44 protein-coding genes are annotated in these 57,671 nt (G+C 64.9%); 4 read left to right on the top strand and 40 right to left on the bottom strand.

Going from position 1 to position 57,671, the window contains the following annotated elements:
* Positions 1-107: 107 nt before the first annotated feature.
* Entirely contained in the window at positions 108-1,637 is a 1,530-nt protein-coding gene (locus ACW2Q0_RS03935) for an amino acid permease (RefSeq protein ID WP_457186221.1), read from the bottom strand.
* Between the two features lie 198 nt (positions 1,638-1,835).
* Between ACW2Q0_RS03935 and ACW2Q0_RS03930 the strand changes: the two genes are divergently transcribed.
* Positions 1,836-2,906 (top strand): SPFH domain-containing protein, encoded by a 1,071-nt coding sequence (locus tag ACW2Q0_RS03930; protein ID WP_457186219.1) that lies wholly within the window; start codon positions 1,836-1,838, stop codon positions 2,904-2,906.
* 39 nt (positions 2,907-2,945) lie between these two features.
* Here ACW2Q0_RS03930 and ACW2Q0_RS03925 read toward each other — a convergent pair whose 3' ends face one another.
* The 18 genes from ACW2Q0_RS03925 to ACW2Q0_RS03840 all read right to left on the bottom strand — a co-directional run bounded on the left by ACW2Q0_RS03925 (position 2,946) and on the right by ACW2Q0_RS03840 (position 29,570).
* On the bottom strand, positions 2,946-7,844 hold the full coding sequence (locus ACW2Q0_RS03925; protein ID WP_457186217.1) for an NAD-glutamate dehydrogenase: 4,899 nt from the start codon (positions 7,842-7,844) through the stop codon (positions 2,946-2,948).
* A gap of 157 nt (positions 7,845-8,001) precedes the next feature.
* On the bottom strand, positions 8,002-8,709 hold the full coding sequence (locus ACW2Q0_RS03920) for a hypothetical protein (RefSeq protein WP_457186215.1): 708 nt from the start codon (positions 8,707-8,709) through the stop codon (positions 8,002-8,004).
* 10 nt (positions 8,710-8,719) lie between these two features.
* Positions 8,720-9,775 carry a discoidin domain-containing protein gene (locus ACW2Q0_RS03915; RefSeq protein WP_457186213.1) on the bottom strand — a complete coding sequence of 352 codons (1,056 nt, stop codon included), beginning with the start codon at positions 9,773-9,775 and terminating at the stop codon, positions 8,720-8,722.
* Positions 9,776-9,854: 79 nt separating this feature from the next.
* A complete protein-coding gene (locus tag ACW2Q0_RS03910) occupies positions 9,855-10,208 on the bottom strand; it encodes a helix-turn-helix domain-containing protein (RefSeq protein WP_457186211.1) in 354 nt (117 codons plus the stop codon).
* A gap of 13 nt (positions 10,209-10,221) precedes the next feature.
* Complete coding sequence (eccE, locus tag ACW2Q0_RS03905) at positions 10,222-11,940, bottom strand: type VII secretion protein EccE (RefSeq protein ID WP_457186209.1); 1,719 nt, start codon at positions 11,938-11,940, stop codon at positions 10,222-10,224.
* Complete coding sequence (mycP, locus tag ACW2Q0_RS03900; RefSeq protein WP_457186207.1) at positions 11,937-13,292, bottom strand: type VII secretion-associated serine protease mycosin; 1,356 nt, start codon at positions 13,290-13,292, stop codon at positions 11,937-11,939. Before mycP ends, eccE begins: the two co-directional genes overlap by 4 nt.
* Positions 13,292-14,821 carry a type VII secretion integral membrane protein EccD gene (eccD, locus tag ACW2Q0_RS03895; RefSeq protein WP_457186205.1) on the bottom strand — a complete coding sequence of 510 codons (1,530 nt, stop codon included), beginning with the start codon at positions 14,819-14,821 and terminating at the stop codon, positions 13,292-13,294. The genes mycP and eccD overlap by 1 nt, the downstream gene beginning before the upstream one ends.
* Positions 14,818-16,374, bottom strand: coding sequence for an AAA family ATPase (locus tag ACW2Q0_RS03890; RefSeq protein ID WP_457186203.1), 1,557 nt, complete (start codon positions 16,372-16,374; stop codon positions 14,818-14,820). The genes eccD and ACW2Q0_RS03890 overlap by 4 nt, the downstream gene beginning before the upstream one ends.
* Before the next feature lie 70 nt (positions 16,375-16,444).
* Positions 16,445-17,275 (bottom strand): ESX secretion-associated protein EspG, encoded by an 831-nt coding sequence (locus ACW2Q0_RS03885; RefSeq protein WP_457186201.1) that lies wholly within the window; start codon positions 17,273-17,275, stop codon positions 16,445-16,447.
* A gap of 9 nt (positions 17,276-17,284) precedes the next feature.
* Positions 17,285-17,596: a hypothetical protein gene (locus tag ACW2Q0_RS03880; RefSeq protein ID WP_457186199.1), complete on the bottom strand. Its 312-nt coding sequence runs from the start codon at positions 17,594-17,596 to the stop codon at positions 17,285-17,287.
* Positions 17,597-17,629: 33 nt separating this feature from the next.
* Positions 17,630-18,037 carry a hypothetical protein gene (locus ACW2Q0_RS03875; RefSeq protein WP_457186197.1) on the bottom strand — a complete coding sequence of 136 codons (408 nt, stop codon included), beginning with the start codon at positions 18,035-18,037 and terminating at the stop codon, positions 17,630-17,632.
* Positions 18,038-18,077: 40 nt separating this feature from the next.
* Positions 18,078-19,415 (bottom strand): PPE domain-containing protein, encoded by a 1,338-nt coding sequence (locus ACW2Q0_RS03870; protein ID WP_457186195.1) that lies wholly within the window; start codon positions 19,413-19,415, stop codon positions 18,078-18,080.
* A 30-nt stretch (positions 19,416-19,445) separates the two neighbouring features.
* The gene (locus ACW2Q0_RS03865) at positions 19,446-19,763 is read right to left on the bottom strand and encodes a hypothetical protein (protein WP_457186193.1); all 318 of its coding nucleotides are present in this window, start codon (positions 19,761-19,763) and stop codon (positions 19,446-19,448) included.
* A gap of 159 nt (positions 19,764-19,922) precedes the next feature.
* The gene (gene eccCa, locus ACW2Q0_RS03860) at positions 19,923-23,867 is read right to left on the bottom strand and encodes a type VII secretion protein EccCa (protein WP_457186191.1); all 3,945 of its coding nucleotides are present in this window, start codon (positions 23,865-23,867) and stop codon (positions 19,923-19,925) included.
* Between the two features lie 133 nt (positions 23,868-24,000).
* The gene (eccB, locus tag ACW2Q0_RS03855) at positions 24,001-25,554 is read right to left on the bottom strand and encodes a type VII secretion protein EccB (RefSeq protein WP_457186189.1); all 1,554 of its coding nucleotides are present in this window, start codon (positions 25,552-25,554) and stop codon (positions 24,001-24,003) included.
* Positions 25,555-25,558: 4 nt separating this feature from the next.
* Complete coding sequence (eccA, locus tag ACW2Q0_RS03850; protein WP_457186187.1) at positions 25,559-27,319, bottom strand: type VII secretion AAA-ATPase EccA; 1,761 nt, start codon at positions 27,317-27,319, stop codon at positions 25,559-25,561.
* A 422-nt stretch (positions 27,320-27,741) separates the two neighbouring features.
* A complete protein-coding gene (locus ACW2Q0_RS03845) occupies positions 27,742-28,626 on the bottom strand; it encodes a hypothetical protein (RefSeq protein ID WP_457186185.1) in 885 nt (294 codons plus the stop codon).
* A complete protein-coding gene (locus tag ACW2Q0_RS03840) occupies positions 28,626-29,570 on the bottom strand; it encodes a C40 family peptidase (protein WP_457186183.1) in 945 nt (314 codons plus the stop codon). The genes ACW2Q0_RS03845 and ACW2Q0_RS03840 overlap by 1 nt, the downstream gene beginning before the upstream one ends.
* A gap of 86 nt (positions 29,571-29,656) precedes the next feature.
* On the opposite strand from ACW2Q0_RS03840, the gene ACW2Q0_RS03835 reads away from it, so the two are divergent.
* A complete protein-coding gene (locus tag ACW2Q0_RS03835) occupies positions 29,657-30,799 on the top strand; it encodes a hypothetical protein (protein ID WP_457186181.1) in 1,143 nt (380 codons plus the stop codon).
* An 82-nt stretch (positions 30,800-30,881) separates the two neighbouring features.
* On the opposite strand, the gene ACW2Q0_RS03830 is transcribed toward ACW2Q0_RS03835, so the two are convergent.
* From ACW2Q0_RS03830 to ACW2Q0_RS03780, 11 genes are all read right to left on the bottom strand, one after another.
* Positions 30,882-33,206, bottom strand: coding sequence for a hypothetical protein (locus ACW2Q0_RS03830; protein WP_457186179.1), 2,325 nt, complete (start codon positions 33,204-33,206; stop codon positions 30,882-30,884).
* A gap of 55 nt (positions 33,207-33,261) precedes the next feature.
* Positions 33,262-35,163 (bottom strand): type VII secretion target, encoded by a 1,902-nt coding sequence (locus ACW2Q0_RS03825; protein WP_457186177.1) that lies wholly within the window; start codon positions 35,161-35,163, stop codon positions 33,262-33,264.
* A gap of 113 nt (positions 35,164-35,276) precedes the next feature.
* The gene (locus ACW2Q0_RS03820; RefSeq protein WP_457186926.1) at positions 35,277-37,157 is read right to left on the bottom strand and encodes a type VII secretion target; all 1,881 of its coding nucleotides are present in this window, start codon (positions 37,155-37,157) and stop codon (positions 35,277-35,279) included.
* Between the two features lie 96 nt (positions 37,158-37,253).
* Positions 37,254-39,788 carry a hypothetical protein gene (locus ACW2Q0_RS03815; RefSeq protein WP_457186175.1) on the bottom strand — a complete coding sequence of 845 codons (2,535 nt, stop codon included), beginning with the start codon at positions 39,786-39,788 and terminating at the stop codon, positions 37,254-37,256.
* Positions 39,789-39,795: 7 nt separating this feature from the next.
* Entirely contained in the window at positions 39,796-40,110 is a 315-nt protein-coding gene (locus ACW2Q0_RS03810) for a hypothetical protein (RefSeq protein ID WP_457186173.1), read from the bottom strand.
* Between the two features lie 33 nt (positions 40,111-40,143).
* Positions 40,144-40,509, bottom strand: a complete 366-nt coding sequence (locus tag ACW2Q0_RS03805) for a hypothetical protein (RefSeq protein WP_457186171.1) — start codon at positions 40,507-40,509, stop codon at positions 40,144-40,146.
* Positions 40,502-41,167 carry a hypothetical protein gene (locus ACW2Q0_RS03800; protein ID WP_457186169.1) on the bottom strand — a complete coding sequence of 222 codons (666 nt, stop codon included), beginning with the start codon at positions 41,165-41,167 and terminating at the stop codon, positions 40,502-40,504. The genes ACW2Q0_RS03805 and ACW2Q0_RS03800 overlap by 8 nt, the downstream gene beginning before the upstream one ends.
* Positions 41,164-41,511 carry a hypothetical protein gene (locus ACW2Q0_RS03795; protein ID WP_457186167.1) on the bottom strand — a complete coding sequence of 116 codons (348 nt, stop codon included), beginning with the start codon at positions 41,509-41,511 and terminating at the stop codon, positions 41,164-41,166. Before ACW2Q0_RS03795 ends, ACW2Q0_RS03800 begins: the two co-directional genes overlap by 4 nt.
* On the bottom strand, positions 41,508-42,986 hold the full coding sequence (locus ACW2Q0_RS03790; protein WP_457186165.1) for a PPE domain-containing protein: 1,479 nt from the start codon (positions 42,984-42,986) through the stop codon (positions 41,508-41,510). Before ACW2Q0_RS03790 ends, ACW2Q0_RS03795 begins: the two co-directional genes overlap by 4 nt.
* A 44-nt stretch (positions 42,987-43,030) precedes the next feature.
* Positions 43,031-44,644 carry a hypothetical protein gene (locus tag ACW2Q0_RS03785; RefSeq protein WP_457186163.1) on the bottom strand — a complete coding sequence of 538 codons (1,614 nt, stop codon included), beginning with the start codon at positions 44,642-44,644 and terminating at the stop codon, positions 43,031-43,033.
* A 12-nt stretch (positions 44,645-44,656) separates the two neighbouring features.
* Positions 44,657-45,214, bottom strand: coding sequence for a hypothetical protein (locus tag ACW2Q0_RS03780; protein ID WP_457186161.1), 558 nt, complete (start codon positions 45,212-45,214; stop codon positions 44,657-44,659).
* A gap of 162 nt (positions 45,215-45,376) precedes the next feature.
* Here ACW2Q0_RS03780 and ACW2Q0_RS03775 point away from each other — a divergent pair, with 162 nt between their 5' ends.
* Together ACW2Q0_RS03775 and ACW2Q0_RS03770 are read left to right on the top strand one after the other, a co-directional pair.
* Positions 45,377-45,757 carry a hypothetical protein gene (locus ACW2Q0_RS03775; RefSeq protein WP_457186159.1) on the top strand — a complete coding sequence of 127 codons (381 nt, stop codon included), beginning with the start codon at positions 45,377-45,379 and terminating at the stop codon, positions 45,755-45,757.
* Complete coding sequence (locus tag ACW2Q0_RS03770; RefSeq protein ID WP_457186157.1) at positions 45,757-45,921, top strand: hypothetical protein; 165 nt, start codon at positions 45,757-45,759, stop codon at positions 45,919-45,921. Before ACW2Q0_RS03775 ends, ACW2Q0_RS03770 begins: the two co-directional genes overlap by 1 nt.
* 14 nt (positions 45,922-45,935) lie before the next feature.
* Here the strand turns inward: ACW2Q0_RS03770 and ACW2Q0_RS03765 are convergent, their stop codons facing one another.
* The 10 genes from ACW2Q0_RS03765 to ACW2Q0_RS03720 form a co-directional block, all read right to left on the bottom strand.
* Positions 45,936-47,096 (bottom strand): C40 family peptidase, encoded by a 1,161-nt coding sequence (locus ACW2Q0_RS03765; protein WP_457186155.1) that lies wholly within the window; start codon positions 47,094-47,096, stop codon positions 45,936-45,938.
* A gap of 266 nt (positions 47,097-47,362) precedes the next feature.
* Positions 47,363-48,304: a hypothetical protein gene (locus ACW2Q0_RS03760; protein ID WP_457186153.1), complete on the bottom strand. Its 942-nt coding sequence runs from the start codon at positions 48,302-48,304 to the stop codon at positions 47,363-47,365.
* Positions 48,305-48,375: 71 nt separating this feature from the next.
* A complete protein-coding gene (locus tag ACW2Q0_RS03755) occupies positions 48,376-49,218 on the bottom strand; it encodes a hypothetical protein (protein WP_457186151.1) in 843 nt (280 codons plus the stop codon).
* Between the two features lie 390 nt (positions 49,219-49,608).
* Positions 49,609-50,880 carry a hypothetical protein gene (locus tag ACW2Q0_RS03750; RefSeq protein WP_457186149.1) on the bottom strand — a complete coding sequence of 424 codons (1,272 nt, stop codon included), beginning with the start codon at positions 50,878-50,880 and terminating at the stop codon, positions 49,609-49,611.
* The gene (locus tag ACW2Q0_RS03745; protein WP_457186147.1) at positions 50,877-53,405 is read right to left on the bottom strand and encodes an ATP-binding protein; all 2,529 of its coding nucleotides are present in this window, start codon (positions 53,403-53,405) and stop codon (positions 50,877-50,879) included. Before ACW2Q0_RS03745 ends, ACW2Q0_RS03750 begins: the two co-directional genes overlap by 4 nt.
* Positions 53,405-53,938, bottom strand: coding sequence for a hypothetical protein (locus tag ACW2Q0_RS03740; protein WP_457186145.1), 534 nt, complete (start codon positions 53,936-53,938; stop codon positions 53,405-53,407). Before ACW2Q0_RS03740 ends, ACW2Q0_RS03745 begins: the two co-directional genes overlap by 1 nt.
* Positions 53,935-54,195: a hypothetical protein gene (locus ACW2Q0_RS03735; RefSeq protein WP_457186143.1), complete on the bottom strand. Its 261-nt coding sequence runs from the start codon at positions 54,193-54,195 to the stop codon at positions 53,935-53,937. Before ACW2Q0_RS03735 ends, ACW2Q0_RS03740 begins: the two co-directional genes overlap by 4 nt.
* An 18-nt stretch (positions 54,196-54,213) precedes the next feature.
* Positions 54,214-55,245, bottom strand: coding sequence for a conjugal transfer protein (locus ACW2Q0_RS03730; protein WP_457186141.1), 1,032 nt, complete (start codon positions 55,243-55,245; stop codon positions 54,214-54,216).
* 77 nt (positions 55,246-55,322) lie between these two features.
* Complete coding sequence (locus ACW2Q0_RS03725; RefSeq protein WP_457186139.1) at positions 55,323-56,459, bottom strand: GAF domain-containing protein; 1,137 nt, start codon at positions 56,457-56,459, stop codon at positions 55,323-55,325.
* A gap of 291 nt (positions 56,460-56,750) precedes the next feature.
* Positions 56,751-57,671, bottom strand: a 921-nt coding sequence (locus tag ACW2Q0_RS03720) for an ROK family protein (RefSeq protein ID WP_457186137.1), incomplete at its 5' end; no start/stop codon positions are given.

Raw genomic sequence — 57,671 nt, 5'->3', positions numbered from 1 at the left:
ACAGGGCACCCATTCTCTTCCGCCGTCCGCCGTCGCGTGCCCGCCTTATTCCCCTCTATGGGAATAGCTCCGCCCCGGACATGGTGTCCGGGGCGGAGATCGGATTACTACTCCTCGTCGGGCTTGTCGAGAACGACGACCGGCTCACCCTCGCGGCGCGGCCGCTCGGCCAGCACCGGGAACTGACCGGTGATGCCCTCGCGTTCCTGAGCGACCTGCAGCACCCGCTTGCGGGCCAGGAACCAGCCGCCGACGAACGCCGGAACCACGACCACCGCCATGGCGATCACCGCACCGCGCTGCTCGATTTCGTGGCTGCATGCCATCAGCACGATCACCGCGACTAGGAACGCCAGCGTGGCGTAGCTGGTGTAGGGCGCACCGAGCAGCCGGAACGACGGACGTTCGGCCAAGCCCTTCTGCGACCAGCGGAACAGCTGCAGCTGGCAGATCACGATCGCGCCCCAGGCCGCGATGGTGCCGAGAGCGGACATGTTCAGCACGATCTCGAAGGCCTTGTCCGGCACCAGCGCATTGAGCCCGACACCGGCCAGCGCGATCGCACCGGTGGCGAGGATGCCGACGTAAGGCACGCCGCCGCTGGACATCCGTGAGGCGATCTTCGGCGCGCTACCGTTCATCGACATGGAGCGCAGGATGCGGCCGGTCGAGTACAGACCCGCGTTGAGGCTGGAGAAGGCCGCGGTCAGCACCACCAGGTTCATGATCGAACCCGCACCACCGATACCGAGCTTGGAGAAGAAGGTGACGAACGGGCTCTCCCCGGCCTTGAAGGCGACGTAGGGCAGCAGCAAGCCGAGCAGCACCAGCGAGCCGACGTAGAACAGCGCGATGCGGGCGATGACCGAATTGATGGCCCGCGGCATGATCTTTTCCGGATTCTCCGCCTCACCGGCCGCCGTGCCGATCAATTCCACTGCGGCATAGGCGAATACGACGCCGGTGGTGACCGTGACCAGCGGCAGCAGACCGGTCGGGAACAAGCCGCCGTTATCGGAAAGCACGGTGAAGCCGGTGGTCTCACCGTCGACCTTGAATCGGCCCGCCAGGAAGATGGTGCCGACGATAAGGAAGGCGACCAGCGCGACGACCTTGATCAGCGCGGCCCAGAACTCCAGCTCTCCGAACCATTTCACCGAGATCAGGTTGATGCTGACCACGATGGCCAGCGCAACCAGCGCGATCAACCACTGCGGTATGGCCTCGGTGGCTCCCCAGAAATGGACATAGGTGGCGATCGCGGTGATGTCTACGATGCCGGTCATGCACCAGTGGAAGAAGTACATCCACCCCACCGCGAAAGCCAGCTTCTCGCCGTAGAACTCACGCGCGTAGGAGACGAACGATCCGGAGGACGGACGATGCAGCACCAACTCGCCCAGCGCCCGCAGGATGAAGAACACGAAGATGCCGCAGACCGCGTACACGATGAACAGGCCGGGACCGGCAGTGTGCAACCGACCACCCGCACCGAGGAACAGTCCGGTCCCGATCGCGCCCCCGATCGCGATCATCTGCAGCTGGCGCGGGCGCAACGCCTTGTGGTAGCCCGCATCCTCAGCATGCAGAGCATCCGCGGGCGCCGGCACTTCCGCGGAGTGTTGAACGGTTGTCATGGTGAAGCCTTTCACGTGACGGCGATCATATCACTGCTTAATGTATCGCTATTTAACGGTACGTTCAATAGAGAATCAAGACTTACAACCGCGCGGAAACATGACAGAGCCGCGCTACCCGCCGCTACCTCGGCGTTAGTTGATCGTACCGCTGCACATCGGTACGCTGGATATGTTTACGGCTGATGGAGCGCGAGCATGGCATGGTTCGAACGGGAGTTCATCGCGGTCCCTGAGGACCGCAAGAATCAACTCGTCTACAAGTGGCCGGATGTCAACATCCGTCGCTACAGCCGTGCCATCGTCAATGCCGATGAGATCGCCCTGTTCGTCAAGTCCGGGCGGGTCGTGGCCGCCATGGGGCCCGGTCGGCATCGGATCGATGCCGACGAACTGCCGGTCCTGGGCGCGCTCGTGGATACGTTGACCGGCAACAACTTCTACCGCGCCGAACTGTATTTCGTCTCCACCCGCGAGTTTCCCGGCATCAAGTTCGGCGGGCGCCTGGCCGATATCGCCGATCCGGTCAGCGAACAGGTCGTGACGCTTCGGGTCTTCGGGGAATTCGCGCTGTCGGTGCGGGATCCGGCCGAACTGGTCACCTCACTGGCGGGCACCACCGATCTGAGCGTCCCGGCGACGGTGGAGTCCTGGAGCGCGGACCTGCTGCTGAAGTCCATGAAAGTCGCTGTCACACAGGGTATTTACCGAGGAGACTGGACCGTGCTCGGCCTGTCCGGCCAGTTGGAGCCGATCGAGTCCGCCGTGGTGCGCCAGACCAACCTGACGCTCTACGAATACGGCCTGCGCATCCCGCGTCTGGGCAACTTCGACATCACCCTGGCGCCTGAGGATGCGGACCGCATCAAGCGACTTGCCAAGGATGTCACCTACATTCGACTGGCCGGCGACTTCCAACGTTATGCCGCAGGCGAGATGGCGCTCGGGGCGGGCCAAGGCTTCGCGAACGGCCATACCCACGGCGGCGACGGATTCCTCGGCGCCGCACTGGGTTTGAACGCCATTCAGCAACACGCCTCGAGCAATCCATGGCAGCATCGAACGACCCCAGCTGCCGCACAACCGGTTCCGCCCACCACGCAGCCGGTATGCGCCAACTGCGGCACCGACAACCTCGCACATGCGCGCTTCTGCATGGACTGCGGCGACCCACTGTCCCCCGGCCCACGCCGCTGCACCGAATGCGGAGCAGACCTCACCCCCGCAGCCAAGTTCTGCGGCAGCTGCGGCACCGCAGCCGCGAGCTGATCAGCTCGGATCGCCGAGACCGCGGGGGTCGGCATTGTGTTAGCTCGAAACAGCCACTGCCGCAGCGGATTCGCCGCTGCTGACCATGCTGCGGACTTGGCGGGCTGCCACCGAGAGCGTTGCCAGGTCATGCGTGCCCGCTGCGAAGATCTCACCGAGTGAGGCACCGGCGCGCGCCAGACGGGGGCGGTTGACCGACTCCCATTCGGCGATCTTGTCCGCGGTGCTCTCATCCGGTTCGGATGCGGTCAGCACATCCAGGGTCACTGAGCGCAGCGAATCGTAGAGGTCGTCGCGGACGGCGAGCCGGGCCAGTGTGCGCCACCGGTCGTCGCGCGCGAGGTTGCTCACCGCGGTCAGCAGCCGCTCGATCTGGAAGTGATCGTCGAGCGCGTAGTAGAGCTCGGCGACCTCCTGTGCATCCCGCTCGGCGATATCGGCCACATCGACGATGTCCAGCAGGGGGAACATATGGATCAGGCGGAACACCTCCTGCGCCAATTCCTCCGGTGCGCCCCGCTCGACCGCCGACCGCGCATGCGTGGCCAGATCCTCGGCGTGGACCGCGGGCAGCCGGGTCGGCTGCATGTGCCCGGCGAGCTTGCGAACACCGTCGCGGTAGCGGGCGATATCAGCGCCGATGGCAATCGGTTGCGGACGACTGGTCAGCAGCCAGCGCGACACTCGATCGAGAGTGCGCCTGGTCTCCCGCTCGAGTTCGTCACGCGCCGACGTCGGCATCGGCGTGGTCCGAATGTGTTGCCACAACGTGTGCAGATCGAAGAGTTGCACGGCGGCGGTGAAGGCACGTACCGCGTCGTCGGTACTCGCACCCGCCTCCTCCGCCAGGCGGAACGCATAGGTGATGCCGCCATGGTCCACCACGTCGTTGACCACCATGGTGGCCACGATCTGGCGCCGCAACGGATGCTTCTTGATCGCGTCGCCGAACCGTTCGCGCAGCGGCTCGGGGAAGTAGGACAGCAGCACCGATTCGAACGCCGGATTATCGGGCAGATCCCCGGCCAGCAGATCATCCTTGAGCGAAAGCTTGACGTGCGCAAGCAGATTCGCCAGCTCGGGTGAGGTGAGCCCGCGACCGGCCGCGGCCCGCCTGGTCAGCTCGGCATCCGAGGGCAGTGCTTCGAGCCGCCGATCGATACCGCGCCGGAACTCGAGGTCGGCGATCAAACGCCGGTGCACGCCCGACATCGGCACAGCCTGAGCGCGCGAGAGCCCCATCCTGAAGTTCTGCGAAATATTGTCGCGCAGTACGAGTTCGGAGACCTCGTCGGTCATCGCGGCGAGCAGCTGGGTGCGGTCGGCGGCGGCGAGCTCACCGGAAGAGATGACCGCGTCCAGCAGCACCTTGATATTGACCTCGTGGTCCGAGCAGTCGACGCCCGCCGAATTGTCCAGCGCGTCGGTGTTCATCCGGCCGCCGTTAGCACAGTATTCGACGCGGCCGAGCGCGGTCGCGCCGAGGTTGCCGCCCTCACCAATCACCTTGGCGCGCAACTGGTTCGCATCGACACGCACCGCATCATTGGACTTATCGCCGGCATCGGCATTGGTCTCGGTGGATGCCTTGATGTAGGTGCCGATACCGCCGTTCCAGAACAGATCGACCGGTGCGAGCAGAATCGCCCGGATCATTTCCGGTGGGGACAGCGTGGTCACGCTCGGATCCAAGTCCAGTGCCGCGCGCACCTGCGGGCTGACCGGAACAGCCTTGGCGGACCGATCGTAGACACCTCCGCCCGCGCTGATCAGCGAGGTGTCGTAGTCGGCCCACGACGAGCGCGGCAGTGCGAACATCCGCTGCCGCTCCCGGAACGAGGTCGCCGCATCGGGCTCCGGATCCAAAAAAATGTGCCGGTGGTCGAAGGCCGCGACCAACCGGATGTGCTCGGACAACAGCATGCCGTTACCGAAGACATCGCCGCTCATATCGCCGACACCGACCACGGTGAAATCGGTTGTCTGCGTATCGATATCCATCTCCTGGAAGTGGCGTTTCACGCTCTCCCACGCACCCTTGGCGGTAATGCCCATCGCCTTGTGGTCGTAACCTACCGAACCACCCGATGCGAATGCGTCACCCAGCCAGAAACCATATTGGCGCGCGACATCATTGGCGATGTCGGAGAAGGTCGCGGTGCCCTTGTCGGCGGCGACCACCAGGTAGGTGTCGTCGCCCTCGCGGCGCACCACCCGCTCCGGTGGCAGCACCCCACCGGAGGCGTGGTCGACGTTATCGGTCACATCCAGCAGACCCGAGATGAAGGTGCGGTAGCAGGCGATGCCCTCGGTCAACTGCGCCTGCCGATCCGCGGTCGGATCACCGGTCGCCGTCGGCGGCTGCTTCACCACGAATCCACCCTTGGCGCCGACCGGTACGATCACCGCGTTCTTCACCGCCTGCGCCTTCACCAGACCCAGGATCTCGGTGCGGAAATCCTCCAACCGGTCCGACCAGCGCAACCCGCCACGCGCCACCGGACCGAAACGCAGATGCACACCCTCCACCCGCGGCGAATACACGAAAATCTCGAATTGCGGCCGCGGCCGAGGCAATTCGGCAATGGCATGCGGATCGAATTTGAACGACAGGTACTCCGGCCCGTTGCCGTCGCTGTCGCGACGATAGTAATTGGTGCGCAGCGTCGCGGTGATCAGGCCGAGTACGGCGCGCAGGATGCGATCGGCGTCGAGGCTGACGACCGCATCGATCTCGGCCCGCAGTCGTTCGGCGATGCTCGCCGCCCGCGCCGACGCCACCGCCCCGACACCGTCGGGATCGAAGTACGCATCGAACAATTCGGTGAACAACCGGGCCATGGTCGGCTGTGCCAGCAGCACGCGGGCGATATTGCCCAGCGTGTAGGCGAATCCGGCTTGCTGCAGATACTTTCCATAGGCGCGCAGTATGGAGATCTGCCGCCATTGCAGTCCGGCGCGCAGTACCAGTTCGTTCAGGGCGTCGACCTCGGCACGGCCGTTCCACATGGCCGCGAAGGCCTCCGGGAAGTATTGCCGCACACCGCCTTCGACCGAAGGTTCGCCGGCCGAGCGGGTGAGATCGGCTTCGAGGTCGGCATCGACCGCGGTCCGCAGCAGCGCCGCCGGGACGCGCAACCCGAAGTCGTAGATCCACTTGCGGGTACCGTCCGGCAGGGTGATGCGGTGCGGCCGTTCGTCGACCACCTCCACCCCGAGACTTTGCAACACCGGAAGCACCCGGCTCAGCGAAACGCCCTCGCCCGCGACATACAGCGTGAAACGCCACTCCCCCGACGGAGATTCGGCGTTCCGATACAGATTCGTATCGATGGCGCCGTCGGCGAGACGGTCCAGCCGCTGCAGATCTTCCAGTGCGCGCTCGAGCTCGTACTCCTGCTGGTAGCCGAACGGGAAGGCGCTGGCGTAGGCATTGGCGACCTTCGACGAGACCGCGGGGACGCCGGTCGCGGCGGCCACGAGGCGGTCGGCCCAACTCCGGGTGGTCGCGAAGAGCAATTCCTGAATGCGCTCGCGATTGGATTCGGAGATATCGGCGGGCTCGGTGTCCGGACCGCGATGCACCGTGAAATACACCACGGCCAACTCGGATTCGCTCGCCCGCGCCGAGTACGCGACCTGCTCACCGTCGAATTCCGCGCGCAGGATCTCCTCCATGCGCAGCCGGACCTCGGTCGAGTACCGATCGCGGGGCAGATAGACCAGGCAGTAGACCGCACCGCTGCGCCCGTCGCGCCGGATGAACAGCCGAACCTGCCTGCGCAGCCCCAAATTCATGACCGCGGAGACGGTTTCGAACAGCCGCCGGGCATCGGTGGAGAACAGCTCCACCCGCGGGAAGGACTGCATCATCTCCAGCATCGCCTGCCCGGAGAACGAGTTCAGTTCGAAGCCCGCCCATTCGATGACTTGGTGCACGCGGCGGGAGATGACCGGGATATCGAGGATGTTCTCGTGCAGGCCGGTCACCGTGAAGGTGCCGACGAAGACGTGCTCGCCTTGCACCGGACCGACGCCGGTACCGCCACTGCCATAATCGGCAACGCTGACGAAGTACAGCTCACCCGATCCCGGGATCAGCGAATCCACCGATCCGTTGGACAGGCGCAGGACCGGTCGGGAAGTGCCGAGTACGGGGACATCGAGGTCGACATTCGAGCCGTTCCAGAGCACTCCGAGGCCGGTGCCCGGCACCTGTTGCGGTTCGTGATCGGCGTCGCTCCGGCTGCCGTGGTAGTACCCGTAGCCGAGCACCGTGAAGTGCCCATCGGCCAACCAGCGCAACAACTTCGCGCATTCGGGCACCTCGGGATCGTCGGCGCGGTGTGCGATGTGATCGAGCCGACCGGCGAGCGCGACCATCGCATTCGCCATGCCCGGCGTATCGTCGACGACCTTGCGCAGCACCCGCAGCAGCGCGGGCAACTCGCGATCGATCCGGTCCAGCAGCGCGGCTCCGACACCTGGCGCCAGCTGCACATGGATCCACGATTCGGTGACCGTGTGGCTGCCGTTCGCCGGTACGGTGTCGGGCTCCTTGGGGGCGATCGCGCGCAACCGCCCGCGACGGTCCCGCACGATGTCGAAGACCGGATGGACGACCTCGGTCACGGCGGCGCCCAGGCGGCGCAGCGCGGTGGTCACCGAATCGACCAGCAGCGGCATATCGTCATTGACGATCTGGATGGCCGCGCCGAGTCCGCTGCCGTCATCGGGGCGGTACACCCGAGTGATCGCCGCACCCGGCAGCCGGATCGCCGCCAGTTCCAAGTGGTGTCGGAAGATCTGTTCGGCCCGATCGGTGATCGTCGGCGCGGTGGCACCCGGCTGGATCCAACGGAAGTAGGCCGCCTCCAGATCGGTCGGATCGTCACGGAACCGTTTGAATGAAATCGTCTGCTGGGTGGTTGCCACCATCGACTCGCGCCTTCCCGAGATCTGAGCCCGTAACCGTACGGTTCCCATACATTACATGGTTTGATGTGCCGTTGTATAGCGGCACGTTAGATGCGTAACAAAATCTTGAAAGAGATCAGCACTGGTCAAGTGCACCGACCGGCCGGAGTCCGGTCGGTCAGGGGGTTAGACCGGCCCGCGCCATGAAGGTCTGCGCCGCCGTACGTCCGGTGAAGGCACCCGTCTCGATGCGAAGTCCGACAAGGGTATTCACGTACCGCAGGGTTGCCGACGGACTGACCGCAACGAAGACGACACCATCGGCCAAAACAGTTCCGCCCGCCGTCCGCCAGTTGCGCACGGCATCGGCCCGGCGCTCGGGTGGATCCAGTGCCACCGAGAGCGTCAAATCCTTGCCACCGGTGATCCCGCCCGCGAGCAGCGGGTCGGCCGCCGGGATGACACAGTTCTCGGACGCGGAATCGACCGGCTGACAAGAGGTGGCCGTACGCAATTGGCTCGGCAACGCCTGATCGACACCCACACCGGGCAGCGAGGTCAGCGGCGTCGAACACGAACGGACGACCGTGAAGCCGAGGCCGAGGACCATGGTCACGATACCCGCGATCGCCGCGCCCCACTGCCACCGCGGATACTGCTTGGCGGCAAGCTTTTCCGCACCCGCCACCACGTGCTCCGCACCCGCCACCGCGCTCCCGGTGGCCGCCACGGCCCGCTCGGCACCCGCGACGACCCGCTCCGTCGCCCCGGCCAGTCCCGATAGTCGACGGACCGCGGGCAGCGGCGCACCGCAATGCCCGCACTGCGCCGGATTTCCGATATTGCGGTGTGCGCAGTACTCGCAGACCAACTCGGCTACTGACATGACAGCGGCCTCAGTGCCCGGTGATCACGATGGAAGAAATCGCGGTTGTATTGATGGTCGGATCGCCCTTCGATTCCTGAATCGTCAGCACGATCTTGGACGCCTGCACGGGGACTTCGAACTTGGTGACGACCAGGGTGCGTTGATCCAGGGTCTGCTGGGTGTAGCTCGTCTTGTTCGGATCGTCGAACTGATACGAAACTCGGCTGGCGGTACGGTATTTCGTCCACTGGTCCACACCGTCGGAGCCGACGCTGTCCCAGCCGGGGATGATGCCGATCGAATCGATCTGGTAGGTCTTGCCCAGATCGATGCTGAGCACCTGCCCGTCGATCTTGTATGCGCGCACGCACGACCAGGCCTTACCCTGCTGGCCACCGAAGGCGTCCATACCCGGCGTACTACCCGGCGGGCAATGGGCGGTAGCGGATTTCACCTCGATCTGCCCGGACGGGGCCATCGACGCTTCCGGTTTGGTCGTCGGAGCCGCCGCGGTCGCCGACGGGGTGATGACCGCGATCCGGTCCACGCCGCGGGTCTCATCCTTCCCGCCGGTGGTAATAAGCGCGAGGATGAGCAGAACGGCCAACACCGCGCAGACCGCGAGCGCGCCCTTGGGATTCTTGAGCTTCTTCGCCAGCACGACGATCCGCTCCGCGGGTTCGGGTCCACGGGCCTTCGACGACCCGGACGCGGACCGCACCGGTTCCTCAGGTGGCGGCTGCTTGGCCGAGACATCGGAGTATTCCGCCGAAAAGTCCAGTGCCGGTGCGGAATCCGGCGGCTGTCCGTTCAGCAGCGCGATGATGCGCTCACTGGCTTTCGGACCATCCGAGGATCGACGCGACGGCCCTGCGGGTCCCATTCCCGCGGTCGGGGCGACGGCCACCACACCGTCGGACAGCGGGCCACCGAAGTCACCGAAATCGGGGTCGCCGACGAGCGGGCCACTCAGCACCGCCCCGGTGTCCGGATCGGCCGCCACGAAAGACGGATTCGCTAGCAGTGCATCCAGGACCGCGCCTCGATGGCGGAGAAAGACATCTCCCTGGTCCTCGGCAGACATGTTCGGGATCGTATCCAGACCGGACCGCAGCGCGGCGAGGTGTTATTCCCGCTGGAGGGAACACCTGGCCGACGCGCGGTCAGTGCTTCTTCTGCTCGGTGACAAAATGTTCCGGCGGCACGTCGAATACCCGCGCCAAGGCAATGATCAGATCGAGTCGTGGTACCGCGTCACCGTGAATAAGCCGGTACAGGCCCGACTGCGAAACCGGAACATCCGGATACGCCTGCTCCAGATGCTGGGCAAGCGAATAGAGCGTCAAAGACCTCGTCGATCCGTCCTCGGTCGATACCACCGATTCCGCGATCAATTCCGACAGCCGACTCGAGAAGATCGCCACTGCGGACTGTCTCGGGGTCAGTGCCTCCCCGTTATCCTCCTGTACGAATTCGCCGTCATTCGGCTGGGAGTCCACAACCACGCTGATAGACACTACCTGTCTCCGATCAGCTCATGCGCCGAACATCGGGCCCTGGCGTGGCGCCATTGCCACCCGCGGTGATCGCGGGTTGTTCGGCGGCGGAATCGAAATAGCGGGTTTCACCGCGCGGCTCGATCAAATCGACGCGCACGGTACGCATCGGAATACTGACATCAACCGCGGTCGCACTGACCTGGTTGATCGCCAGATCGACCGGCCGCCGCCGCGGCCCACCGGGCTCGCTGATAGTGACGGTGGTATGCGCGGTCGATACCTGCGGCGGCAGATTATCGAAGACGGTGATCGTCGCCGCGGACGGCGGACCGGAACCGGCCTGTCCCGCAGCGGCTTTCGCGCCGGCCTCTGGAGCAAGGCGCAGCGATTCCGGATCACCGACCGCGGCGACCAGCTGCCACCAGCGGTGCGGCCGCGTCGAATGGACCTCGACATCCGCGCCGACCACCATGGCGCGCAACACGATCTGCTGTGCTACCGGCAGATCGGCCTGCACATCAATGGTGCGCCGACGCGGGTTGTAGCGGGCCGGGTCGAACAGTGGCAACGCCAGGGTATGACGCGGCTGACCGCTGATGGAACCGAGAATCTGCCCATTGGGACCGATCGCGATGGTGAGATCGGGAAGCAATTCGTCGGAGGCGATACCGCTGCCCGACTCATCGGCGGGCACTGCGCGAATCGAGGTGCCGGTCGGCAGCGAGGCCAGCAATGCGGTGGCTTGCCGACCGGTCAATGGGCGCAGATACTCCGGCGGCGCGTTCGTCACGGGTGGGCCCACATAACGCGCGAGCGCACGCGGCCCGGTCATGGCATCGGTGAGGCTGACCACCAGAGTGGTGCGGCCGCGGTTCCAGGCCCAGCAGTCGTCCAAGCCGGCGCCGGCGAGCCTGGTCCAGTCGATCAGGAAACTGGTCACGCAGCGACCGGGCACCGAGGATTCCATGCAGGTCCAGGTCTCGCGCAGATCAGCGAGTTCGACACCGGCGTGCAGCATCCTGGTCGCCTCGACCAGTGCCGCGGCGGGCAAGGCGTGTGCGGCGATACTGCGCTCGCGTAACCGACCCGCGATGCGGTGCGCCGCGGTGGCCAACGCCTTGGGCGCCACCACCGCGACGGGGCCGCGCCGCTGCAGCAGCTCCAGATTCCGTTCCATATCCAGGCGGACGACCAGCCAGGTGAGGCGATGGCCGACGACCGGATGGGATCCGATCAACTGGTCGTAGAGCATGCTGTAGTTACCGGTCGAGCGGACACGCTGGCCGGTGGTCACGATATCGATATCGACCGCGAGGCCGAACTGCTCGAGCAATCCGATCAGCGCATCGACGGGCACCGTGTCCTCGGTGTAGATGGACTTCTCCGCGACGACGGTCGGCAGGTCCAGATTCGGCGCGAGCTGGATCATCGCGGTGAGCACGGTGTCCTCGGCGCGGATACCGCACACGCCCGCGGCGACCTCCACATCCCGCACCTCAGCCGGACCGGCAAGCGCTGCGGCCCTGGTGGCCCGGCCGAAACGATATTCGACCCAGTCGAGTAGCCAGCGGCTGGTCGTGCGCCCGTTCACCTGCACCGCGACGGTCACCAGCAACACCGTGACCAATGCGGCGCTGGCCCAGATCGGGGTGCGCACCCACAGCCCCGTCATCGCCAGGCTGCCACCGATCACGGCGGCGGCGAACGGACCGCGTTCGACACCGCCCACCCGAATACTCGGAAGGCTCACCGCCGCCTCCGGCCCGCGGAGTTCGCGTAGCTCGCGCCGAGGCCGAGCAGGATCGCAGCGAGGATGACCGCCGCCGCCGTGATCATCGGCCGGGCGTCTTTTGCGCGTGGCGGTGCCGGTATGGGCAGCACCGAGGACTGGTAGAGACCGGCGGGCGGCTTGGGCGCAGTGCGATAACTCAGTGCGGCAAGCGGATCGATCATGCCCGCGCCGACGATATTGTCGAGTCCGCGAGCCGGAGCATGTGCGCTGGCCGTCAGCCGAGCCATGATCTCGGCTGGGGTTTCGTTCGGGAACCGGGACCGCAGCAGCGTCGCCAGGCCACTGGCGTAGGCCGCGGCGAACGAGGCGCCGCCGACCGGCACCAGCTTGCCCGGCTCGCCGACACCGTTGATCAGCCGGTCGCTGCCGGGACCGAGCGATTCGATCGCGGTACCCGGCGCGGCGACCGAAACCCAAGGCCCGGTAAGCGAATCCGACATCACCGCACCGGTCGCGGTGGTGAAGCCGACGGTCAGCACATCCGAACCGAACCAGCCAGGTGCCGATACGGTCTTGACGTCGCGCCAGTTGCGCGGATCTTCGGGACGGGTCAGGTCGATATCCGGATTCTGCTCACATCCCATGGCGGTGGTGTTTCCGGCACCGGCCACGATCAGCGCACCCCGAACGTGAACGGCATAACCGATGGCCGCCGACAATATCGACTGATCGATCGGCGCGCCCACCTTCACACAAATCGGCAACGAGACCGTGATCACCCCCGCACCCAGATTCGCTGCGTGCACGATCGCCCGTGACAGCGCCCTGAGATCGAGAACGGTCTGGTCCGGCGAATCCTTGCCGGGGTTGTCGAGGCTGAACGCACCGGAGCGGTAACGGATGGACAGCATCTTGGCATCGGGAGCGACACCGACGAATGCGTCGCCGGGATCGGCTGCGGCGCCGATGATTCCGGCCACCAGCGTGCCATGGGCATCGCAGTCGGACAGCCCGTCGCCGCCCGCCGCGACATAGTCGCCACCGCCGACCAGACCGGGTAGCCGGGAACTGGGCGTAACGCCAGTATCGATGACCGCGACGGTGACTCCGGTGCCGCGACTGAGCGCGCGCGCTCGCGGCAGGTCCAACATGAGTTCCGGCGGTGGTACGCGGGACATGTCGCTGTCCTTCAGCACACCTGCTGCCAGGCAGCCCTTGTCCTGTTTCGTCGGGATCTCTGGACCGGGTGCTTCATCCGGTGGCGCCGCGCCGACCACCACCTGTGGCGGTTCCACTGCCGACGCCGGTGCGCCGCAGGCGATCAGCGCGACCCCGAGCACCACCGCGAGCGCGGTTGCGCCGATTCGCATCAGATCGCCCGCATCGCGGTATAGATGCCCATGATCCAGCAGGAAATGATCGGGATCACGAGTATGAGGGCATACTCGATCAAATCGATGATCCGCCGAGTCACCGGCGAGAGACGTCGACCCGGCAACTGTACCGCCGCGACACATGCCGCGACCGCGGCCACCACGACCACAAGGACAACGACCAAGTGCGCGGCAGCGTTGTCGTAGGTTCCGATCAGCACGCAACCGACGCCGACGACCACGACGGCCGCCGCGGTGACCAGGGCGATCGCCTGGACTCGGTCCGGGAACCAGCGCGAGCGCATCGCCAGCAGCCCGGCCACCGCCGCGGCCAGCACGATCTCCCGGATCCCGCCGGGACTGGACGCGGTCGAAACAACGGCGGCCACGGACAACAGCACAGAAGTCGCCGCGATGAGACCACGAAGGCTCGTCACCGCCAATCTGGCGCGTCCCTCGATCCCGGCCCCGGCCTGCTCTCGATGTCGTTCGGTCTCATCGGATTCCAGATCGGCGTCGTCGCGCGCGGATTCGGCATCGAAGATATCGGTCAGGGTGGCTGGTGCGACCTCATTGCCGGGGTCCGGCAGATCCGGCGGCCGGATCCGGGCGATCACCACGGCGAGACGCGGCGCCGCGGTGAGCAACACCAGCCCGACCAGCGCCGCGCCACCGGCTACCTGCCGCACCGCGAGGTCGAGGTAAGTAAGCGCAATCGCGGCAGCGGCAGCGGTTGCGCCCAGTACCGTCACCCCCATCAGGGTGGCGATGCCGAGCCCGATCGAGCGCATCATGGCCGCGCCCGCGACGGCGACGACAACCGAGCCCGCAGCCAGGTTCGCCGCCTCGAACGGCCCCGGCTCGCCGTAGGCGGGCGGGACCAGCATCGCTGCGCCCGCGAACAACAGCGGAATCGCCGACAGTGCCAATCCGAGGCAGACTCGTGGCGCCGCGGCACGCCGCCGTGCCTGCACCGCAGCACCCCAACACACCGCACCGAGCAGCAGGGCGGGCAGCGCGTACCACCAGACCGAACCGGTCTCGGTCCACGCCCACGACAACATTCCCGCGACCGCGAGCGCACCGATCCCAAGCGTGGCCGAACCGACCACCGCGGCGGTGTCGCCGTCGAATTCGGCGAATTCGCGCTCGTTGATCAGTGCCAGCGCGTCGGTGATGTCCTCCACCACCGGCGTGAAGATCTCCCCGGATTCGACCGCGGCCAACATCAGCACGGTGCCATCGACGATGTCGTGATCGGCGAGGCTGCGCCAGCGCGGCATCGGCGCCTCCCCCGGTCTGGCCAGACTCCACTGACCGGACGGTGGGGTGAAGTCGACAGTCTCGTCATCGATCGCCTTGGCTAGTACGACCAACAGATCATCGATGAACGTCTCGATGGTGAACTTGGTCGGCACCACTACATCGACCTGATAGCTGGACACCAGGATTGCCATCCGGGCCCGCGCCACCTCCGCGGATGCCGCGGGTGCGGCCCCGGGCGGCGAAGCAACAGCAGTACTCATCGCCACCCTCCGGCGGACCGGTTACCACCGGTGCCGCCAAGATAATTCGGAAATCCATCCGCGAGCCCTGCGGCGAGCTCTTCGAAAGCGAGCAAAGTTTCCTTCTCGAGCAAGCGCAGATCGATCTCGCCGCCCTCGGCCAGATGGTCGTCATAAGGCAGGATGCAGGTCGGACGCTGCCCGGTCGCGAACAGCTTCTCGATCGCCGCGACATCGACGACCGGCTTGGACGGCTGCTGATGCACGATCGAAACCACCGACTTCGCGATCAGATGCTGCATACCGTGCGAACTGAGCCAGTTCAGTGTCGCCACCGCACCTTTCACGCCGCCGACGGTGGCGGGGGTGACCACCACCACGGCATCGCTGCTCTGCAGCACACTCAGTGTCACCGAATCCAGCACGCCCGTGCCGCAGTCGACGAGCAGCAGGTTGAAGTGGCGGCGCAAAACCGCTACGGCCGTTGCGTATTCGCGACCCGAGAGCGCTTCGGTGGCCTCGATCGTCCACGGCGAGGCGATAACGGCCAGATCGGCCGTGTTGATGGACATGAACGACTGCACCGTCGAGAAGGCCTCCAGATTCGCCGCCTGCGCCAGATCGCGCAAGGTCAGACCATACGGGTGCGGTGACGTGCGGGTGGGAAGATCACCGAAATCCGGATTGGCGTCGACGGCGACGACCCGATCCGGGCGCAGCGCCGCGAAGGTGGAGCCGAGGGTCGCCGCGGTGGTGGTGCGGCCGACGCCGCCTTTCACGCTGATCACCGCGATCTGATACGCGGTATTGAGCTGGCGGCGAATTCGGGCGCGGCGGTCCTCGGTGCGCTGTTCGGCGGGCGACAAACCGAGTCGGAAGCCCACCTTGTTCAGCGCGCCGCGGACACCGGTGCTGGATTGCAGCCGAGCCCGATTGGCCGCCGCGATATCGGCCAACAGGTCCATCGAGGTCAGCGCGGCGGGCAGTACCTCGACGCGCGGTGCCGATTCGATTGCGGCGTGGTCGATTCGGTCGGGCACCCAGTTCCCCGCCGCGGCGGGTGGCTGCTGGGCGGTTGTCGGCTGCCATGGCGTGGCAGTGTTGTCGGTGTACTGGGCGGCCGCGACACCGGTGCTGGATCCAGCCGCGACACCGGGTCCGACAGTGCTGCCGGGCGCTGGTGTGGTGATCCGGGCGGTGGCGGGCTCGGGATCCGCGTGGGCCGCCCACGACTGCACCGCCTGCGGCAGCAGTGTGCCGGAATCTTGGTGCGAGGCAGCCACATTCGAAGTCGGAGGCGGCGCCGCGGTATGTGCGTGCGTGTCTACGGCCTCGGATGCGTTACGGCCTTCCGGTGCGGCCGGGCCTTCCTCGCCCGCCGGTACCGCGGGCCGTGCCTGGTCGGGCGCTCCGACTATCGGCTCGCTGAAGCCTTGGTATGGACGCGCCGACGTGCCATCGGTCGCCGGTTCGCTCGTGTTCTCCGGCGGGGCCTGCATGAAAAAGGCGTCATAGCCGCCCTTGTTCCGGACGGACTCGGCCTGATGACCATTCGTACTCGGCGCTCGGCTCATATCTGTCGTCCTCTCGAAAAACCCCTGTGCCGTCGGCAACCGTTGCACCGCACCAACTCCAGCGCGACGGTCAACCAACTCGACTGGTATCGAACCAGCTTCGGCCCGGCAAAAGTTCGACCAGTGCTCCGATCCCGGCATGCAAGGCGGCGTCGTCACCCGGAGCGTAGGTCGATCGGACTTCCCCGTCCATCGCCACACTCGGGGTCACGATGACGCGTCCCGAAGGTGTATCGAGCACATTCACATAGGCTTTCGGCCGCTGCTCGATACCGTCCCGGTGTTCGATCACTACCACCTCCGCGCGCCGCTCGACCTCGTTGCGGATGCGGCTGAGCACACTCGCGGTATGCGGCTGCGCACCCAACTCCAGCAAAACCCGCCGACATTCGTCCTGATCGGCGGGCAACTCAGCGAATTCCGCCTGCGCTGCGGTCACCGGCTCGAACCGCAGTGCCGGACAAGGCCCCAACGCGGCGACCACGCTGGCCGATACGGCGTCGAGCTGTCGGCCCTGCTGGAAAACCGATTGGATGACAACCTCGTCGTCATGGCGCACCGCCAGTACGTGCGAATCGCCGTGCCGGACCAGCGACAACCGCAACATGCCCTGCGGTGCGCCGTCCGGCCCGAAATCCAGAACACGCACAGCCAGTTCCACGTCTGGGCGGTGGAGGCACTGCAGCCAATCCTCGACCACCGGGTGTACGCGATCGCCGTCGATGATGCCCGCCTCGGTGAGCTCCTGTGCGACAACAGCACGCACCCGCTGCAGATCGTCGAGTTTGTAGACGTTCGGCAGCAATGCCAATACCTGTGGGTAAGAGTCGATGCCGCACATGTCTTGCAACAGCAGTGCGGCATCGACATTCAGATCGACCGCGATCGGACCGGACTCCACTGCCTACCGTTACGCCTTGATCGAGCCGAATCGGTTTCCCTGAACGATGTCGATCTGATTCATCGTGCCACCGCTGTTCATGTGCTCGGACATCTTGGCATTCAGTTTTTTGACATCGCCGTCGTAAGCGGTGATCTTGTTGTCGAAGACACTCATGATCCCCTGGTAGCCATCGGCTGCCGAACCCTGGAATTCCTGCATGAGCAGGTTGTACAGCGCGCGCAGGTTGTCCGAGTTCTTCTGCATCGCAGCACAAAGGGATCCGATATTACCGGTGGCCGCCTCCGCGGCACTGTAATTGAAGTGAATAGGCTGGGACATGGTAATAACCTTTCTCGAGTCTCGTTTATTTGCTCAGTGCCAGGTGTTGAAATCGACCTTCGACGCTCCGGCGTTATAAGCCGCCTGACCCTGCGCGCCCAGGAAGGTGTGGTCGCTACCCGCCCCGAGGTATCCCTGGTCTACAGCGCTGGCGCCGACCTGCGCTGCCGCATCCAAGTCCTGGGCATCGATCTTGACGCCGGCGTCGTTCAACGCGTCGATGATCTCCTGCAGCGTGCCACCCAGGGATTTGCCCGCGTTGTATGCGTTGGACAGCGCTGTCTGAGCCGCCCGCCCGGTGGCGCCGTGGACAGCTGCGGCAAGCTCGTCCTGGGCACTCCAGAGACCGTTCATGCAGCCCTCGAGTTCACCGAGGCAAGCAGCCGAATTAGCGGCACCCGTCTTCAATTTGTCGGGGTCGACATGAGTGAAAGTAGCCATTGTTGTTCCTCTCCATCAACTGGAATTCGACCTCGGCGATTTACCGCGGAAGAACTTGGGCATTCGAGTCCGCATCGTCGTCGGCTCTTCCGATGACACCGACCAGAACTTCCTGATCAGTCACCGATTCCGCCGGCCCATTGGTGTATTCGATGACGCCGATGACCGGCGGCTTCTCCAGCACCGGGACTTCGAATTGCGCGCCAGGTACGAACACCTTGCCCGGCTTGCGTTCCTCGTCGCGGCGACGGCGACGCCTCCGGGCATCGGCCGCGACTGCCCGGCGTGGCGGCCCGCCGCGGGTGGCGGGTCCGGTCGACACCGGATTCGAGCTGGGGCCGAAGCTCGCGCCGGGGGCGCGCAGCCAACTGGACGGCATCCGGAATCCGGTCGATGCGCCCGGCATCGAGCCGAACCCGCCGCGCATCATCCCGATGGCGACCATGCTGCCCACCCCGCCGTTCAAGCCCGCCAGCGTCGTCGAGTTCTGGGATGCGCCTTGCAACCACTGCTGATCCGACGCGCCCTGGTCGAAGCCGTTCGCGCCCGAATCACCCGACAGGGAACTGGGATCCACCTCGGGTGACAAGTGCTGCGGATCGCTAGGGGTGGCCGAATTCTGCGGATCAGTGGGCCGAGTGGGATCGGTGGGCGAATCATTACCGCCGGATCCGTTGTCACCGCCGCCATTCGAGCCGTTATCACCACCGCCGTGCGAACCGGTGTGGCTCGTTGTCGTGGTGGTTCGAGTTTGCGTAGTACCGGTGTGGTCGGTAGTTCCAACCGTCGTGGTGGTGTCGGACGGCGAATAATCCATCCGCATGCCGGGATCGCCGCCGGTCACGATCGGCGGTGCATCGACCGGTGGTGGTAGCTTGGCCAAGGTGGGCAATAGCTCGCCCGCATAGGCCGCCATCACGCCGAGGGCAGCCCCCCTGACCGCCAGTAGCTCGTCCTCGGTTTCGAACAGCGCCAGCCCGGTCGGCATACCGAGAGCAGTCGCGGCGAGCACGGCGGCCTCCCGCATTCGAACTTCGGCGCACCACGCGGCCACCCCCGTCATAGCAGCGCGAGCCCGGTTGTAAATGGCGGCCGCCTCGTCCGCCACCTGAGCGGTTTGCTCAGCCACGGCGGCCTGCGCACGTAGCCAATTCGAATGGTTGCGGAACGCCGCTTGTGCCTGCTCCGCCGACAATCCGCCCCAAGCTCCGCTCATCTGAAGCATCGAGCCGTCGGTATTGGCCGCAGCGGCATGCAATTGCATGGCCAATGCGTTATAAGCCCGCGCCGTCGCAAACGTCGTCGCGGCTCCATCGCCAGTGAGTAACGGGAAGATTATTGCTTCCGGCGCCAATGCGCCGAATACGACATCCAGCATGTCATCGGCCTTCGCTCGACCTATTCGCGACTACTTGTCGAATGCCATTCCATTGCTGAGGACTTGCCCTCCGAAGTGCATATCGTTGACGGTGTATTCGATATCTATCTCAGGCAACGCGATCGCGCCACCGTGTCCCTCTACAGCGCCGTTCACCGTCTTGGGGAAGAACGACATCGCATGCGGGCCGAAGGCAGCCGGGATGCAGGCGCTGACATCGTCGCTACCCGGCTGCACAGGGACGCAAGCCGGGGCGGTCGATTGCAGCATCAATAGAAGATCCTCAGCACTGATGCCGAGTCGTGAAGCAATAACCGGGAGCTCCCCCGGAACAAGGTCGAGGTTCATGGAAGTCTCCTAACGACTGGTGCCAGTTGTGGGCAAGCGGCACATCAAGAACGCTCCGTCAATGAGTACGCTAAGTCATCCCCAACTATGGGAACATCAGTCGATCGAGCCCCGGAAGAAACTTACCCACTGCCGGTCTCCGCTAATCATGGGAGTGACCTATCCCTCCGGCGTCCAAGCGGATTGGACGAGATCCTTGCGTGAATGCAGTGGCTCCACGAAGATGCCCCGGCCCACCGGCTGTTTCGTCGCCTTCACATCGCCGATCAGAATCCCGTCCAGTTTCGAGCCGTCCATGATCACACCGGAGGAGTTGAGGTTCTTGATCTGACCGAGCACGTTGTCGTACATCGCGGTATCGGCCTGGGCGATATTGCGCGCCACGATGACATGCAAACCGGTGTCGCGGCCGTCGATGATGATGTCCTTCAACGGTTCCAGCGGATTGCGCAGACCGCGCTGGGCGACCATGTGGTAGTCGTCGATCACCACGAAGATCTCCGGTCCGGTCCACCATGAGCGCTCTTTGAGCTGCTGTGAGGTGACGCCGTCCGGAGGGCGGCGGCTACGCATCTTCTCCGCGAACGGCGGCAGCCCGTCGAGCAGGTCACGTTCACTGGTCAGGAAGCCGATCAACTGCTCTTCCGGGATGGCGTCCATATGCTGGCGGCGGTAGTCGATCAGCAGTACCCGGGCCTGGTCTTTGGTGAACTGCCGCCGGATCGACTGCAGCAACGCGGCGAGCACCGTCGACTTACCCGAGCCGGACGAGCCCAGCACGATCAGGTGCGTCGAAACACCGAAATCGACGGCGGCGGGTTGCAAATCGGATTCGCGAACACCGAACGGCACCACCATCCGCTGGGCGGGGTGCATCGGCGCCGGTCGACCCGCGAGGATCTCGTCCAAGGTGATCTGGGCCGGCAGCAGCTTCACCTCCGGTGCCCGGCGGCCCTGGTAGGTCCGGTGCAGCTCCTCGATGGCGGCCGTCGAACCCACGCCGACCGACTCCGCATCCCCGTTGCCATCGATGCGCGGCAGTGCGGTCAGCATGTGCAGCGCGTCATTGGAGATACAGCGACCTGGCCGATCCGGGGGGATCGCGGAGACAACATTGCGATGCCCCATGAATACGGTGTCGGTCAAGTCACCGAGGCGCATCTCCACGCGGGTCTGCAGCAGATCCTTGATGGCCGGACGGATCGCCGCCCACCGTGAGCTGCTAACCACCAAATGGATCCCGTAGTTCAGACCCTGCAGCGCGATCGACTCCATCACGGGCAGATATTCGTCGAAATACGGTCCGGTGACGGCGAATCCGACGTCCCAACCGTCGACGACCAAGAAAACATCGCAGTGCATATCGCCGCGCGCGCGCAGTTCCGCCGATTCTCGGGGTGAGTTGCGCCGACGGCGGAATTCACGCATGGAATCGATGCCGAGCTCGGCGAATAGTGCCTGCCGACTCGCGATGAGATTGGTGACCAGAGCGAAGGTCCGCCGGATCCGGTCACCGTCACGGCCCGAGGCGACCGAGCCGACGTGCGGCACGTTGCGCACACCCGCCAGACCACCGGAGAAGTCGAGGCAGTAGAACTGCACCTGCTCCGGAGAGTGGGTCAGCGCGGCGGACATGATCAGTGTCTGCAGGACGGTCGACTTACCGGACTGCGGGCCACCGACGACGGCAACATGGCCACCGGCCCCCGACAGGTCGACCGACCACACGTCTTGGCGTTGCTGGCGCGGCTTGTCCACGATCGCCAGGGGCAGTTGCAGCGCGCCCGGCGTCACCGCGGCCAGCAGCTTGTCCAGGGTGGGCGGCACGGTCAGCGGCGGCAGCCACATCTTATGCGCGGGTGTGCCGAACCCGCCCAGTTGTTGCAGCGCGGTCTCCATCACCGTCACCGGCTCGCCCTCCGGCGTCTGCGGCTGTTGCACAACGGGTTCCGGCTCGACAGGCGCGGGCCGCACCTCTACGATATGCGCCGCGGTGAACTGCTGCGGCGGCCGATAGCCCCCGCCGAGCCGCCGGGCCCGCTGTGCCCCGGCCGTCGAAGTCTGAGCGGGCGGGGTGTATGGCGCACCGACGTAGGCAGCCTGGAAGCGCTGTAGATCGCCCGACCCGACACGCAGATAACCCGAGCCCGGTTTCTTCGGTAGGTGGTAGGCGTCCGCGGTGCCGATAGCATCGCGGGAATCGCTGGTCTGGTTCGTGCGCAAAGCGATTCGATAGGAGAGGTGGGCCTCCAGTTCACCCATTCGGTTTGCCGGCACCTTCTGTGAGGCCAGCAGCAGATGGATACGCAACGATCGCCCCAACCGGCCGATGGCGACGAACAGTTTCGAGAAGTTCGGATGCTGCTCGAGCAGTTCGGCGAATTCATCGAGGATGATCAGCAGAGTCGGCATCGGTGCCAACTGAGCGCCCTGCTCGCGGGCCCGCTCGTAGTCGGCGATGCTGGCGAAGTTGCCCGCATCGCGCAGAATCCGCTGCCGGCGGCCCATTTCGCCGTTGATCACGTCTTCCATACGGGTGACGAGATCGGCCTCCTCCTCCATATTGGTGACCACTGCGGTGACATGATGTAGCCGGTCGAAGCCGAGGAAGGTGGCACCACCCTTGAAGTCGACCAGCAGTAGGTTGAGCACGTCGGGTGAATGGGTCGCGACCGCCGAAAGCACCAGTGTGCGAAGGAATTCCGATTTACCGGAGCCGGTGGCACCGATGCACATGCCGTGCGGGCCCATACCCTCCTCGGCCGATTCCTTGATGTCGAGATGGACCAGGCCGCCGACCGGGTCGTGACCGAACGGAATGTTGAGCCGGGCCCGGTCCGCGTCGCGTCGGTGCGGCCACTGCCGCTCGACTCGGATCGCGCCGGGATCCGCGATGCCGACCATCTCCTCCCATGAGGTGCCGCCGCTGGCCTGATCGGCGACCACCGCCTCCACTACCGTCGAGAGTCGGTAAGGAGAAATATTGCGGGCCAACGCCGTTGCCGTGGCGACCGACATCGCGTCGGCGACACCTACCCGCCGGAGCCCGCGCACGGTGACCTCGTGCAGCGACCGGTCGGGGTGCACGGTGAACTTCAGCGCCCGCGGCAAAGTCTGCTCGGCCGGCCCCAGACGCAGCCAGGTACAGCCATCGATACCCGAAATATCGCGGTCCGTGGCGGCACCGCCGACATCGACGATCAGCAGATAGTGCTTACGGTCCAGGGTGGGTTCGGAATTCGCCGAGAAAGGACCGCGATTGAGTCCCGCCAGCGCCTTCGTCCGCAACTCGGCGACGCTGCGGTACACCATCCGGCTCGATCCGATCGCGTCGGTATCACTCGGATGCTGGGTATGAGGCAACCACTTCAGCCAAGCCCATTCCGGCGCATCGGGATTCGACAGCACCGCCGCGACCGCGATCTGGTCGGGGCCGTGCAGCACCACGACCTCGGCGATCATCGACCGGACCAGTGCGGCCACTGCGTCGGCGTCGCCGTCGATGCCGACCTGCGGTGCCGAGAGCAGGTTGATCGCGACCGGCATGCCGCCGACCGTGGAGTACGCCTTCGCGAACCTTGTCACCTCGACGACGCCGACCGGATCCAGATCCGAAGTAGGCGCGGCCTCGGGCACGATCACGCGCACCTGATTGGCGATCCGGCCCCGCCCCACCCGGACCCGCAGGAATTGCGGACTGGCGACCTGGACCTCCCACATGCGCTTACCGCCGATCAAGGCGGCGATCTCGGCCGGACCCGGATGGGTATAGCGCAGGAAGGTGTGCAACTCGGCCTCGGCCGCGTGCACGGTCTTGCGGTTATCGGTGATACTGCGCAGATAGTCCTTGCGTTCCTCGTTGAGGCTCGCGGCGCTGCCGTTGCTGTTGCCGCTGAGCGCACCGCCCATCATGCCGCCCATGGAAACCAGCATCATGATCGGGAACATCAACATCATCGGCGACATCTGCCCGCCGTTGCGGAACATCATCACCATCATGCCGACCATGGCCGAAACCATGACGACCGGCATAATCATCTTGAGTCGCGACGGCGGCACAGGTTTGGGCAGTTCGGTCGGCGGCTGCAGGCGCAACTCGGTCACGGCCGGCGCCTTGGGGCCGCGCACCATCCGAGCGGACCGCACGAATCGGCGAGTCGCGGTCACAGCCGTGCCTCACCAGTGCTCGGCGCTGCGACCGGGGGTGCTGTGTTCATGGTTCCCTCGCTCGGCTCGGTCACGAGGTACCCGGAAGTCCGGCGACGGCCTTATTCGTGGGAATTCCGTCGTGCTGAAGTTTGGCGTCCGCCTGAGACAGGGTCGGGCCGACCGCGAACAGCGATACGATGCTCCACGGCGCGGGGACCGGATTCTTGACACCCAACGCGCCCAGTGTCCGCTCGGCCCCACCGTGGTCACCACCGACGTCGATGCCGTAACGCACACCGCTGTCGGAGATCCAGAACAGCGATTCGCGCCGGGGCGATCCCGGATCCTCCCCGGTCACCTGGACGAATCGCCCGGTAGTCCTCGGCATGTACGCGGCGTCGGCGGTAGTTCCGCGCGAGCCGGTCGCCGTTACCAGAAAGACTGTCCGGCCCTGTTCCTCCACTGTCAACGGCAGCTGCCGTCCTACCAGCAATTCGACTGCGGCATTCGGATCGGTGCCCGAGCGCGACCAGTGGTAGCAGCTCACCCCGAGCCTATTCGGGTCGACGACATGCACCGGGCGGCTCGGAAATGCCGCCGTCCCCGGCCACGCACCAGGTCGCAAATTCGCCGCGATCACATCCGGCCCGACTGTCCTGGTGCCGACCGAGCCGTGTGAGTCGGCATTGCGGATCATCGCGGCAAGCACCGAATTGATCTGCGCGACACCGGATTCCGACACGAGATAGTAGGAGGCGCCGCGGTCGGGAGTGGATACCGTCAGCACGGAGCCGACCGGAACGCTCAGCCCGGAGGTCAACGTGACGGTATTGCCCGACCCCGGCACCACCGGTACGCGCAGCGGCGGTGCTTCCGGGATGGCGGAAATGAACCCCTTGGAGGCGGAGACCACCGTCGATGTCGGATCGATGCCGAGCGCCAGGATCACGGCCGAATCGCGCAAATCGATTGCGGCGCGGACGATCCCCTCCTCGGGATCGGAGTACACCAGCCAGGTGGTGGTGTCGTCACGCAGTAACCGGGCCTCATCGGGCCCCAGCCCGCGAATCGCATCGCCGTCGACGGTCAGCGGACCACCGATCGCGGTGGTCTGCACCGGAGACAATGCGACCGTCGGGAGTCCGGTGGTCGGATTGACCGGGGCGGCGGCGCCGATCTTCGCGGTATCACAGACCGTCCACGACGAATTCCGGTCGCTGGTGTCGGCGATCGTTGCGGGGGCGCCCGGAATCCCCACCCACGGTCCACGTGGATATTTCGCCAGTTCATCGCGCGAAACCGGCACCGGGTTGTCCGCTGAGCCGATGATCAGCCGTGCCGAGGTCAGATTCAATGCCGGATGCAGCCGACCGCCGACCCGAACGAACAGCGCGCCGGTGTCCTTCTCCGACACGATCTTCGAATCCCCCACCTTCTTGGCGGGTTTGAAGAATGCGAGTACGGCCGAACCGGCGATCAACACACACGCGAGCGCGATGCCGATTGTCAATGCGGTCGACCGGCCGCGCTGCGGATCATCGATCATCGAGGCATCCCGGCGGACCAGCGCGTGCTCGATCCGGCGCAGCAGAAATCGCCACCCCGAAATCTGGTGCTTGGTCACCACCCGGAAGCGTGCCACCGAATCAGCCCGTCGCGGCTGGCGCCAGGCCCGCGAGCGCGGCGCTGATATCGAAGGCGTCGATGGTCATCAACTCCTCATTGGTCATCGCGAGCAGATCCGCATTATCCCTGGTGAAGCGGTAATCCCGCTCGGCCTCGGCAGCTTCGACCACATTGCGCACGAATCGGCCGTTGCCGGCCAGATCGATCAGCCGACGACCGTTGCGAGTCTGTTCGGCCAGCGTTTCGCAGCGGTCGCGCAGCACCTCGCGGGCCTGTTCGGACAGGATCGAATCCTTTTTGCGGGCAATGTAATCGGCGATGCGCACCAATTCGTCCGCGTTGTAGCTGGAGAAGCGAATCCGCTTGGTGAAACGGGAGGCCAGGCCGTCGTTGGAGGCCAGGAAGCGGTCGATCTGGTCCTCGTAACCGGCGATGATCACGACCAGTTTGTCGCGGTCGTTCTCCATCCGAGCCAGCAGGGTGTCGACGGCTTCCTTGCCGAACGCGTCACCGCCGGAGAGCCCCTCCTGGACCAGCGTGTACGCCTCGTCGATGAACAGCACACCGCCCAATGCCGAATCGATCAAAGCGTTCGTCTTCGGCGCGGTATGGCCGAGATGGGTGCCGACCATATCGTTGCGGGACACCTCGATCACTTCGGCGTTCTCGACCACGCCGAGACCCGCGAAGATCTTGGCGATCACGCGGGCGATCGTGGTCTTACCGGTGCCGGGTGGGCCGGAGAAGATCAGATGCTGGGATCGCGAATCGACGGCGAGGCCGCGCTTGGCTCGCACCTGATCCATCAGCACACCCGACTTGAGCCGATCGACCTGCTCCTTGACCGAGTCCATGCCGATCTGCGTGTGCAACAGGTCCGATGCCTCTTCCAGCAGCGATTCCCGTTGCATCTTCGCAGCCGATGCCGCGACTTCGGCCGGATCGTCGCCGGACTTCGGATCCCACTGGTTACTGCGTGACGCTATGACCTCGGCGGTGGTGATCTCGAGTCGAAATGACTTGTCCCGCACCGCGCGTTGCCAGTCCGGACGATCCGGCCACAGCGCCGAGCCCTGCACACCCTTGAGGATCTTGTCGGCAGCCTCGTGATCACCATCATGGCGCAGCAGCATGCCGAGCAGGTAGTGCGCATCCGCCCAGATGTAGGACAGATTGCCGGATTGACTGTCCTCCACGATGCGCTGCGCGCGCGGCAGAGCCTCGCCGAATCGGCCGAGATGCGCCAGCGACTGCGCGGTCATCAGTTCGGCGGCGATATCGAGCAATCCGTCCTCGAGCGCGGGCTTGGCATTACGCGCGGCGAGCATGTCGATCCACTGCTTGGTACGGAAGAACAGCGACATCCGCACGAAGTCGGCGACGTCGTCGCGGGGCACTTCATCGAGAATGGCGGAGGCTTCCTGCCATTCACCACCGTCGGCGTAGGAACACGCCTGGGCAATGGCGATCTGATCGCGATCGGCCATCGCCACGCGCAGCCCGTAGACGCCGATCTCGACCTGGCACCACAATGCGCGATCGACCAGACCGGCCCGCTGCTGATCCCGGTAGAGATTGTGCACCGAACGGTAGGCGCCGTAGATCACCTCGGAGGTGACCTCGCCGGCCATGGCCCGGCCCAGCCAGGCATCGCACATGTCCGGGTCCAAATCGGTGGCCGCGCGGAAAGCGGCCGCCGCATGTTGTTCGTTACGCACACCCCCGGCGACCAGCGCCAGACTCTGTACACCTGTATAGAACGCGTCCTCGGCCGCAGACAACTCGGACTTCCCTTCCGACGATCCCGTTGACCGAAGATAGCCATTTCGGATCCGGTCGCGACGTCAACCTATTCCCAATCTTGGGAATTCTCGCACGGATGGAGAGTCCGCCCTGTCGGCAAGGATCGACATCAACAGCCCGACTGGCCAATAATAACTAACGTGCCGCTATTGAACGTGCCATTATTTAGCGGTATGATTAATTCGGGTCGGCGGTCCCTCATCCCGAAGACCCAGTCCCATCCAGCGGTGGCTGGCGCCGAGATCCGGCAGCCAGTCACCGCATGGCGAGCGGCGGATCGGCAACCCACTTACTCCAACGGTCCGCATGCGGCGGCTGGTCGAATCCCCCACACACTGCCCGGCCGCCGCAACGCTCCCGGGGATCGCCGGCCGACAATTCAGTCATCTATCGGGTGAGTTCACCCCCGATCGCGGCGTCGCACTGTCGGCACCGTCACCGTCGCCCCAGCAGCTGCCTGCTGTTGGCGACCCAGCTTCGACCACGGTGTCTCCCGCGGCTTGCGTGCGGTCGTCGCACGGCTGTCCACTGATCGGAAAGCCCTCGGCGGCACCGCCTGCTGAGTGCTCGCCCGGGCCGCCGAAGCCCGGATCGCGCGGGCCCACGGTGTGACGAATCCACGCGTGCGCGTCGGTGTGGCAGGCAGTTGCCGGACCGGGCCGGGCTCGACCTCACGGACCAGGGCTCGGCTGGTCTCGGCCACGTCGTCGGCGAAGGTCACCGTCTTGCGCACCAATTCGTCGGCTTGGCCTTCGCGCGCCGTCGCATCCGCGCCGACGCCGGTGAGCATTGCGTCGATACTGCGTCCGAGCGGCTCGAGAGATTTGGCGATGACCTCGGTGACGACGTAACCGACCAACGCGCACTCCAGCTGCGCGCACAATCGACGCGCCGCCGCCACGACCGAGGGACCGACAACCGCCGCCGCCGGGGTGGCCATGATGCTCACGTAAGTCGTTGCCAGCACGGTGAGTTCGGTCAGCACCACGGTCTTGGTCACCGTGATCACATAGGCCACCGCATCCAATCCCTTCGCCACCAAGGCGCAGACTCGCTCGATCTGCGCCGTATGGTCGGCGCTCCTACTCGCCCACGTCGCGACCAGCCGCTGACAGCTGTCGGTCGCACCCACACCGTCGGCGGTCGCGGGGCCACCCAGAACATCCGTGGCGAAGGCGCGCACCTTGACGGCGAGCGCGCGCACCTCGCCGTCATCGATATCCGAATAGCGAACGCCGCAAGAGTCCAGGAAGTACGCGACCTCCGACGCGAGCGGCTCGGCCATCAAAGTACCCGGACGACGACGGCGTTTTCGGACATGCGCGACCACTTCACCGTCGAACCCGAGTACGGAGCCTCGATGACCATCCCGTTGCCGGCGGCGAGCTGGACGTGCTCAGGTCCGCGCGCACTGAATGAACTTGCGGGAAATACCAAGTCGCCCGGCCGCACATCATGCGGGGACACCCGCACCCCGCTGTAGATCTGTTCATAGGTGGTCCGCGGTAACACCACGTGACCATCGGAGGCCTGCGCGATCGCATACTGGGTCAGCCCGGAGCAGTCGAAGCCACCACCGCTGGGCCCGTGCGCCCCGCCGCCGCCCCAGATGTAGGGCGTGCCGAGCCATTCACTGGCCGCTCCGACAGCCTTGCTGCCCGCCGTGCCGTCCGATGGCACCCGTACCCGGCCGCCGCGCGAGAGCACTGCGGAGCGCGAACGAGCTCGACGCCGACGACGCGATGTCGTGTTCTTGCGCCGGGTTACCTGCGGCGTGGTGGTCGGCACGATCTGGGCCGCCCGCTGACGTACGGCCGCGACATCGGCGTCGACCTGCCGGGTGGCATTGGTGATGGTGGTGCGCGCCGCGTCGAGCAATGCCGGTCCGCTGAATCGGGTGTCACCGACAGACGCGATCGCCATGGCGCGGGTTCGGAATTCCGCGATCTGATCGTTCAGCCGATTGCGGCCGGTGATCGTCGCGTCACTCGACTCGGCGACCGCCTTGTGCACCACGCCGTCTCGGCCCGCATGGGATTCGGCCGTCGCCGCCTGCAGGCTGCGCGCATCGGTATAACCGATCGCGCCGGCGCCAGAGTGCGCGTGGAACTGGCGTGCGATCGCGTCGACGACAGTCGGCGCGCGTCCCGGGTCGGGTTGGCCGTCGCCGTAGAGTCCGAGCAGCGATTGCAGCACGCCGTGAAGATGGTCGGTCAGTGTGGGCGCCATTCCATTCCTTCCCAGTTCTGGGATTCCTACGACTATGCGGCAAGCCGACAGGAATGCCATTCCCAAGGGCGGGAAGCCAGGACAATATGAGGAACTTCAAGGGAGGCGGTGTCGACGATATGCCAGCAGATGCGACGGATACTGCCACGACAGGAGACCCGGAAGCGCTGCTGTCAGCATTCCAGACGGGCGATTCCAGTACGTCGAGCGCCACGACGACATCGAGCACCACCACCAAGACCGGTCACTACTGGACCGTCGAGCTGGTACGTCCCCCGGGTGCGCGGACCGGCCTGAAGTCCTTCATCGCACTGGCCGAGGCCGAAATACAAACCGCGGTCGATCTGCTGGGCCGGGGCCTGACCGATCCGCCACCGAATGTCGACGACCTGATGAAGCCGGTGATCTACGAAAGCCTCGGCCAGAGTATGACCGCCGACCAGTACGAGGCGGCCCTCACGAAGGTCGAAACCAAGCAAACCGCGCTGCTCACCATGGACAAAAAGGTAATGAAAACCGCCATCGTGATCTCGGCCGAGAACGATCGGACCCTGCGTTCGATCCAGAGCGTGGTCAAGGATCTGAACCTCAAACTCACCGCGGTCGGGTCGGGCAAGTTGAAATCCGCTCAGGAAGTGGCGCTCATGAAGGCCATTGCCGCCGCGGTGGAGGATGTATACGAGAAAGTCACCGCCGTCGCCGATGCCAATGCGGAAATGGCGGGTGACTCCAGCAAGTCGGATTCCAACAGTGCCGGCTCCTCCGCCAACAGCAGTGGCGGTGATTCCGGTAGCGGCGGATTGGGCTCGCTGGTGCAGGGGCTGATGTCGATGATCCCGATGGCGGCGATGGCGGTAGCACCGATCGCACAAGAATTGTTGAAAAGCCACGAGGATCCGAACAAGGACAAAGACGCACACGCCCAGGGGGCCCAACCCCAGGGCGGACAGGCGCAGGCAGCAGCACCCGATGCGGCTGCAGCACCGGGCAGTGCGACCCCGGCACCGGCGCCCGGACAACCCGCGACCACCGCACCGGCGGATCCGAACGCGCCTGCATCGTCCGCCCCCGGATCCACCGCACCGGCGGCGAATCCACTGGTGCGGCCGGCCAGTGCGAATGTCCGGCGCTCGACGACGCGGCCAGCCGTAACGACCGCGGACGGGGCGGACACAGCGGAGGCCGTGGATACCGACGACGAGCCGGATTCCGCTGTGGTGCAGGCGTAGTCGTCGAATCGACCCGGCTGTGTCGGATTCCGACACAGCCGGTTCCCGCCCGGCCGGAATCCGGTGTCGCCCGGGCCGTGTCTCAGATCACCGCCGTCGGTGCGCTTACCGCGGGCGGCGCCGCAGGCGCACTCGGCGGGGCCGTCACGGCACCTGGTGCGGCTGGAGCCGCGTCAGTGGCCGCGACGGCGACAGTGCCGTCGGCGGGACGGACGAATCCGCTGAACGTATAGTCGTCGTGCCCACCGTACGGCGGGTTATCGGTGTCGAGATTTACCAGATGGCCACTCGAGATCATGTGCAGACCCGAACCGTCGACGACGAGCACACCGGTAGCGACCACATTCCCACTACGGTCCGACCACGTCGCGACATCACCCGTATGCAGATCCGAGTTGCCGACCGGAGTACCCCGAGAAATGTCGGCCCCGGTACCCGAATAGGCCGCCCGCGCATCGCTGCCGTTCGGATTGTTCAGTTCCTTATTGACCGCCTGTGCCACCGCCGAGGACACTTTCTGAGTCGAACCATCGGGCAGGCGCATATCCACATTGGCCTTGCCGGTGGTGGACAACTGCGGTGGTGTAGCAGGCGACGCGGAGACCAGGCCGGAATCTGTCATCTGGGCCGGGTTCGCGGCCGACGCCTGCACGGCCTGCGCGGCACCCGACTCACCCACGCGGTCCCGGTAGCGAGATTCATCGTCGCCCGTGTCTTTACCTTTACCGTTCTTGCCCTGGTTCATACTCGATATCAGGCTCATCATCTGCATCGCCTGCATCAGGCCTGCCGTCGAATTACCCGAATTCGAATTACTACCGCCACCGTTGTTGGATCCGCGGTTGTTGGACCCGCCGTTGTTGCTGCTGGACTTCTGTCCGGAGGCTTCGACTTTGTCGATCGCGGAATTGATCGCGTTCAGTATCGCCGAATTCCCATTGCTGGCTCCGGTCGTGGCAGCGGTGTCTCCGGCGGATTCGGACGTCGTGTCATCTGCGCCGCCCTTCTCACCATTGGTCAGCAGGTCTTTGTAGCTGTCGCCCCAATCAGTCGACATGACATTATCGGCCGCGTTGTTGTTATTGCTACTGTTATTGCTACCGTTGTTGTTATTACCATTGTTGCTGTTATTGTCGCCGGAGTCGTCGGCTCCGGTGCGTTTCGGCGCTGCGGGTTTACTCTTCTTGACTTCCTCCTTCTTTTTCTCGAAGAAGTCGTGTACTGCTTTCACCTCCTTATCCACGGCAGTGCCCGCATCGAGGAGTGCATCGATAAGCTTCTGCTCCGAATCCCGCGTGACGGCGGCACTCTCGATGGTGCCGCCCTCCTTGCCGTCTTTCCACGTGTAGTCGATATCGGCAGCGCGGAGTTTCTCGTTCAGATCATCGATTATATGATCTTCGATCTTGTCCCTGGCCTGCTCGATCCGGTCCGGGATATCCGTCACCGAGATGAGGTTGACCTTTTCCTGCCACTTCTCCATCTCGCTCTGCACTTGTTGGAACTGATCTCGATTTTCGTTGTACGCATCGATCATTTTCCCCTTGTTGTCCGACTTGGTCGGATCCGGGAGATCTTCCTTCGTCATGATCGTCGCGAGGTCAGGCATTTGCGTCCCGCCGCCGGAGCCGAGCAAATCGACCTGCGTCTGCATCGATTTCTTCACCGTATCCCGGACAGTGTCGAACAGTTTGGATGTCGTACCGCGCGGGCGATCGAAATCGACAAGAAACCAGTGCTTTCCCTTATCCCCCTCGAAAAGGGTATGCTGTTTCCCATCCTTATCTGTCGCAACGAGCTTGCCGTCGACCAGTTTTACATCGACGATATCCTCGAGGCCGAAATCCGTCGACCAACCGGAATAACTGCCGTAAGGTCCCTTGACCTGAACATCGATACCGTGCCCATTGACGGTGACCGAGCTGATGCCGTCAACGTTCTGAACCCACATCCGGCCGTCGGGTCCGACGATTTTCAGCTGATTGTCGGTGACCTGGAAGGTGTATTTCCCGTCTTCGCTCTTCAGTTCCTGACCGGGAAACAGCGATTGGCCGGTGTGCAGCGTGTTTTTGTCGTCAGCGGAGGTATTTGTGGTGGGCGCGCTGGACGGCTTGAAGTTGGGGACATTTTCATTCGATATATTCCCGGAAGTCTCCGAAGAAATTTTCGAGTAGCTTCTATGCACGCCGTTGGTGCCCGAGAACTCGTGTAGATTTCCGTCCGAGTCTATGACCTTGTTCGTATTTTCATATTCAAGGTACTCGAAATGGCCATCCCCTTTGCTGTAGATCGGTCGCATAGGGGCGGCGGCGTCGTCGGATTCGAGGTAGTAGTAACCTTCTTTGTCCCCTGGTGAGCCAGAAACGAATTCCCACTTGCCGTTGACGTACTGCCAAAACGAATTCATGGCACCTCTCAACCCCGCCGATTGCTATCGGACGCTACGCGTGCCCAGACGGTCATCATTCAAGACCTTTCCGAACGCTGCCGGGCACAACGGTCCGGGCCGCGATCAGCGCGACGCTGGGCGGACCGGCGTCGACGACCGGGGCCGTGACCGCACCGGAGGTGACATGCACCGCCCGGGCACCGTCGGTATGAGCGGCCGAGACGGCAGCCGGTACCTGGGCGAACAGCGGATGGGCCACGATCTGTTCATGCGCGTAGACGGCATCGCGCAGGGTCTGCCGGGTCGGCTCGCCCGCCAGTAGGAAGACCAATTCGTTGCATCGGCGTTCGAAAGCCAGCGCGCGCAATTCCGATGCCGCGTCCTCGACGCGTAGTTCGCCCAATCCGACTCGGCCGACATCGAGCCGTTGGGACAATAGTTGTGCCGCAAGCAGTTCGTCGGCCTCGCGCAGTTCATCCCATACTTCGCGCCGGGCCGACTCGCCGGATTGCAACATCGCCAGTATCCGCTGCCGCAGCGAGGCCGAGGTCGCGGACAGGGCAGTCCGCCCGACCCGCACGTGCGCGTCGGCCGCCAGCTCGATACAGCGGGACCGAGTTTCCGAATCCGATACCTGCGCAACGTAATCCAGCGCCGCGGCGGAGCCGGTCAGGCCGAGCCGGTCGGTCGCGCCGGGAGTGAACTCGCGCAGATCGATGTCGTAGTTCGGACCGACCAGGCCCGCCATCGCGACACCATCGAGCCGCGTGCGCAAACCGGGATCGATGGGTCCCGACGACACCAGTGCCGAGAGCGCGGCATCGGCCTTGGGTCCCCAGGCCAGCCCGAATTCCACCAATACGCGCGCCGGATCCGAGATGCCCTCCCACGGCGACCCGGACCCGTCCGCGCCGAGCATGTCATCCCACAGCCAGGGCATCGAAACCTCTTGCGGCAGAAATACTCCGGCAGGCAGCCAGCCACGTCCCTCGTTCGTGGTGATGAATACGCCGCCGCCCGCCGGTCCGCGCAGCACCGCGACCGCCCAGGCCGTTTCCATCGACGATTCGACGGCCGCGAGCACGCCGCCGAGCAGGGTCTTGGCCAGCGCCACATCCTCGTTCAACACATCGCCGACCGCATTGGCGGGTTCGGCTTCGTGCTCCGTGTCCTTCGGGCCCAGCGGCGCCGCGAATGGTGCCGGAGCAGCCGACGACATCGGTGGCGCACCGATAGTCGGTGCGGTGATTCGATCGTCCGGCGACCTGCCGTAGATCGGTCCGACACCCTCGCCGGGTGCGACGGAAGCGGGACCGTGGGCTACCGATGCGGGCGACACCGTGCCGCTGCCGACAGGCGCGGGCGGCGACGACTGCGTGGCCACGCTGCTCGGCGGTGCAGCCATAACGGTCGTCCCCGGAGGCATAACCGGCCCCGGACCGCTCGGCTGCGGGCCCGCGGCCGGAGGACCGCCGGTCGGCCCCGTACCGTTCGGCTCGCGCGGTGCCGTGGGGGTTTCGGTCGGCCCGCCACCCGGCGGAGCAGTCGGGCCGCCGGGCGGCGCAGCGATTGGCCCATCACCGGGCGGAGCAGTCGGCCCAGGGGGCACAGGCGGAGGCGCGGACGGTCCCGGACGTTTGGATGGCGTGCCGAGCGTGTCACTGATGTCCTGACCGTTTCGGCCGATCTGCGAACCCATGTGTTGATCGCCGCGCTCGAAGGCATCCGCCGATTCGCGCAACGACTTCGCCTGCTGATCATGCTGGGCCGCGTATGCAAGACCGGCGCTCTCACGTGCCGAGTAATAGTCCTCCAGTTCGTGATAGATCTGATCGGCGATCGGCCCGTACCTCGTGGGAAAGGACGCCAGCCAATCGCGCGGTGGCACCGACCACGCGCGCGCATCCTTGGCGATTTGTTCGTGCCGGAGGGCCATTTGACGCAGCACCGCAGGGTCGATCTCCATCTGTGGCATGCCGTATCAATCCTTTCCCTCCGCCGATTCCCATTGTCGATCGTCCCCACCGATGGAACTTCCGAACGCCATCGCGGCTGTCCGACATCGGCACCTTCGCCCTCGGCGCACCGTCACCGCTGGTCGGGGCGGACCGACGGCGCGACCGTCGGCGGCGCGACCACCGCGCCGTTCGGCGGGCCGGCGGTGACGGCCGGCGCCGAGACCGCGCCCGGGACGACCGCGGGGCGAACTGGCCGGTCGACCTCCGCGGCCGAGACCGCCGCCGGAACCGCCACGAACAGTGGATGTTCCACGATCTGTTCGTGCGCGTAGACGGCATCGCGCAGCGACTGCCGGGTCGCCTCGCCCGAGAGGAACAAGACCAATTCATTGCACCGACGCTCGAAAACGATTGCGCGCAAATCCGATACTTCGCTGTCGAGGCGCAGCTCACCCAGTCCGACCCGGCCCACATCGACGCGCCGAGAGAGCATCTGCGCAGCCAGCAGGTCATCGGCGTCGCGCAATTCGTCCCACAGTTCGCGCGATACCGGCTGCCCGGCCTGCACCATCGCCAGGATTCGTTGCCGCAGAGCGGATGCGGTGGCCGCGCTCGGCGCCGACAGCGACCGCCCCACCTGGGCGTGCGCGTTTGCCGCCAACTCGACGCAGCGGTCCCGCATCTGCGAATCCGCCACCTGCGCAACGTGTTCCAGTGCGGAAATGGAGCCGGCCAGGCCGAGCCGGTCGGTCATGCCCTGGGTCGGCTCGCGCAGATCGACGTCGTAGGCCGGGCCGACGAGCCCCGCCATCGCGATATCGGGGAGCCGCGACTGCAGGCCCGGATCGATCGGTCCCGACGACACCAGCGCCGAGAGCTTCGCATTGGCCTTGGGTCCCCAGGCCAGCCCGAACTCGACCAGAACTCGCGCCGGATCGGAGATGCCTTCCCACGGCGATCCCGCCCCGTCACCGCCGAGCACCTCATCCCACAGCCACGGCGTGGAAACCTCACGCGGCAGGAACACTCCGGCAGGCAGCCAACCCCGGCCCTCGTTCGAGGTGATGAACATGCCGATGCCCCCTGGACCGCGCATCACGGCCGCGGCCCAGGCGGTGCCGATCGCCGACTCGGCGGCCGCCAGGACACTGCTCAGCAAGGTCTTGGCGAGCACCAGATCGTCGTTCACCACGTCGCCCACCATATAGGCGGGTTCGGCCTCCTTCGCCTTGTTCGCCGCGACCGCCGCCGCGAAAGGAGTCAGTATTGGCACGGGCATCCCGTCCGCGGTCGGGGCCGCGGGCGGCGGACCGGACTGACCGTCCGCCGACCCGTTGTAGACCGATCCGGCACCGACACCGGGCATGACCGGACCTGGGGTGACCGATGTAGGCGGCATCACGCCGCTGCCGACCGGCGCGGTAGGCGAGGATGCGGCGGCAGCACCGGCGCCCACCTGTGGGGCAGCTCCCTCGGTCGATCCGGGGGCAACCGCACCCGCCGGACCCGGCGGACCACCGTGAGTACCCGGACCACCGGTTGTGGGCGCCGTGCCATTGGGCCCAACCGGTGTCGACGGGGTGTCGCCCGAGGTAGGTCCGCCATCGTGGCCGCTCGGACCACCGGGCGGCGGCGTGAACGGCCCCGACCCCGACAGGCCGGTGGGGCCACCGGACGGACCGCCGGACGGCGGGGAGCTCAGATCGCTGATGTCCCTTCCGTTATCGAGGAGTTGCGACGCCATATCGTGGTCGGCGCGTTCGTATGCGTCCGCGGATTCGAGCAACGACTTCGCGGTGTAGTCGTGCTCATCGGCCAGCGCATTGCCGGCACGCTCACGGGCCGCGTAGTACCTCATCAGGGCCTCATGGACCGGAGCCGCGATTGATCCATAGGTCGACGGGAATTGCGCCAGCCAATCGACTGGCTGCTTCGACCATTCGCGTGTGTCATCGGCGATCTGCCGGTGTTGAAGGGCAAGCTGACGTAGCACCGCAGGGTCGATGTCCATCTGGGGCATGCGTAATCAGTCCTTTCCCTCCACCGACTTCCCCATTGTCGATCCTTCCCATGGCTGGGAACCGCTCGACCGCAGGTCCAAGCGCCCCTAATGCGCTGGTGGTCCCGCCGAGATGGTGGATCGCCGCGAGTGATCCGGCACGGCGGTCGGTGTTTGCACAAAGTGCGGGTGCTCGACCAGTTGACAGTGCGCGTACACGGCGTCGCGCAGGCACTGACGTGTCGGCTCCTCGGCGAGCAGTAACACCAGTTCGTTGCAGCGTCGTTGGAAGACCATCGAACGCAGGGTGGCCGCGTCGGTGCCGGATCGGCCGTCGACATGTTCGGATCGCAACTCCCCCAGGGCGACTCGCGAAACATCTGCGCGCAGCGCCAGCATGGAGGCCGCGAGCAAATCATCGACGTCGCGCAACTCGTCCCACAACTGCGTCGCAACCGCTGTATTACGCTGGATCGCCACCAGGATCTGCTCGCGCAGCTGCGGCGCCCCCAGTGCGGCCGCCGCGCCGCCCACCTGCGACTTGCCAACGCGCACATGAGCATCCGCGGCCAGTTCGGCACAGCGTGGCCCGATCTGCGTGGGCGGTAATCCGGATATCCGTTCTACCGACTGCGGGGCGGCCACCAGCCCCAACCGATCCACCAAACCAGCCCCCGGCGATCCGAGGTCCATCGCGGTCGATGCCGCTACTTCCCCTGCCATCGGCACATCCCCCAACTGCCTGCGCATTTCGGGGTCGATCGCCGGTGTGGAAGCCAGCGCCGACAGCCGGGCACCCGATTTCCGGCCCCAGGCCAAGCCGAACTCCACCAGCACCCGGCCGGGATCGCAGAGGCCTTCCCATGCGGCGCCGTCGGATTCCGACCACAGCCACGGCGTCGATATCTCGCGCGGCAGGTACAGTCCGGCGGGGATCCAGCCGCGTCCCTCGTTCGACGTCACGAAGGCACTCACCCCGCCGGTATGCCGTAGCACCGATACCGCCCAGGACAGTCCCACCGCGGACGAATCGACGGCCGCGAGGATGCCGCCCAGAATGGTCCGCGCCAGTACCAGGTCGCCGTCGACGCGGTCACCGAGCACGAATGTCGGTGCGGCCGCCGACAGCATGGCCGCTCCGACGGCGTTGCGGATCAGCTCGTCACTGCCACCGGTGTCGGCTGGTCCGGACGGTGGGCGGGCCGCCTGCTGATCGGTATTACGTTGCGGCAGTGGCTGTTTGGTCTGTGTGGCCGATATGCCCGACGAATTTCCCACTGCTGCAGCCACTTTCGATGGTCCCGCTGCAGCGGCGCGCTGGTCCGGCGCCGGGCTCCGCGTATCGGTCACCGCCCCCCGCGCATCCGCCACCGCACCCCGCGAGTCGGCCATCGACACAGGCTGGCGCGTCTGGGATGCGGGCGCGGACACTGCCGCACCGGTCGGAGACGAACCCGATGCGGTCGAACCCGTCGCTGCGACCGGTGGCGCCATGGCGCCGGCCGCGAATAGTGGCGAGTCGAAGGATGTCTGCGCATCTGGAACCGCTCGGTCCGTATCGGATTGCGCCGCTCGGAATCCTGTTCCCACCTCGGATGAATCGCCAGCCGCGTGCGTATTCGCCTCGCTCGTCGAGCCGTCGCCGACCGCATCACCCGCCGTTGCAGCCGGCGCCATACGATGCGAACTACCCGCCGTCGATACGTCGGGCCCGGCGCCCGGCGCCATGGACGGTGAATAGTTCACCGCGGCAACGTCATCCGGTGATCCGGTGGAAACCCGTCCATACTCCGAATTCGTCGGGGCCGGTGCCGTAGGGCCCGGGATCTGCCGACCATCCGGCGGCTGCGCGGGTTCGTCCGCGACCGGATTCGCCCCCGCCGGATATGGAGCCGTGCGGCTGGGATCCAACTCCGGGTCGAGCGAGCTCGGCAGCCCAGGCAGTGGCACATCGGGACGGTGAACCCCCGGATGCCGCGCGTCCCCGGGATGGCGAGCGTCGGGATGGAAAGAGCCGGGATGGCGAGAGTTGGGATGATGGCCATCCGGTCCGTGCCGTGACGGCGTGTCCCGCTCACCCCCCGGTCCGGCATCCCACGGACCCGGCTCCCCCAGCTCATCGGCGATCTTGGCCAGTGTGGGCAATCCGGTCGGGCTCAACGTCTGCAGCGCCGTGCGGACTACGTCCTCGACCTCTTGCCTGGCCTCGGCGATGATGTCGGAAATGCGCTGCTGCCGACGCACTTCGGCGGCATCGAGATCCTCCTCGTCCGACGCCACCGCCTTGGGCACCGCCGCGATACGGCGGTCTGCCCGATCGACGATATCGAGGATATGGTTGCGCGTGCGGCGCACCCGATCCGCGAATTCCCCGAAGGTGTCGGCAGCGGCGCTCAGTGCGTCGGCAAAGGCCTGGGGATGCCATTGCTGGGCGCGCATATCGTCCTTGATGGACTGCATGCCGATACTCGAGCGGGCGCTGTCTTCGAACCCGCGCCGTGCACGTTCGAGACTGTCGAGGTCGAGCGCCGCCGCCCGGTCGCGAGCCCGCGTTTCCAGAGCGCTCCAGTCCCCTGGCGGGATCGCGGGCCAGTTTTTCTGAACGATCTCATGCCAGTACGGACTTTCGCGCTCCGGTTCCATCCGGTGATCAGATCGATCGGTAGCGGTCGATGTGGTTCCCCCCGGACACATCCCCGTTGCCGAGCGCGTGCGCGACTTGCGTCGCGTGGTGCAAGGTCGCATCGGCTCGACGGGCGCTGGCCGCCACCGCATTGGCGAATGTGGTCGAGATCCACTGTGTCTTGGCGACGAGTTCGTGATCGAGCGACGACTCCGGACGATGGTGCGGCCGCAGACCGGTCGTCGACTGCACGACCTGGGTACCGATATCGGCGGCTGCCGTAGTGAAATGGCCCGCCCGCGCGATCACCTCGTGCGGGGCATCGATGTCCAGATTATCCATATCGAGTCCTGTTCTGTCGCTGCGGTAGTGCGGTCAGGGAGTTCGGCCGAACTCGGCTTCTTCGACAGCCCGGTAGGAGGCTTCGGTGGGCAGGTCGAACGAATCGATGGTGTAGGGGCGAGTGCCGTTGTGTTCCATCTCGGCCCGCAGCCCGACCCGTGATTTCAGATGCGCCAGCCGGGCCAGGCGAACGATCTCGGCGGCCAGCCAGGTATCGCCGTTGTCCCGGGCATCGTCGGTGATATGCAGGCCGACGATCTCACCGGATCGATCGCAGGCGACCCCGACGGTGTGGTCGGGGTTGAAGACCTCGTAGAGCAACTTGCGCCAGTCCGGTGCGGCGGCGCGGTCGTCGTCGAAATCGTCCAAGTCCGTGGAGTGCATATCCGTCCTAGTCATCAGGGTCCTCCAGCCGCGCGGAAAGTACGGTCCACACGGCATCTTCGATGCTCAATACCTGACGCAATTGCCAGAACCGGGCGCCCAGATACATCTCCCCCGTACCGTCCGGTGCGATATCGAGATGATCCGGCCCCTCTACCGTCGGGTTGAGAGTGACCGTGGTGATCGGGGGGTGCTGGTCATCGACATTCAGCACCGTCGCACTGCCGCCTGGAATGAACTGGTGCCGATAGCGCGGACTGGTCGCGATCGCGATATCGGCGCTGTTGGTGCTGATGGTGATCTCCGGATTGAGCAACAGCTGCGTCGCCCAGGCGCGGGCCGCGGTCTCGGGACGGTCGGCATTGATCGCGATGGCATGGGTGATCGCGAGATCGACGACGAGCACCGATTCGGCACTGGTGACGCCGACGACCACCAGCCGCTTGGGGGTACCCGATGGATACGGCAGATCGTCGGCGGCCAGCGTTATCACGTCCGACCCCACGCCCACCCCGGTCGCCGGATGGGCGCCGACACTACCGGTGGCGACGTCGATCGTATAGGCCGCAATCGGATTGGGGACGCGCCCGCCGACCCCGGCCAAGCGCACGAGGCCTTCGTCGTGCAGCCACCGAACGGTGGCGGCGACGGTCACCTCGCCGGTCTCGGTCATACCTTCTGCTCCGCCACGGTCGCCGAGTTCGACTCGCCCGAATCCGGCCAGGTATCGGAATCCATGATGATCTCGTACTGACGTGCCGCGTCCGCGGTGCTCTCCCGAATGGCGGCCATGATCTCGGTGACCAAATCCGCGCTCTCCAGCCGGTCGACGGTTCCCGGGGCGAGATAGAGATTGGTCAACTTCCCCATCGCGTCGACCTCGGGCACGACCGCGCCACTGGGCGATGGCCGCCGCGCGCGGATGCCGTCGATCTTCTCGCGCAGATCGGCGATGCGGTGCCGCAGATCGCGCGCGGCATCGAGGGCCGCCTGCACGTCGGGGTGGATATCACTCATGCGGTACCTCCGGAATTAGTTGGTGCCTGGTGCTGGCTCGGCGTCGGCGATGTCACGGTAGGTGCGATCGTGGGTCGCTCACCGATCACGGCCTCGGTGTGGGGAGTGTCGTCGACATACATCAGTCGATCGGGATGCCAGGCCACCACGCGATTGCGGTCGCCGCTGCCTCCGGCGCCGCCACCGGCTCCCGGTGCCATCGGCCCGAGCGGCATATACGGCGACCCACCGGCCGTGGCGGCGCCGCGCCCAGCGGCTGTCGAAGTCTGCAACGGCTCGATCACCGATGTCCGAGGCAGTGCACTGGCCGCCGTACCCGCCGTCGCGACGATCGGCATCGCGCCCACCTGAACCGTCGGGCTGGACGCGCTGGTCTCGACCGCGCTGATCGGTATGCCCGAAGCGCCGCCACCGCCGCCGACGCCGCCGGTCGGATAGCCGTAGCCGCCGCCGATATCCTCGAGCATCTCGGGGTTGGCCGCGAGGTCCTCACCGGAGTCGGAATTCGCCGACGACAATCCGGTGGCACCCGAAGCCATCGCGCTCATCAAGGCGGGCAACATCTGCATCAGGGCACTGGAATCGCCGCTGCCACCCGAGTTCGAACCCGAACCGGAATCATTGCCGGAGCCCGAGCCGGTCCCGATCTTCGAATTGACCGCCGTCGAATAGCCGGTGATGGCCTCCAGCGAACGCGCATTCTGATCCTGGAACTTGGCCAGCGCCTTGGAAATCGCGAGTTGGTTCTTGGACCGCATGGCCTGGATCAGTTCCTTGCGCGCGGCAATGATCTCCTCCGGCGTCGGGTGTTTGGCCTTCACCTCGCTGAACGCGCTGTGGTATGTGTCGATCCCCTCGGCCAGCTGGCCGAGGCTGGTGCCGAGCTGGTCGAGCCAGCCGCGATGCTGAGCGAGCTTGCCGGCCGCGGCACTGCCGACTGGTGTCCAGTTCTGCATCGTCAGCGCGGCTCGATCGAGACCGCCGGTGGCCTGGTTATGGGAGTCGGTCAGGAACGTGCGGACCGAATTCGCGAATCCGGCGGCCGGCCCCGGCCCAGGCCCGGCGCGCAGCTGATACGCGAAGTCCAACGGATCGACCGGACCACCCGGCGTCGGCAATGAAAAATCCGGCAACTTCCGCGGGCTGAACGGTTGCACCTCGCCCACCGGATTGACCGCCAGATCCGCGCCCGAACCATTGATATCCCGGGCGCCTTCGTCATCTCCGGTGCTGTAGTCGACAGCCGCGGCACCGATATGGTGCGCGGTCCGCTGTACTTCGTTGAGTACTCCGAGCGTTCCGTTGAAAAGATTCGCCGCGTGAGCGTTGAGCTGGGGTACCGCCTGCGCGGAGATCGGATCGGCGCCCGCAGGAACCACCCAGCCCTTCGGCAGCGCGGCCCCGGTGCCGCGCGCCATCTCGGCGAGCTCCGCCGCCGTCGCGACGAGCTCCCCCAGATCGACATTCAGCACCATACTGTCTCCTCTCACCCTCGATTCCCGACCAGGCGATCTCCCGATCAGGCCGGGGCCGCGACCACCGGAACCGCAGCCGCGGACGGATCGCCCGTGCCGGGAACCGCGGGTGCCGCGCCCTTGTCACCCGTGGCGAGCTCGATACCGTTCGGGTGCGCGAATCCGTTGAACGTTCCGAAGTCGCCTGCGCTATCGGACATGTGCGATACCAACGGCACGAGTTGCCCGTTGACGATCGCGTCCATCGTGCCGCCGTCCTCGGAGGGCCAGATGACGACGATCGCGGTCCGGTTGTCCCAGATGGCCACGTCGCCGGTCATCGCCTGGTACGGATCGATCTTGGTTCCGATCTGCTTCTTATCCGACCACTTGGCGGTGGTCTTCTCGTATGCCTGCTGCGCATCGGTGCCGCTGGCATTGCCGAATGCGGCGTCGAGCCCCTGGGCGACGATCGCGGACACCTTCTGCGTCTTTCCGTTGGGGAATGGGTAGAGCACGCTGCCGTCGGCATCCGGCGTGCGCCCCGGCGCCACTGCCGGTTGCGTGGAGGTCGCGTTGGACGGCGGCGTGCTCGCGGCGGCGGCCGCAGTGGTGGCCGCCGCGGGTTGCGCGACTGTCGGGGAGGCGTTGACCGGGACAGCCGCACCGGGGTACTGGTTGTAGCGGTTCGGATCGACTTCGTCGCGACGATCGTTCAGATCGGGGTCGGCCTGGTTGCGCTGCATAGCCTGCATCATCATCATCGGCAGCATCGAATCCAACCCGCTGCCCATCCCGGAATCCATTCCCGAACCGGAATAGTTGTCCGGGTTGTTGGGTGTCGTCGTCGACCCCGACCCGGTGCTCCCGTTCCCCAGCTTGTCTATCGCATCCTGCAGTTTCTGGTCGGCGTTGTTGATGCCGGAAGCGGTATCGCGGGTCCCGTCTCCGGTGCCGGTGCCGGTGCCGGCTTCGGTGCCGCTGCCGGTACCGGTGCCCGCATCGATAGGGGGCGGCGTGTACGCATTATCGTTTGCGTTACTGTTGCCAGGATCATTATCGTCGTAATTACCGGTGTTGAGGTCTTTCGGGTCAGGCGAGGGCGTCTTACCCGAATCATCCTTCGAATCATCCGGATTCTTGATGTCTTTGGCAGCCTGCTCCATATTGGTCTTTACTCTGTCCAGCGCCGTTTCGCCGTCCTCGAACGCCTTGGTGGTATAAGAAACGATATAATCGCTCTCGGATATCCCCTTGGGTGGATACTTCGGTGCGGCATCGTTGACTTCGTCGATCGTGGCATTGATCGCCTTCTTACCGTCATCGATGGTCGTCTTTGCGGCCTGAATGATAGGCGCCAGGACAATGTCCTTGTCCCTGAGATCGGTCATCTTCTGGTTGAATCGGAGCACCAACACCGCGTAACTCTCGAAGAAACGACTCTGCCCGTGCGGCACGGTATTGGGGAGTAGCGGCAAATTATCGTTCGTCGGAGGGTCGGTCTTGGAGCCCTTACCCAAACTTTTATAGACTGTGTCGAAGAAATCCCAGAGCAAATAATAGTTTTCCGCAATAATGGGAGCGAAGTCATATTCGTGCGGGTAATTCGGAGCCGCCATATCCGGAATCAACATCTTGTGCATTTCAATATCCGGAACCGTCGTCTTTTTCTCTGCCATCGTACATCAGCCTCAGGCCGCAGAGGTACGTGGTTCCGGAGTATTATCACTATCGCCAGTCGAAGAACTGATTATTCTGGTCGGCAACTGGTCCGGCAGATCTTTCTTCGGCTTCTCCTGCTTAGGCGCTGGGGCAGAGGCGTGCACTTTGTCCTGCAGCTTGTCCCATCCCGCCAGACCCGCCGCAGTACTGACACCAGCGGTGACAGCACCCAGAACCGGGCGTGCCATATTCGCTCGCGCGAAGCCCAGCCTGCTCGCAAACCCACCGAGATTGGAGCTTTTGGAAAGCAGATCCGGGACGTCCTTGAAGCTTGCCGCGAGCGCTTTACCCCCACCTTCGAACAACCCCTTGGTCGCGCCGCCCACCAACCCACCTGGTATCGCCCCCAGCGCACCGCCGACCAGGGCACTTTCGGTGATCTGTTCCCAACCTTTGCCGTCTGCGGCTGCCTGTATGGCGCCAGCGGCCGCACCGACGATGCCTCCCAGAACGGGGCCACCGACAAACGATGTCGCGACCGCCGCACCGGTAGCGATGGTTCCCCAACTGATACCGAACAAGCCCATAGCAATCACCCATCGGACGAGGTGTGGTCATCTGCGCGTTGCAAGCAACCACCAGCCATGCGCGAGACTTCCTTTCGACACTCCCATTGTCGAGGATTCCCATCAATGGGAACATACATGCAGGCCGCACCGGTCAGGATTGTTCGGGGGAGAAGCACGTCGATGTCCACGAAGCCGCGCTGGAACAGCGGACAATCCGCCGGGCCGATGACGTGGCCGCCGCACTCACCGCGGACCGGATCGCCGCTCTCGGCGTCCGCTATCTGCAGAACTCACCGCCCACCCGGCCCAGGTCGCCGCGTCGAAGCAGTCACCCCGATACCCGTGTCGGTCGCGGGGGGCCCACCGCGCACTCTGCCGTCCGGTCAACAGGGGCAGTGGATCAACGAGGCGCTGCGCGTTCTTCGCGAAAACGGCTACGACACACGGCATATCAGCGCCGCGGATATCGCGACCATCATCCAGCACGAGTCCGGCGGCAATCCCGACGCGATCAATCTCTGGGACGGCAATGCCGGCAAGGGGTTCCGTCGAAGGGGCTGATGCAGACCATCGACCCGACCTTCAACGCGTATTCCTTTCCAGGACATCGTGATATCTGGAATCCGGTCGACAATATCGTCGCCGGGGTGCGCTACGCCATCCACCGTTACGGTTCGGTCAGCGATGTCCCTGGCACGGCCAATCTGCACGAAGGCGGTTCGTAGGGGACTGAACAGGATCAGGCGTACCGAGAGGCGTGGTAACTCTTCGGCAGAGACGTCACTCGGACGTTCAAACCGGTACGCGGTGCCTCCACGCATTGACCGTTCCCGATATACATCATGACGTGCTGCGGATTGCCGTTATTGAATTCGCTGTCGGGGAAGATCAAGTCACCGGGACGAATGGTGGCCGGATTGACTTTCGGCAACTGTCGGTACTGCTCTGCGGCCGTGCGTGGGATCCGCACACCCGATTTGGCCGCGGCATATTGCATGAGCCCAGAGCAGTCGAATGAGCCTGGCCCCTCGGCACCCCACTCATAGGGATCGCCGAGCTGGGCCAGCGCTACCTTCATCGCCACCTTGGCGGCCTCGCTGCTCGATCCGGTGCTGCTTGGGTATTGCTGTCCGTTGAGGTTGTAGAGGTATTGGCCGGTGAGGCGGTTGATGGCTTTGGCGGTGTCGCTGGCGCTGGCGTGGGTGCCGGTGACGATGCGTTGGGCTTTGTGGAGTGCGGTGGTGAGGATTTGGTGGACTTTTTGTTGTCCGGCTTTGGTGTAGGCCTGGGTGCCGAGTTCGGCGAGGGCGACGTTGACTTCGCGGATGAGTGCGGAGACGGCTTTCTTGTCGATTGTGTGGTTGCCCGCGAGTCCGATGATGTAGGAGGCGAGTTGGTTGTCGAGGTTGTTGAACGCGGCGGCGGCGTTGGCCTGCCACAACTGTCTGGCCTTGATCGCGCCCGCGGTGTTCCCGGATCCGCTGACGCCCAACTCTTTGCGTAGCTCTTTGACCTCGGGATCACTACTGTCACCGTCACCGTAGACAGCCGCCAGCAGTTTCAGGGTTTTCAACGCTTCCTCGGCCTCGGGAGTCAACCCACTCGAGGTACCCGTATCACTACTCGAGCCACCCGATCCCGAACCCGAACCCTTCCCGCTGCCACCACCGCTGCCACCGAGTCCGGACAATGCCGAGGCGATCATCATCGGCAGCATCGCCATCGCCGGGACCGCCGCCGCGATCAGATCCGGATCCAACCCCGGCCCCTGCTCGGGCCGCTGCTCGGCAGCAGCGGTCGTCGACCGCTGATCCGGCACCACCTGCCCCGCCGGAGCCGCACCAGCCCCGGCCGGTGGCGCGCTCGCCCCAGCCGGTGGCGCTACCGTCCCCGGAGCCACCGCACCCGAACCCACACCACCCGGCGCGGTTCCCGGATTCGCTGCCCCACCACCAGCACTCGCCCCCGGCGCGGCCGGCGCCGAACCCTGTTGACCCGAACCATTCTGACCCGGCGCACCAGATGGTGGCGCCACCGACGGCCCACCCCGACGCTGCTCCTGCCCCTTCCCCGACCACGGCGTCACCGGAGCAACGGGCGCATCCCCTTCCGCCCCAGCACCCCCAGCCGGAACCCCGACATCAACCCCCACATCCACCGGACTCGTCACAACCCACCACCCAACACACGCTTGACCCGGACATCACGCCCGGTCGGCATTGTTTCCTGAACCGTCCGCCCCGAGGCCGGATCGACGGTGACGATTTGCGTTGCACCAACCGCGATTCCGGAGCGCATCGGGGCGTTGTTCCGGTAATTCCAAAACACCAGATCACCTGCGGACACTGCCGACGGGTCGACCCGCTGACCGCAACTCGCCTGCCCGGCAATGTTATTCGGCAGGACCACAAGGCCAGATACCACGTTGCCCGTTGCCGCACTGAGCTGCCCGCACGGTTTGCGAGTCGTCGCGCTCGTTTGTCCCGCATCACCGGTCTGCGACGATGCGGGTGCACCATTGATCGCAGCGGCGCCGTTGGGTAGGTCACAGCGGCCCGTGGCCGACGCGGCTGACGCCTGGTAGATCACCGACCGGCCCATCTCGGCGAGGTCGGCGACCACGCCACCCGAACTGTCGCCCGTCGTCCCGGACGGTGGTCCGAGCTGTGCGAGAGCCAGCTTCTGCGCGCATTCGGCCACGAAACCGGTGTTGGCGGTCTGCAGCGGCGGGGCCTGGTACGGCGCGGATTTCAATGCGCTGACGCAGGCCCGCTGCCATTCGGAAGCGTCGGTGTCGTCCGGGGCGATGGTCAGCTCCGCATAGGGGTTGGTGGTCGGTACCGCCGGCGACCTCGCCGAGTCAGCACCACCCGTCCTGGATCCAGCACTCGCGGCGGCGGTCGTGCTGGGAACCAGCGTTGCCGTGCTGGCCGGATCCGGCCCCACCGCACTGTCACACTGGTAGTTCAGATCGGCGGCGGCCGGCGATGTCACCCCGCCGACCGATAGCACTACCACCGCCAGCATGCTGCCGCAGCCTCCCACGACTGCCAACAACACCCATAGCCAGGCCGGGATCATCGCGAGGATCATGAGACGTTGGATCATTCGAATTGCTCCCTTCCTACGAGATGGCTGATCGACTGACGCGGTGCCGCACGTTTGCGATCGTCGAAGTCTTAATAATTCAGCAGTCGCGTCACGCCCCTGAGCCGCCTGGTCCAGAGCGCTTGATTGAGCGGAGTCCGCGGGTCGGGTGGTGCCAAGTTGTTCCACGATGTTCTGGGAGCGCCGGACTGCCATTGGTCGGTGTCGGTGGCCCGGACAACCTGCTCTCGGACATCTCGAAGGGCTTGCTGGGAAGTCGGATCCTCGAGGAGAGCCGAGACAGCCCGCTCAGTCCGCAGGGCGTGTTCATTACCGATCCAGTCCATCATGCGCCCAGCCTGGTCCTGAGTGATGCCGTTCAGCATCGGGTTCGCTGTTGCGATCGGGCCGCCGCCATCGCGCAACTCTTGCAACGCTTTGATCTTCTCTTTCGTGGGTGCGTTCATGTAGTCTTCGACGAAGTCTCGTTCAACCCCGGTGACGTTTCCACCGTCGAGACGGACACCGCCATAGTTGGCCCTTCGATACCTGAATACGCTCTGCTCGAGCGTCGAGTAGGCAGCCGCCACGTCCTCGGAGCTGCCGCCTGTTCCGTTGACGACGCGGTACGCCTGGCGTTGGGCTTCCTGCACGGCGGCAACTACGTGACCGAGCTGCTTGTTCGCGAGCGTCTCGTCCTCAGCATTGTCATCTACGATCCCCCACGTTCTGATCGCGATGTCCTTCATCCTGTCCCTCGAGAATCCGGCGCCCGTGAGAGCACCCATCGCATCACCCCGGCCGCCACCCGCATCCTCCAAACCTCGCAGCGCCGCAGCGGCGCTTCTGAAGGTATTGCGGCGGCCCCACACCGGATATTCCCTGGCAGCGTTGCGCGCGGCACGCATAAACTGTGAGCGGTTCTGGTAGGACATCGAATATTCCTCGGTCGCCCCCCCTCCTGTTCCAGAATCCAGCCTGGTGCCTGGCCATATCCCTTTTCAATTTCGACTGGGGATGCCACGACCCCGGGATGCCCAGCATGGCCCACTCCGTCAAGGGCGAGTTCGCGATAGTGCTGGCAGCTCCCAGCGTGGCCAGCATTCCAATTCCGTGCATCGAATTTCCGGCGTGCGCATTGCCCATCCCCAAGGCTGTCGCACTCCCTGATCCCGAACCCGAGCCAGCCCTGGCGCCGCCATTCTGCACCGCCACCGCAAACCGGTTGGCAATCCATTCGTTGCCACGATCCAGGTTCAAGTTGAGACGTTTGAGCTGAATGACGGCAATGACCTGGACGACTGCAACGATAACGAGGATCTTTATCACCAGCCCACCGCCTGCGCGAACAGACCGTTCAGGATCAGCATATAGATGGCGAGAAAAATAATATTGAACACCATCCAAAAACCCGAGTAGACAGCGTGCACCACACAACGGATCGTCCATGTCTGAGTGGCTCCGTAGATGTATCCCCCGGCACCGAACCCGAATATCGCCAATACTGCGTAGTACATCGCGTCCATACCGAACAAGACAACCTTGCACGACATGTATACGCAGAAAACAACCGTAACGCCCCCCGATACGATTATGATGAACCCGGCGCCGACCTGCCACCAGCTCGGTTTTTCCGTCGCCGCGTATGCGGCGCTGTCCCCACAGGACTTGAGGCCGCTCTTCACTTGGTCCTCGCTACCGGCCAGCATTCCAGCCGACCACGCCGACTTACAGGCTGGTCGCTGGTCTACGACGTGCCCATAATTCCACACCTGCAGCGGGGCCCGCACGAAATTATCCGCCATACCCTCTTGTAACGTAGCTACCAGTTGGGTGGTGTCCGGATTGCTGTTACCATTGAGCCCTGCGGCCACCGAAATACCCAGGTTTCGGCCCTGCGCAAGAAACCCATTCGACGAAATCACTTCTTCCACCGGATGATCTAGAAATAGTGGACTGAGCACCGCCACCCCACCGATGAACAAGACGCCGATCGCCGCCTTCGCATGATAACCGCGGATGATGAATACGGCCAACGGGACTCCGCCGATAGTGATCGCAACAGCCGCCAGCAGGGGCGTCGCAATCGTATGCGACAGATTTTCCGCCGCCGCCTGCACGGGCTTGCCGATCAAATCCAACCATTGGAAGCCGAACGCATTACCGACCATCCAATTGGCGGTCGTCTCAATGATGATCCAGGGCTCGAAAATAATGAAAATCATCAGCGAAATCACGGCATATCCGGGATTGAAGACACTGCCATGATTAGTGACGAACGTATAGTTCGACAGCGGGACCCCTGATGAGTCGCGGATGTTCATCCAGCTGGTCGCACTATTGACCGACGAGCCCGCGGTGTCGGTGCCGGACTGCGCGGTGGCCATCGCATTCACGAAACCCGGAAATACGAACAGTACGAAGACCGTGACCAGAACCCATGCTGTCCAGCGCCTACGGCGAGTCGCGGCGACCCACCTACGACATCGTCGCAACAGCACCTTCGGCGACCAATGCGCCGGATCCCAATCCGGCGCGCGAAGTGCGGGCGTCCGCCAATCGGCCAGGGCGACACCTCTAGCGGCACCCCCGGTCATCGGATCGCCTGCCGCTCCGAGCCGGTGATGCGGGCACCACCGGCCGTGGTCGGGGTACTGGTGATCGCCGCCGCCCGGTCGGGACGCGCCGGGCCGAGCACCTTGCCGCGCCCGATCCGATTCAGCGCGTCACGCATGAACATCTCGCCACGCCGTTCCTCCGGCACCTGCCGCCCCGAACCGACCGGCGGGGAGGTCTCTTCTCGCAATATTTGCAACAGGAACGGCGCTTCCTCCAGATCCACGCCGAGCCATTCCAGACTGTTGCGGGCGAGGGTTTCATCGCGCTGCCGGAAGACGAACCGGTTGGGTATCAGATTGTGTGCCGCACCCTGAAAGTCGGTTGCCGGATCGTGGGAGGCCAGCCCGATCGCGGCGAGGTGTTTACGACCGTCCCGGCTGAAATCCGAGGTCACCGACGAACCTACCTGGGTCTGGGTGAAATGGTGCGCCTCATCACCGACCAGCAATCCGAATCGACCGTTATCGGTGAGGAATGCCTCCCGAGCCGCGACACCGACCAGCTCATATAGCGCAGTGCCGAGCCGCTTGGTCAGCGGCAATCGGTTGTACAGGTGTGGAGTGGTGAGTTCCTCCGCCGACGGCAACGCCAGCTGGTGGCTGCGGATGACCGTCGCCGCAGCGTTGAGCCGCAATGGACGCAGCTTCGGATCGAAGAGCACCGGCACCCGTTCGACAATGGTGCCGAGCCGCGCCGCCAGATCTGCGTATTCTTCCTCACGCCCTACCTGATCACGAAGCCTTCGGACCACGCGGTACAGATCGAGCAGACTCCGGATATTGTGCTCGGCAATGCCTTTGGGCGTCAGCAGATTGCTGGCGGCAGCACCTGCCCCGGAGGTCGGCGACAGATCGAGTAGCGGCAGGATTGAGTCCAATGCCCGCTCTCCCGCAACCCTGGGATCGAATAAGCGCAACGGATCCAAGGACACCGTCGGATCGGCCAAGTCGATGATGACAGCTTTATCGATCGACGAGGCGAAATGCTCCCATTCGCCGACTTGACTGCGGTCGATGGCAAGGAACTGTCCGCCCAGATCGTGGACGAGAGCAGCCATGAGTTTCAGGAAATACGACTTGCCGGACCCGAGTTCGCCGGTAACCGCGAAGGATGCGGACAGGTCGTGCAACGCGGCTTCCATGATGCCGAAGTGGATCGGTTCGAAATTTCCGGACAGGAGATTGACCCCGATCACCGGGCCACTGTCGTCACCGATCTGACTGGTGGTAAACGGCACAAAGCCTGCCCACATATCCGACGGGACGATATGCGCGAAATCGTCGAAGGCCCGCCGTGACGGACTGCCAGGAATCAGCATCGACCACAGGTCGACCTGAGCGCCGACCGGTGCGGTCATCTCGACCTGGAAGCGCTTGTAGCGGCGTTTGATCGTATTCACCGCGTCCAGCGTGACATCCCGAGAGTGCCCGCCGACGGCGATCACCGTGGTGAACGACACCTCCGATTCGCCACCGTTGATCTCGAAGTGCTGGTTGTATTCGCCGAGCATCTGAGCCTTGGACATCAAGGTGTTCTGTGCGAAGGAGACCTCTTGGTCACGCTGATCCATCTGCTCACCGAGCCGCCGAAGGCTCAGCTCATTGTTTTTCAGCACCTGCTCCGCGGGCCTCGTCGACACTCGCATCCCCCAGTCGACCGTGACATCACCCAAACCCTCGAGCACATTGAGGAATTCGCTGCCACCGGGAAATCTCATCCCCGAATACGGAAATGAGCGAGGAGTAAGCATTGCCTGGTAGGACGACTGATATATCGAGTCCGGCTGTACCACCTTGATGACCGGAACGAATGACGGTCGGATGCGGCGGTTGCTATCCGCCTGGGCACCCTCGTCCAGCGCAGCCGAGCGGAATACCGCCGAAGTCACATCGTCGAGCGCGCCGGCGCGCGTGGGCGCAACCGGATCACCTGCCGCTCCGCGGGCCAGATAGTGGTCCCACAGCCATTGGAACAACGCTGCGGGCACTGGAGTCGGATCGAAATCGCCGCCGACCCGGGACAGTATTTCATTCGCCTTCTCGTCGAAGCTGTCGAGTTCGGCACGCGAGATCGCGGTGGCATCTATTGTGGTGGTACTGCCTCGCCATATTCGCGAAAGTGCGGAAATGCCCGGATTTGTCGCCCCGACCGGTATCGACAGCAGGTAGATCCTGGTCTGCGGCACAATAGCCCGCACCCGCTCGTAGGAAGCGACCACTTCATCGGCGTATTCCTCGCACTCGTCGAGATCCACGCCTTCCACCATCTTGGTCAGCACGTCGATCGTATTGAGCTGCGCCTGGATACCCAGTAATAGCGAACCGTTCGGCAGGTTGTTGATCAGCGAGTGATGGGCCGCCTTCACGTCGAACTTGTCGCTGGCCTTTCGCAGACCGTAGCCGAGCGGGTTGATGAAATAGGTTGCGGTGACGAGACCCGAATGGGTGAATTGCAGATTCCCGCGAATCGCGGCGGTGGGCTGGAGGTCCTGTCCGAATGCCATCAGCCGCGTCCTTCCACCTGGTGGTGCCCATTGCCGTTCAACCGGGCGCTCAGATCAGCCGCACTCGCGCCCGCGTCGAGTGCCGCGAGCATGCGCTCTTGTACAACCGTGCTGCCGGACGGCTTTTCCGCGCCGACAGGGTCGGGCAGGATGATCACAACCGTTTCCTCGACGAACATGGCCAGGCGCGCGGAATCCGCATCGATCGGCATGCCGGAAGCGGAGACTGGTTTGCGATAGACGATGAGTCGACCGACCCACATCGCCCGGGAGATCATCCGAACCCCCGTGTATGGCACCAGACCGAGAGCGAAGACGATCACTATCGTCAGCACTAGACCGACGATGAAGGTGACTGCGGGATTAACCGGAAATGTCATGGCGCAAACCGAAGTAATTGCCATCATCACCACTGCACCTGCGACCTGGGGCAGGGTATATGGCCCGAAAGGGAGCTTTTGACCGTTCTGGGCCTTGCCGATCATGGTCGGCACGCGCTTGATCGGCGTGAAAACCTTGATCACTTGGGTCATCGATAACCGCCGATGGGGTGGTCCGGGACGATGATGTTGGAGTCGGTGCGCGCGTAGTTGACCAGCGTGGGCAATACCCAGAACAGGACAGCGGCCAGTATTGCCGAGCCCGTCACCGCGAGGATCTTCGCCGGGGACAGCCGAGATTTGGCCGCCTCGGAGATCAGCACGCCCATGCTGAGGATGGTGATCAGGATCAACCCCGCCCATCGGACGAAGATCAGCACGCCGTACAGGATGGCGCTCAAATTACCCATGAGCCTGCCTCTTTCGTATCAGTTCTGGGTAGCCCGCGGAATCTGCACCACCGACGAGGGCGCCGAGGATGAAGTGGCCGACGCAGGTGCGCTGCTTTCGCGCGAGTTCTGTTCGGCGACAACGGCTGGCGGATTGGTCAGGGCAGGGACCGAATCCACCGACTGGACCTGCCATTGGCCGCCGTTGCGCACCATGGTGAGCGGATAGGCCAATGTCGCGGCCGTGCCACCGTCCCCCTTGGGGTTGACCGTCGTCAGCACTTGCGCCGCCGATCGCGTGGTGCCACAACTGTTGTCATCGGAAACCACCGCTGCCGTCTCGACCGTGGTGTAGGGGGCCGGACGCAACGCGGCAATCCCGGCGTCGAGGGTGACGTAGCGGCCGACATCTCCGGTACCGGTCAGGTACGCGGTCAAGAATCCCGAAGCAACCTGGGCCAATGGCGTATCCGCTGTACACGGCGAGGAATACGCCTGCGCCAGATCCGCACCCCGACTCGGCGGCTCGACCAGAGCGGGCAGCGACAGCGCCCGCAGTCGACCGTTGAGCACCGATATCCCCACCCGATAGAACTGACGGGTGTCCGCGCCGGCGGTGGCGCCGGTACTGCCGCCGGCGGCCGGAGCGGATTTACCCACCCGTACCGATACGGTCACCGACCAAACCTCGAGCGAATCGAAGCTCCCGATGCGTGCCACATACACCACGGTCGGCTCCGACACCTGCCGCGCCGTCGTCGGCAGCGTAACCTGCTGTGCACTGGCGCCGACATATTCGCCGAGCCGATCCTGTTGTCCGGCAACCGAGCCCAGATAGGTCATGATGAACTGCTCGGCGAAGGACGAGGCCAACTGCGCGCGCCCGACGGTCGCCGGCGTGGCACTGTCCGACGGCGGCGGTGGATCCGAGGAGAACCAATCGAGGATCGCGTGGCCACCGCCGAGCACAGCCAGCACGGCCAGTACACCGACGATCACATTGTCGCGGCGGCGGCGTGCGACCATTCGGCGAAGTAATTCTTCGCCCGAATCCGTCGATCTGCCAGCCATCGTCCGCACTTCCGAAATGGTAGAGAGCACAATCGTTTCCGGTCGCCCAACCATTCCCAGCATTGGGGACAGCGGGATCAGAAGACCGGACTACGTTTCATCCGATGAGCGAGCCGATATCGCAGCTGATCGTCGTAACCGATCGGCACGGCCCCCTGGACGGATTCCGGTGCATGGCGCCCGGATTCCAGCACGGGAACATCGTCGGCGATCCGAACGAGTTGCGCGATCGCCAGCTGGCGGTTCGGATACCCCGGATAGGGATAGAGCAGCATCGACGTCGGCGTATAGCCGCCGCCATAGTTCAACGCTCGCAGCGTGACACCCGCGGTATCCCCGGATTGCAAGCGGTCGGTGAGTCCGACCAGACGGTTGCGGTCATCCGGATGGAACACATCCACCGGCCGGAACAGGTAGTCCCACCGAATCCACGGGGCCGGATCCGTCAGCCAGTGCGAGATGCTGGCGTGCTCGGTCTGCACGATCGCAAGATGCGTTCCGGCGCGGCGGTGGGCTTCGCGCAATCCAACGCGTTCCAGGGTCGGCCACTCCGACAGTTCGACATCCGAGGTGACGTCCTCGATCAGCAACCATGCGCCGCTGGTCCGCTCGTCGTCCCGGGCCCGAATGGTGATGCGCCAGCGCCCCGGCCGCTCGGGCCCGTCGGTCACCGTGACATCGAATTGGAGCTTGTCCCCCGGCCGGGGACCATAGAGCAGATCGAGCACCTCGGCATGCCGATTGAAACCCGAGATCCGGTGGAACAGCTCGGCGATCGACATCACCGGTGCATACTGTTCGGGCGAATTCCCGGTCAGCCGCGTGGCGCCGACCGGCTGCTGGATGGTCTGGGAGCCGAGGTCCCAGATCGCACCCACCGCGGCCGAAGATACCGGGCAGTTCGCGCTGACCGGGCCCATCCATAGGCGGACCGCGTGTACATCGCCGCCGGGTCCGAACACCGGCCGGATCCGCAGCAGATGGGGCCCCGATCCGGTCTTGATCATGAGATCCACATCTTCGGCGCCATCGCGAGCCGCACGTAAGGCATCGACGAGACTTCGAGTCTTCAGACTGTCATAGAGAGCTGGCGTCCTCGCCAGCAGCCGCTGCAGCACGCGCTGCCAGTCGGCGAAATTCCGCGGCGCTTCCCCCACCGACGCCACCGACATTGCTTCGGGCGTCAACGTCTCGATCGTTACCCAAGGAATCACTGCGCCACTCGTCATCGCTCTTGCCCGTACCAGCCGTTCTTCCGGAAGCCGCCACCCAAGGGGCGACACCATGTGACTCAAACAATGTACCGCTACCCAACGGCTCATTCAATAGATTTCTCGATGTCGACATCACATGCAGTCTGCATCACGCTGACACCGCGAGTTCACCGAGCCGTCGTTTCTTAACACTTGCTTGAGGAAGCGGTAGTGATCTGTCTGAATTCCACCCGAGAACGCCACAAGTCGCGGATCGCCGGGCATACCGGCAATCCGCGACAGAGCGGATGATCAGCCGTGTGACGTCACGGCCAACACTCCGGCCCCCGCGAGTACACCAGCCTCCCCGAGTTCGGACGGTACGACGCGCAATCCAGTCAGAAAGCTCAGCCGGGCATGGGTCACGACGGCCGCGCCGAGCGCCTTCCAGAGCACAGTGCCGGGCCGGGCCATGGTACCGGCGACAACCACGAGATCGAGGTCGAGCACAGCGGCTATCGAGGCGATCGCCCGGCCAAGGGCCGTACCTGCGTTGCCGAGCGCGGCGCGCGCGATCTCGTCACCGGCTTGCGCGGTCTCGAACAGGTCGTCAACAGACTTTCCCGACCACCCCTGCGCGCGTGCCCAATTCAGCGCGGACCGTCCGCCCGCCACCGCCTCCAGACACCCTCTTCCCCCACATTCGCAGGCATTACCGAAGCCCGGAACCAGCACATGTCCGAGCTGCCCGGCATTTCCGGTGCGCCCGACCACCACAAGGCCGCCGACCATGACGCCGCCGCTGATCCGGTCCGACACCGTCATCGTCAGCGAATCCAACACCTCGCGCGTGTGGCCGAAGTTGCGCTCGGCCAAAGCCGAGCAGACACCATCGAGCGCCAACCGGACCTGCGCTGTCGGAAAGAGCTTCCGCACCGCCTCGACAATGCCGAAACCCGTCCGCCACTCGGCGATCCCCGGCGGAGCCACCACACCGGCCGCCATATCGATCGGCCCCGTGCAGGCGATACCCACAGCGGTAACCTCACCGAAGCCCGCCACCTCGACCAGCAGATCGCGGCAACTGTCCCAGACCGCGCGGACCGGAATCGGGCTACGCCGGATGTCGTCCTCGCCCGAATCTTCGGAGAGTTGACACGCCGCGAATCCTTGTGGGCCGATCTCCAATGCCAACCACGTCATGAGTGCTACACCGCCAGAGAGAGTTTCGTC

The organism is Nocardia citri (genome assembly GCF_054065835.1).
Note: the sequence above shows the minus strand (reverse complement) of the source record. Positions and strands in the feature narration are given on the sequence as shown.

Coding starts and splice junctions, on each gene's coding strand:
- ACW2Q0_RS03890 (WP_457186203.1), bottom strand. CDS start 16,374: ATGAGCCGAGCGCCGAGTACGAATGGTCATCAGGCCGAGTCCGTCCGG.
- ACW2Q0_RS03800 (WP_457186169.1), bottom strand. CDS start 41,167: ATGACCGAGACCGGCGAGGTGACCGTCGCCGCCACCGTTCGGTGGCTG.
- eccD (WP_457186205.1), bottom strand. CDS start 14,821: ATGAGTACTGCTGTTGCTTCGCCGCCCGGGGCCGCACCCGCGGCATCC.
- ACW2Q0_RS03845 (WP_457186185.1), bottom strand. CDS start 28,626: ATGGCCGAGCCGCTCGCGTCGGAGGTCGCGTACTTCCTGGACTCTTGC.
- ACW2Q0_RS03805 (WP_457186171.1), bottom strand. CDS start 40,509: ATGACTAGGACGGATATGCACTCCACGGACTTGGACGATTTCGACGAC.
- ACW2Q0_RS03820 (WP_457186926.1), bottom strand. CDS start 37,157: ATGGACATCGACCCTGCGGTGCTACGTCAGCTTGCCCTTCAACACCGG.
- ACW2Q0_RS03835 (WP_457186181.1), top strand. CDS start 29,657: ATGAGGAACTTCAAGGGAGGCGGTGTCGACGATATGCCAGCAGATGCG.
- ACW2Q0_RS03925 (WP_457186217.1), bottom strand. CDS start 7,844: ATGGTGGCAACCACCCAGCAGACGATTTCATTCAAACGGTTCCGTGAC.
- ACW2Q0_RS03865 (WP_457186193.1), bottom strand. CDS start 19,763: ATGAACCTCGACCTTGTTCCGGGGGAGCTCCCGGTTATTGCTTCACGA.
- ACW2Q0_RS03825 (WP_457186177.1), bottom strand. CDS start 35,163: ATGCCACAGATGGAGATCGACCCTGCGGTGCTGCGTCAAATGGCCCTC.
- ACW2Q0_RS03795 (WP_457186167.1), bottom strand. CDS start 41,511: ATGAGTGATATCCACCCCGACGTGCAGGCGGCCCTCGATGCCGCGCGC.
- mycP (WP_457186207.1), bottom strand. CDS start 13,292: ATGCGAATCGGCGCAACCGCGCTCGCGGTGGTGCTCGGGGTCGCGCTG.
- ACW2Q0_RS03740 (WP_457186145.1), bottom strand. CDS start 53,938: ATGACCCAAGTGATCAAGGTTTTCACGCCGATCAAGCGCGTGCCGACC.
- ACW2Q0_RS03770 (WP_457186157.1), top strand. CDS start 45,757: ATGCAGACCATCGACCCGACCTTCAACGCGTATTCCTTTCCAGGACAT.
- ACW2Q0_RS03935 (WP_457186221.1), bottom strand. CDS start 1,637: ATGACAACCGTTCAACACTCCGCGGAAGTGCCGGCGCCCGCGGATGCT.
- ACW2Q0_RS03790 (WP_457186165.1), bottom strand. CDS start 42,986: ATGGTGCTGAATGTCGATCTGGGGGAGCTCGTCGCGACGGCGGCGGAG.
- ACW2Q0_RS03730 (WP_457186141.1), bottom strand. CDS start 55,245: ATGGCTGGCAGATCGACGGATTCGGGCGAAGAATTACTTCGCCGAATG.
- ACW2Q0_RS03775 (WP_457186159.1), top strand. CDS start 45,377: ATGTCCACGAAGCCGCGCTGGAACAGCGGACAATCCGCCGGGCCGATG.
- ACW2Q0_RS03810 (WP_457186173.1), bottom strand. CDS start 40,110: ATGGATAATCTGGACATCGATGCCCCGCACGAGGTGATCGCGCGGGCG.
- ACW2Q0_RS03830 (WP_457186179.1), bottom strand. CDS start 33,206: ATGAATTCGTTTTGGCAGTACGTCAACGGCAAGTGGGAATTCGTTTCT.
- ACW2Q0_RS03840 (WP_457186183.1), bottom strand. CDS start 29,570: ATGGCGCCCACACTGACCGACCATCTTCACGGCGTGCTGCAATCGCTG.
- ACW2Q0_RS03760 (WP_457186153.1), bottom strand. CDS start 48,304: ATGATCCAACGTCTCATGATCCTCGCGATGATCCCGGCCTGGCTATGG.
- ACW2Q0_RS03745 (WP_457186147.1), bottom strand. CDS start 53,405: ATGGCATTCGGACAGGACCTCCAGCCCACCGCCGCGATTCGCGGGAAT.
- ACW2Q0_RS03930 (WP_457186219.1), top strand. CDS start 1,836: ATGGCATGGTTCGAACGGGAGTTCATCGCGGTCCCTGAGGACCGCAAG.
- ACW2Q0_RS03880 (WP_457186199.1), bottom strand. CDS start 17,596: ATGTCCCAGCCTATTCACTTCAATTACAGTGCCGCGGAGGCGGCCACC.
- ACW2Q0_RS03920 (WP_457186215.1), bottom strand. CDS start 8,709: ATGTCAGTAGCCGAGTTGGTCTGCGAGTACTGCGCACACCGCAATATC.
- ACW2Q0_RS03815 (WP_457186175.1), bottom strand. CDS start 39,788: ATGGAACCGGAGCGCGAAAGTCCGTACTGGCATGAGATCGTTCAGAAA.
- ACW2Q0_RS03785 (WP_457186163.1), bottom strand. CDS start 44,644: ATGGCAGAGAAAAAGACGACGGTTCCGGATATTGAAATGCACAAGATG.
- ACW2Q0_RS03750 (WP_457186149.1), bottom strand. CDS start 50,880: ATGACCGGGGGTGCCGCTAGAGGTGTCGCCCTGGCCGATTGGCGGACG.
- ACW2Q0_RS03915 (WP_457186213.1), bottom strand. CDS start 9,775: ATGTCTGCCGAGGACCAGGGAGATGTCTTTCTCCGCCATCGAGGCGCG.
- ACW2Q0_RS03735 (WP_457186143.1), bottom strand. CDS start 54,195: ATGGGTAATTTGAGCGCCATCCTGTACGGCGTGCTGATCTTCGTCCGA.
- ACW2Q0_RS03755 (WP_457186151.1), bottom strand. CDS start 49,218: ATGTCCTACCAGAACCGCTCACAGTTTATGCGTGCCGCGCGCAACGCT.
- ACW2Q0_RS03780 (WP_457186161.1), bottom strand. CDS start 45,214: ATGGGCTTGTTCGGTATCAGTTGGGGAACCATCGCTACCGGTGCGGCG.
- ACW2Q0_RS03870 (WP_457186195.1), bottom strand. CDS start 19,415: ATGCTGGATGTCGTATTCGGCGCATTGGCGCCGGAAGCAATAATCTTC.
- ACW2Q0_RS03875 (WP_457186197.1), bottom strand. CDS start 18,037: ATGGCTACTTTCACTCATGTCGACCCCGACAAATTGAAGACGGGTGCC.